Here is a 57,671-nt window from a genome sequence, read left to right on the forward strand (position 1 = left end):
AAAAGTAAATGAAAATGTATAGTTAATTTATATTATAAAAATTAATTTTTAAGTGATTATAGTATTTTATTATGTGAAATTAAGGAGTGAAAGTGATTGAAAAATTAAATATAGCTATTATTGGTTTAGGTTATGTAGGATTGCCTTTAGCTGTTGAATTTTCAAAAAAGTATAATGTTATTGGTTTTGATATCTCGCAAGAAAGAGTTGTTGAGTTGCAGAATGGATTTGACAAAACAAAAGAAGTCTTGCAAGAAGAAATTTTAAGTAATAAAAAAAATATAGCATTTACTTATTCTATAAGTGATATAAGTAAAGCTAATCTTTATATTATTACAGTTCCAACTCCAATAGATTCTTCCAATAATCCAGATTTGACACCTATAAAAAGTGCTACCAAAGCCATAGCATCTTTATTGAAAAAAAATGATATAGTTATATATGAAAGCACTGTTTATCCTGGATGTACTGAAGAAATATGTGTTCCTATTCTAGAAGAAATAAGTGGTCTGGTTTACAATAAAGATTTTTATTGCGGGTATTCTCCTGAAAGAATTAATCCAGGAGATAAAACTAGAAAACTTACAGATATAAAAAAAATAACAAGCGGATCTAATGAGAATATTGCAGAAGTTGTTGATAATTTATACTCAAGCGTTATTAGTGCTGGTACATATAAAGCTTCAAGTATTAAAGTTGCTGAAGCTGCTAAAATCATAGAGAATGCACAAAGAGATGTAAATATAGCTTTTATGAACGAGATTTCGTGCATTTTTCAAAGAATAGGTATTGATACACTTGAGGTCATTGAGGCTGCGAGTACAAAATGGAATTTTTTAAAATTTACACCTGGCTTAGTTGGTGGACATTGCATAGGAGTTGATCCATATTATCTGATCCATAAATCCGAATCACATAACTATTCTCCAAGATTATTATTATCATCTCGTGAAGTAAATAATAATATGAGTAAAGAGATTGTAACTAATCTAGTGAAAAAAATGATTCAAAATGACATGTTTATTTCTAAAAGCTCAATTGCTGTTTTTGGTATAACATTTAAGGAAAATTGTACTGATATTAGAAACTCTAAGGTTATTGACATTATTAAGGAAATGAAAGAGTATACAAGTTATATAGATATATATGATCCATATGCAAATAGTTATGAAGTTTCTCGTGAATATGGATTAGAATTATCAAATTTATCTGATTTTTCTTTGAAAAATTATCAAGTTATTATCATAGCTGTAGCTCACGATATTTTTATGGATATTTCTTTTTGTGATAATAAAAATACAATAATATATGATTTAAAAGGAATATTAAAAAGTAAAAATAGAAATATATTAAGACCTTAAAATTGAAATTTTATACTGTATCTAAAAGATTAAAAGAAAATGTAAAAAATTTTTACAAGATTACTTTATATTATTTTTATAAAAATATCACAAAAGAAGATGTTTTTGTAGGTTGGGGTAGAAAAAAATCCGGTTTAAAAGCTATAGAACTAGCTAAAAAGTACAATGTAAAATTTTTACTTTTAGAAGATGGCTTTTTGCGCTCATTAAATTTAGGTGTAGAAAATAGTCCAAGTTTTTCTATCGTCAAAGATGAAGTAGGAATTTATTACGATGCTACCGCATCATCTAAACTTGAAAATATTTTAAATACTTACGAATTTAGTTCTGAAGAATTAGAGCAAGCAAAAAAAGCCATAGAACTCATAAAAAAAGAAAAACTTAGTAAGTATAATAATAATCTTTGCATACCAAAAGATCTTTTTAACGATAATGAAGAACGCGTTCTAATCATCACTCAAGTAGCAAATGATGCTTCATTAAAATTTGGTTTAGCTGGTAGTTTTTCAACTCAAGATATCATAAATGAAGCTATCAAAGAAAATCCAAATGCTAAAATATACATTAAAATTCATCCTGATGTATTAAGTGGTAAAAAGCAAAGTGATTTTGTTGTGCAAGATTTACCAAGCAAATGTGTAGTTATAAAAGAAAATTATAATCCTATAGAGTTATTAAGTCATTTTAAAAAAGTTTATACGAAAACTTCTGGTATGGGATTTGAAGCTTTGATATTAGGATGCGAATGTGTGTGTTATGGCATGCCTTTTTATGCAGGTTGGGGTTTAACTCAAGATAAGCAAGCGTGTAAAAGAAGGTTTAAAAAAAGAACCATGGAAGAGGTTTTTTATGCTACTTATATTTTATATAGTGAGTATTTTAATCCTTACTTAAATCAAAAAAGTGATATTTTTAATACTATTTATACTTTAGCAAAGTATAAAAAGATAGAACAAGCTAATTCTAATACTTTGTATTTTTTGGGTTTTACTTTGTGGAAGCGTTGGTTTATGAAACCCTTTTTCAAAGCTAAAAACAATAAAATCATTTTTTTAAACTCACTAGCTGCACTTTATAAAGCGAATTTAAAACCTGAAGATAAAATTTTCATCTGGGGTAAAAAGTATGATAAAACTTTATTGGCTAAAGATTTTAATAATGAGATTTTCTTGGTGGAAGATGGCTTTTTGCGCTCTGTTTTTTTAGGTTCAGATCTTACACGCCCTTTTTCTTTGATAATAGATAGCAAAGGTTTGTATGTTGATCCAAACAAGCCAAGTGATTTAGAAGATATTTTACAAAATCATGAATTTGATGAGAGTTTAAAACAAAGAGCTAAAAAACTCATCACCATCATCACACAAAATAAATTTTCAAAGTATAATGGCTTAAAACATGAAAAGCTAAATTTTAATACCGATAAAAAAATCATCTTAATCCCTGCTCAAGTAGAAGATGATGCTTCTATGATTTTAGGTGGGGCTGGTTATGATACTTTAAAACTTTTACAAAGTGTAAGAAAGGCCAATGAAAACGCCTTTATAGTTTTTAAACCTCACCCTGATGTATTAAGTGGTAACCGTAAGGGTTTAAAAGATAAAAGCATTATTTTAAAATATTGTGATGAGATTATAGAAAATATCAGCATAGATAGTGCTATAAATGCTTGTGATGAAGTGCATACTATAACCTCTACAAGTGGTTTTGACGCTCTTTTGCGTGGCAAAAAAGTAGTGGTGTATGGCAAGCCTTTTTATGCAGGTTGGGGTTTGACAAGCGATTTACATGAAATTCCAAGACGCACAAGAATGCTTAGTTTAGAAGAGTTAGTTGCGGGGGTTTTGATCCTTTATCCAAGATACATCCATCCAAAAAATAAAAATTTATGTGAAGTTGAGCTTGCATTAGATATAATGTTAAAAATGCAAAAAGATTATTTTTCTAAATTTTATTTGCGTTGGTTTATGGATATAAGAATTTATATATTAAGAAAAATAAGAAGATTAGTAGAATTTATTTTGATTAGATGAATTTAAGTAAGAAATTAAAAAAATTTTCTGGTAAAAATGTTTTATTACTCCAAGGACCTGTGGGAGGTTTTTTTCGTAAAATTGCTACAAAAATTCCAAAAGCTAAGGTTTATAAAGTAAATTTTAATGGTGGAGATTTTTTCTTTTATCCTTTTAAAAGCATTAACTATACTAAAAGCTTAGCCGAGCTTGAAGACTTTTATAAAAAGCTTTTTGAAGAAAAACAAATTCAAGTTATCATTATGTATAATGATTGTAGAAAAGTGCATGAGATAGCCATTAATGTTGCTAAGCAAATGGGTATTGAAGTATGGATTTTTGAAGAAGGTTATATAAGACCAAACTTCATTACTTTTGAAAAGGATGGAGTAAATGCAAACTCCACTTTACCAAGAGAAAAAGAATTTTATCTAAGTCAGAAAAAATTTGATAAAGATTTTAAATTTAAAACTTTCTCAAGCACTTTTAAAAATATGGCCTTTTCTTCATTTTTATACTGGCTTTTTGCTTTTTTATTTTCTTGGTATTTTAATAATTCTTTACATCATAGAAGTTTAAAACTATTTGACTTTTTACCTTGGCTTTGTTCAGTATATAGAAAAAATAAATACAAAATTACAGAAAAAAGTTTAAATGAAAAAATTCTTTCTCTAAAACAAAAGTATTTTTTAGCTATTTTACAAGTGCATAATGATACTCAACTCTCCCATCATTATAAAAAAACTACAGAAAAATTTATAGAAGAGGTGATTATCTCTTTTGCTAATCATGCCAAAGCAAAGTCATACCTAGTTTTTAAACACCATCCTATGGATCGTGGCTATAGGGACTATACTAAACTTATAGAAGATTTGAGCTTAAAATACAATGTCGAGGGTAGAATTTTATATGTACATGACTTACACTTACCTACGCTCTTAATCAATGCAAGGGGTACTATAGTGATAAATAGCACAGTAGGACTTTCTGCTTTATATCATAATAGTCCTTTAAAAGTTATGGGAAAAGCCTTTTATGATATTGAAGGTTTGACTTATCAAAAAAGCTTGCATATTTTTTGGAAAGAATGCAGAGCGTATAAACCTGATGCGGTTTTACATGCTAAATTTAGAAATTATGTGATATATAAAACCCAAGTCAATGGAAATTTTTTCAAAAATACTAGTTTAGATTAAAATTTCTTTTTATAGTTTTTTGCAATCTTTTTTAGCTTAAAAGGCAAGCTTAAATAGCCTATTTTAAAAGGGGTTCTTGAGGCTTGTAAAAGTGCATTACCTAAAAGATAAGGCAAGTGTGTTTTGGCTATTTGAGCGTGTTTGTAGTCTGCATAGGCTTTTAGTGGTGGTAGATTTTTTTGATCTTTTTGATTTTTAAAATGATCTTTTTTGACTTTTCTTAGTTCAAAGGGTATTTTAAAATACCCTAGATAACTTTTGCTATTTTTCATGATAGCTTCTCCAAGCTTATAGCTTAATCTTTCTTTTATCCTTAAGCTAGCTCCATAAAATTTATTGTTTTGGTGGATAAACATCTCATATTCATTTTTTAAGCCTTTATGATTTAAAAAACGCAAAAGATTATGATTTTGACTTTGTAAAAATGTTTGCATATCAAGTTTTTTTAGTTCATGGTATTCTAGCACTAATTCTTTATAAAATGCTATAGGTGGTATCAAAAGCTCATAAGCATTTATAAGTTGAATTTTACATTCAATTTTTTTATCATCATCTTTTTCTAAAAGTAAAATTCCTACTAAATCCACATAATCAAGCCTTGGTGTTTTTTCATTTGCTATGCTTAAGCCCGAACTTTCCTCACTTTGCTTGATAATTTGTGTATTAACATACAAAAAGGTTTGCTCATCACAAATTGCTTTTTCATTTTGTATATCTTGAAAAGTATTGATAAGTCCAAAATTTTTTACTAATTTAAAAGATGAGTTTTCAATGCTTATAGATGATATAGCATGGGTTAATGAACTGGCGTGATTCCAAGTGTGTATGCCTAAGATTTGATAGTTTTTTAACTCTTTTGGGAAAATAATTTTTTCATTAGCTTTGATATTTATAGTTTTTTCACAAAAAAATGAGTTTTTATGCTCTATTTTAGTTGAATTTGAGGGCGTAAAGATATGAAATTTTCTTTTTGAGCAAATGATATCTTCTTTGGATTTTTTAAAGTTATGTAAATTTTTAACGATGTTTTTTCCAAGCTCTTGCATAGCTAGTGGCATAGGGTGGAATTTATAGTTTTGATCAAAATCATAAAGATTATTTTTTTGGTAGTAAAGATCTACATCGATTAGATTAAAACCATAATGAGTACAATTTTTCCTATGAGCTTCATTGATAGCTTTTGATTTATCATTACAAGCTGGTATGGGGAGTATAAGCACTATAGTAATTTTGTTTGCTTTGTAAAGTTCTTCGTAAAAATAATCAATATTTCTAAGTATAATATTTAAGCTCATAGGGCTTAAATAATCATTGATATTTGATTCACTGATAAGAAAATCACTTTTATTTATAGTATTTTCATGGCGTATTAACTCATAAAGATTTTGTAAAGAAGTACTAAGCCCTAAAGCGTAATTATGTAATGTAATGTCTTTATTTTCAAGACCTATCCTAAGACCATTTTTAACTACACTATTGCTACCACCTAGTAAGATTACATCCATAAATTCTTTCTTTATTTTTTTAATTTTTATTTATTTTATAAAATATTTTTTAATGAATAATTTCAGAGTAAAAACCCCTCATTTTATCTTTAAATAGGTATTTGACAAAGATAACAACTTTAGCTATATTTTTAAATTCAGTATTAAATTTACTTAGGATGTTGATGGAAAAAATATGCCAAAAAAGAGATGTTTTTTATATAGCTGGTTATGATCCTAGAGGATATAGGCATTATTATGCTATGTTTAAAAAAAATTTAACCGAGCAGAATACACTTTTAAATTATGATTATACTTTATCAAAAGCTCAAGTTAATATTTATCCTTTTTGGCAAATTCAAACTCCATACACAAACACTACTTATACCTTTTTAAGCTGGAATGATATAGTCAAAAAAAACTGGTCAGAGGGTATAAAAGATGCTTTGAGTGATTGTTATAGTTTTTTTAGAATTTATACTATTACAGGGCTTTTTTTAAAATTTGGTAAAGAATCCCCGCATCAACTTATCACAGGTTATTATCCATTTTTTTATGTGCTTTTGAGTTTGATTTTTACTTTATTTTGTGCTTTTGGAAGTTTATTTTATTTGCAAAATTTTCATATTATTTTAGGAATTTTAGCTTTTGTTTTATCGTTAGTGTTTTTACCAAAAATGCTTTATAAATTAGGCAAGAAATTAGCTGTTTTTTGGATAGCTAGAATTTGTTCTTTTTGTGCAAACTGGGAGAAAAATTCTCAAGGTGAACTTGAGTTAAGAATGGATGATTTTGCTAGAGTTATTTTTGAAAAACTAAAAGAAAATGCAAATGATAAAAACTATGAGCTCATCTTAAGCGCACATAGCGTAGGAACGGTGCTTTGCATAAATGTTTTAGCAAAAGTGCTTAGAAAATGTGAAAAAGAAAATATTTCTTTTGAAAATTTAAAGGTTTTAACTTTAGGCGAGTGTATACCTTTGGTAAGCTATCAAAAAAGATCTTTTGAGTTTAGAAAAGACTTAGAGTACTTAGGAAGTAAGAATTTAATATGGTATGATTTTACCTCTATTATCGATGGGGCTTGTTTTGCACAAGTTGATTTTATACGCACAAGCGGAGTGAAAACACAATTTAGTCCAAAATACCTTTCGACTAAATTTCATACCTTATATAAAAACAAAGATTATAAAAAAATCAAAAAAGACAAATATAAAGCACATTTTTTATATTTATTTGCCACACAAATTCAAGGAGTATATAACTTTTTTGAATTTATTATAGGTAAAAATAAATTAGAAGAAAAAATCAAGTAGGAGGAAAACATGGGTCAGTGTCCTTTTCATCCAAAGCCTTATAAAAATAAAGCTTCTACATTAACTACTTTTTTACTAAAAAGAAGATCTTGGCTTGATGGACTTTATGAGCGAAGCTATAAAATGATGATGGGTAGAGTAAAAATGCCCGGATTTGATCTATATGTAGTAAATGATCCAAAAGAAGTTAGACGCATTATGGTAGATGAGGTTAGAAAATATCCAAAAAGCCAACTTTTACATGAGCTTTTAGAACCACTTTTGGGTATAAGTATTTTTACAACTAATGATAGAGTATGGGAAAAGCAAAGAGAACTTTTAAGACCTTCTTTTGAAATGACAAGGATTTCTAAGGTTTTTAATTTGATGAGTGAAGCAGCTTCTGATATGATGGCAAGATTTGCAAGGTATGAAGATAAAGCGATTATAGAAGTAGATGAAGCTATGACTTTTGTGACTGCAGATGTGATTTTTAGAACTATTATGTCATCAAAACTTGATGAGCAAAAAGGTAAACTTGTTTTGGATGCTTTTGTAACTGTGCAAGAAGAAACAGTTAAAACAGCTATGCGAAGAATGTTTCGTTTCCCAACTTGGCTTTCAAATCTTTTAGGTGAGAAAAAAAGACTTAAAGCAGGTGGAGTTATACGCAAGGTTTTATCAGATATTATAAAGCCAAGATATGATAATGCTCTAAATGATCAAGGAAAATATGAAGATATTTTATCATCATTGCTTATGGTGGTAGATGCAGATACTAATGAGAGATTTTCTTTTAATGAAATTTTAGACCAAGTTGCCATGCTTTTCTTAGCAGGCCATGAAACCACTGCAAGTTCACTAACTTGGACACTATATATTTTAAGTATTTCTCCAAATGAGCAACAAAAAGCTTATGAAGAAATCATGCAAGTTGCAGGTGATGAAGAGTTTAAAATAGAATATATTAGAGCAATGAAATATCTTACAAATGTGTTTAAAGAAAGTTTAAGACTTTATCCACCAGTTGGCTTTTTTGCTAGAGAAGCAAGAAATGATAACAAAATGAGAGATAAGCTTATTAAAAAAGGTTCAGGTGTAGTGGTAGCTCCATGGCTTATTCATAGACATGATAGTTTTTGGGAAAATCCACATGAGTTTGATCCAAGTCGCCATGAAGATAAAAGCAAGATTAAAAAAGACACTTATATGCCTTTTGGTATGGGAGAGCGTGTGTGTATAGGGCAGGGTTTTGCTATGCAAGAGGCTGTTTTGATTTTAGCTAATATTTTAAGGACTTATAAGTTAGAATTAGAAGAAAATTTTGTACCTGATATAGTAGGAAGACTTACTATAAGATCGGCAAATGGTATGAATATAAGATTTATAAAAAGGCAAAAATGAAAGAAAAATTAGCAGGAACTATACTACTTTGCGCTATCGTTCCTTTAGCGGTGATTAGTTATCTTTTTATTGTTATAGTGGGTACTTTTGGTAATCCTGCTAGGGTTAGACAAGGTGTGAGAGCGCTTGATCATTTTGTCAATGCTACTTTGTTTAATGGTTATGCTTGGGAGTCTTTATCGTCTCATGCTTGGAGAGAGCGTGATAAAAGATGGGCTAAAATAGTTATTAAAATCACAGATTTTTTTGATAAAAATCACTGCCAAAAGGCAAATAAAAGAGAGCAACCTATAGTGGATTTAGTTTTAGAAAGAAAGCTTACCGAGCAAACTGTCGGTAAGCAGCTTTAGTTTTCTCCAAATAAAGCTTTAAGGTTTTTAAACGCTTCTTCTTGGTTATTAGTTTTATCTTCATTATTTACTTCATTAAGCTCTATCTCATATCCAAGAAGCATACTAGCTAAGCGTATATTAATACCACTTTTTCCTATGGCTTTGCTTTTTTGCTCGCTATTTAGCGTTACAATAGCTTTTTTATCTTCAATGCTAACTGAGTTTATAATGGCTGGAGCTAAGCTTCTTGTGATTAAAATTGCCATTTCATTAGAATACTCAATGCAGTCAATATTTTCATTTTTTAATTCTTTGCTTACAGCATTGATTCTAACTCCTTTTATACCCACAGTTGCTCCTACTGCATCAACACTCGGGCTATTAGCTTGCAAGATGATTTTTGCTCTCTCGCCTGGAATTCTTGCACTTGCATAAATATTTATAAGACCATCTTTGATTTCAGGAACTTCAGCTTTTAATAAAGCTTCTAAAAATTTAGGGCTAGTTCTACTAAGCTCCATTCTCATACCCGATTTATCAATATATACATGTCTAATAACAGCTTTAATCACATCGCCTACTTTAAATTTTTCACCTTTGATACGATTTTTTCTAGGCAAATATGCACGAAACTCATCAATTTCTACATAGGTATTTTCTTCACTATCTACTCTTACTACGCTACCAAAAACCATATGTCCTACCATTTTTTGGTATTTTTCATAGATTTTTTCTTCTAAGAGTTTTTGAATGTTATATTCTAATTCTTTATGTAAGATATTTACAGCAGTACGGCCTAAATTTTCCAAAGAACATTCATAAGTTAGCTCATCGCCAATTTCTACATCTTTAGCTTCAGCCCTTGCTTTACTTAAAGCGATAAAATGCTCATTTTTATTTTCTAATCTTTCATCATTATCAGCTACTACGATGATTTTTTGATAAAGTTGCAAATTTTTACCTGAATCAACAAAAAATTCATATTTATCGCCATAAATTTTCTTAGCAGTATTAATAAGTGCTTTTTTAACTCTTTCTCTTACATCTTCTATTTGTAAATTTTTCTCATTAGCAATGGATTCAATTATATCTGTGATTTTTTCCATAATGACAATACAACCTTAATTTTGGATTTTAAAAGTTTGAAGAATAAAATTATATCTTTAATAAGTTTAATTAAAAGTAAAATTTGCTATAATTTCAGATTAAAAAAACTTGAGGATGATGATATGGACTTAAAAATAGCAAGAACCTCTGTTGATGAAAAGCCAAAAAGTATAAGTTTAGAAAGTATTGAAAAGGCTGTGGATAAAGAAGGTCAAAAATTTTTCTATTTTGATAAAGATAATGCCCATAAGCAATTGATCGCTTTAGTAGAGCATTTTGAAAAAAAGGGAAAATGTGTTTATCATAGAACAATCAAATATGGTTTAGATGATGCAGATTTTATGTATGAGGTACATATTCTTTGAGTAAAAAACTTTTTATACAAACTTTAGGTTGTGCTATGAATGTGCGTGATTCAGAGCATATGATAGCTGAACTTAAAGAAAAAGAAAATTATGAATTAACTCAAGATGCAAAAGAAGCAGATTTGATTTTAATCAATACTTGCTCGGTGCGTGAAAAGCCTGTACATAAGCTTTTTTCAGAAGTTGGAAGTTTTGAAAAAATCAAAAAAAATGGAGCTAAAATAGGAGTTTGTGGTTGCACTGCTTCACATTTGGGAGATGAGATTTTTAAGCGTGCTCCTAGTGTGGATTTTGTTTTGGGTGCTAGAAATGTTTCCAAAATCACAAAGGCCGTAAATACTCCAAAATTTTTAGGTAATGATATAGATTTTGATGAGAGTAATTATGCTTTTGCAGATTTTAGAAATAGCCTTTATAAGACCTATATTAATATCTCCATAGGTTGTGATAAGCATTGTACTTATTGTATAGTGCCTCACACAAGAGGAGATGAGATTTCTATACCTTTTGAGATTATTAAAAATGAAGCATTGAAAGCTGTTTCTAAGGGTGCTAAAGAGATTTTTTTACTAGGACAAAATGTTAACAATTATGGCAAAAGATTTTCTAATGCTCATGAAAAGATTAATTTTTCAGATCTTTTGGAAAAGCTAAGCGAAATTGAAGGTTTGGAGCGTATCCGCTTTACAAGCCCACATCCATTGCATATGGATGATAGATTTTTAGAGGTTTTTTCTAAAAATCCTAAAGTTTGTAAGTCTATGCATATGCCTTTGCAAAGTGGTTCAAGTGAAATTTTAAAGGCTATGAAACGCGGTTATACTAAAGAGTGGTATTTAGATAGAGCATTGAAACTTCGTTCTATGTGTAAAGATGTGAGTATTTCTACTGATGTGATTGTGGCTTTTCCAGGTGAGAGTGATAAAGACTTTGAAGATACCATGGATGTACTTGAAAAAGTGCGATTTGAGCAAATGTTTTCTTTTAAATACTCTAAAAGACCGCTAACTAAAGCTGCAACTATGCCAAATCAAATTCCTGATGATATAGCTTCAAAACGCTTGAGTGTTTTGCAAGCAAGACATACAGAAATTTTAGATGAAATTGTTGTAAAACAAAAAGATAAAGAATTTGAAGTTTTATTTGAAGAATTAAGAAGTGAAGGTTTTGTAGCAGGTAGAAGTGATAATAATTTTTTGATTCAAGTTAAAGGCAGTGAAGAGTTATTAGGACAAATGAAAAAAGTAAAAATCACCAATCCTAGACGTATGGTGTTAAATGGCGAAATCCTTTAAGATTAATCTTTTAGCTTTTGGAATTTTTTTATTACAATGGCTAATTTTTTTAACTTGTAGAAAGGTTTATTTAGGGCAAAAGCTTCCAAAAAGATCATGTGTGATACTTTTTTGGCATGGGCGTCTTGCTCTAATGCCTTTTGCTTATCGTAAAATGGGTATTAAAGGAAAAAAAGCTTATGTGATGATTTCACACCATAAAGATGGGGAGATCATTGCTAGAAATATTGCTTTTTTTGGTTTGGATACTTTAAGAGGTAGCACAAGCAAAGGTGCTTTGGCTTTATTGAAACAATCTTTTAAAATTTTAGATCAAGGCGATGATGTGATTATCACTCCAGATGGGCCAAGAGGACCTTATCATAGTGTTTCAGATGGTTCTGTGATGATAGCTTTAAAAAAAAATGCTCCACTTTTTTTGCTAAATTATGAAGCAAGTTCTTTTTGGGAATTTAAAAGTTGGGATAAAATGATTTTACCTAAGCCTTTTTCTAAGATTACTTATAGATTAAGTGAAGAAATCAAAATACAAAATTTGAATTTAGAAGAAGCTAAAGTATTGATAAAAGAAAAATTTGATATGATAAGTCAAATAGATAAAGGATAAACACCATGTTATCTTTTTTTAGAAAGTATATTTTACAGCTTTTAATTTGTATTTGTTATGATGAAAAACAATACATTATAAGATGTCATACTTGGAAAAAATCTCAACCAGTTGATACTTTTGAAAAAAGTTTTGAAGATAAAGAAAAAGCAATAGAATATGTTAAAAATTTAAGTAAAGACTTTCAAATTTATTATATTTGTACTTTTTTTACACCTATTGCTCAAGGTGTAGTGCCAAGTTCAAATTTCAAAGAGCTTTCTAATTTTGGAGTAGAAGCAAATAATGTTAAATGTATTCCTTTTAATAATGCTTTGTTGTATGTTTCCAATCAATCTTTGAGTTCTTACAAAGAAGATTATGAAGCTTTTGGTGGTTTAGATTTGCTTTACTCACCTTTTTCTTTGCTTTATCATTGTATAGCAAATAGAGGTTTTGAAGAAAAAATAGGCCTTTATGTGTATAGATATCATGATTTTGTTGCGATGTTAATTTGTAAAAATGAGATTATATTATTTGGAAGTTATTTTAATATAGCTAGTCAAAATTATGACGAAGTTGATTTTTTTGATGATATTAAGGAAGAATTTGATTTGCAAATTGATGATGAAAGCCAAGAGGAAGAAAATGAGCAAAATTATGATTTAAAAAGTTTAGAAGAGATGAGTAAAGAACTTGATAAGCTTGAAGATTTAGATGAGAATGAAGAACAGCTTCCTATGGAATCTTTAGAAAATTTTAGTTCAGATATGAAAATGATAGAATACATCATTTCAAGTGTAAAAGAATTTTATCATAATCCTTTGTATGATAATAGTTTTTTAGAAGAAATTGTAATTTTTGATGAGGAAAGTTTTAGTGCAACCTCGCTAGATTATTTAGAAAATGAGCTTTTTATAAAGCCAAAAGTAGAGCTTATAGATACTTTAAATTTGATGAATGAGCTTGTAGTTAAGGATTTGAAGCTATGAGATATAGTTTAATAAAGCCTAAGATAAAACCAGTTTTTAATCTTTTTACTAGAATTTGGATTTATTTTACTAGTATTAGTGTGTCTTTGATTTTTGTGGTGTTTATTGTTGTTGTTTTTAAAAGCTACTATGCATCTGTGCAACTTGATGATAAGAAAAAAGAATTAGCTCAAATCATAGCTCAAATTAATTCCAATAAACTTAAATATCAAGAATTAGTAAGACAAAATAATAAAGCAGAAATGATTTTAGGGGATTTAGAACAAGAACGAGAGAATGGTAAAAATAAAGTTTTATTAAAAAGTATTCAAAACCTTTTTACTTTAGTGCCTAAAAATATATCTTTAGATGAGGTTTTAATGGAAGATAGGTCGCTTATTTTAAGAGGTATTACACCTACTAAAGAAATGTTTGCTTTGTTGTTAGAAGCCCCATTAAGAAGTATTTTTTCAAATTCTCAAACAAGCTATTATCAATTAGAAAATGGGTGGTATCGCTTTGTTAGTGTAAATATTACTATACCAGAGGAAATGTATGAACAAAAAAGATAAGAGCTTAGAAGAAGCTGATATACTAAAGATATTGATTTATTCTTTTTCATTTGTTGCACTTTGTGCAATATTGATTTTATTCTTAATTGTACCTTTTTTGAAGGATTATAAAATCGAACATTCCAGATTAGCTGCTCAACAAATTCAAAACACCAAAGCATTAAATGAATTACAAGCTTTGGAAAAGGTTATTAGAGATTTTCAAAGTACAAACGCGCAAAATTTAGCTCAAATCAATGCGGAATTTTCTCAAAAAGAATTAATGGATTTTATGAAAAATTATTTTGATGATGTCAAAATAAATCTTATTCCTATTAAAAAAAGACAAGAATATTTAAAATATCAATTTGGAGTTAGCGTAAAGATGAAAAATCCACAAGCTTTTTATTCTTTTTTAAATGATTTACAAAGATATAAAAATTTAATAGAAATAAGTACGCCTGTTGAATTTAAATCAGAAGAAAAACACATTGACCTTAAATTTAGAATCAAAGTGTTTCATGCTTTAGCTATTCAAAAATAATTACTTCATTATTTTGATAAGGAGAGATTTTTTCTTCCTTTCTACTATCTTGTTTTATATCTTGAGCTTCTAAATTTTCTTGTGCTTTTGATTCTTCCTTGATTTCTTTTATATTGGTTTTTAAACTAGAAGTGATTTCTTTGTAAAAAGCAATAAAAACTTTATCAATTTCCAAAGCACTAGCTGCAAGACTTTCATTTACTTGGGTTGGGACAGCACTATAAACTTGTCTAAAACTTTCTATACTTGCTTGACCTTTTATAGGATAGTTTAAAATAATAGGATCGTTTAATTTTGCAGAGCTTGTTGTGCTTTGGAAGGTATCTTCTTGATGCAAATTATTTAAATGACTTTGAGCTTCTAAAATAATCATAAAAGAAGATTCTACACTATCGCCTCCAAGACTTGAATTTCTTGTAACTTTATCCTCATATAAGTTAGCACTGATGGTAATATTAAAAACATAATCAGGATTTTCATTATCTATAGTATATCCTTTACTTTCTAATAGTGCTTTACTATCTTTAAATAGCTGTTTTTTTAGTAATTCTAGGCTTTTATTGATTCTTTGATTTAGGGTAGATTGTTCAAAATAAGAACTATAAAAAGTATTTTTAATATTTTCTATTTCATTGATTTTAACTTTTGGGCTATTTTCTTTTGTATTGTTATGTTCTTCAAAAGAACTTTTAAAACTTGGCATAGAAATATAATAAGTTTTTTGATTACCAGTGCAAGCACTTAAAAATAAAATTATGCTAAAAAATAATAATATTTTTTTCATTTTCTCTCCTTGTTATTTTTATAATTATACAATTTTTTGCTATATTATGTGTTTTATTATAAAGGCTTTTTTATGGAATTTTGGCAAAATATTTATGCAAATTTTGATGTAGTGGCTTTTGAAATTTTTGGTTTAAAAGTGCATTGGTATGGTATTATGTATGTATTAGCCTTACTTGTTGCTTTAATGGTTGCAAAATACTATGCTATTAAAGACAATATGGGAATTTCAAAAGCTATGCTTGATAGTTATTTTATATGGGTTGAAATTGGTGTAATTTTAGGTGCAAGATTGGGTTATATTTTAATTTATGATGCAAATACTTTATGGTATCTTACGCATCCTTGGCAAATTTTTAATCCTTTTTATAATGGAGAATTTGTAGGAATTAGAGGTATGAGTTACCATGGTGCTGTTATAGGATTTTTAATAGCAACTTATGCTTTTTGTAAAAAAAATAAACAAAATTTATGGAAATATTTAGATTTGGTTGCTATTAGTGTGCCATGTGGTTATATTTTTGGGCGTATTGGAAATTTTTTAAATCAAGAGCTATTTGGTAGAGCTACGGATGTACCTTGGGGTATTTATGTAGATGGGGTATTGCGTCATCCTTCGCAACTTTATGAAGCATTTTTAGAAGGTTTTATAGTTTTTATCATTTTATTATTGATAAAAAAATATAAAAAATACAATGGAGAGCTTATTGCTTATTATACAATTTTTTATGCTTTAGCGCGTTTTGTTTGTGAGTTTTATAGAGAGCCTGACTTTGGTATAGGCTTTGTTGTTTTTGGTATGAGTATGGGTCAAATTTTAAGTATTATAATGTTTTTATTAGGACTAATTTTATCTTTTTATTTAAGAAATATTAAAAAAAATTTATAAATTTTTATTTTTTTTAAGAATAAAAGTTCTATAATTGCTCCGATATTATAAATTATCAACTTTTTAAAGGAGTAAATATGAGCCAACTCATTGAAGGTTTTTTAGGCAAGAGTGTTGATGGCAAAAAAAGCAAAATGCCAGCAAAACTTGACTATATTCAAAGTGCAACAGGCTTGATTTTAGGCTTGTTTATGTGGGCACATATGTTTTTCGTTTCTACCATTTTGGTTAGTGATGATTTTTTTGATTCAGTAGTTCACTTTTTGGAACTAAAATTTATCATTGATAGCCCTATGATGAGCTACATCACTTCTTTTTTAGCCGCCTGTGTTTTAGTGATTTTCTTTGTGCATGCAGGTCTTGCAATGAGAAAATTTCCTATCAATTTTAGACAATATCAACTTTGTAGAACACACTTAAAATATATGAATCATGGTGATTCTTCTTTATGGTGGGTTCAAGCTGCAACTGGTTTTGTAATGTTTTTCCTAGGTTCAGCGCATTTGATTTTTGTTATAACTAATGCAGATAAAATCAGTGCTGATATGTCAGGCGATAGAGTGGTAAGTCATTTTATGTGGTTATTTTATATTGCCTTATTAATCTGTGTTGAGTTGCATGGAAGTATTGGTTTATATAGATTATGTGTAAAATGGGGTTGGTTTGAAGGTAAAGATGCAAAAGAAAGTCGTAAAAAACTTAAAAAAGCAAAATGGTTTATTAGTATTTTCTTCTTAGTTTTAGGTGTATTAAGCTTAGCTGCTTTTGCAAAAATAGGTCTTAATAATTACCAAAACAACTCTGTAGCGCAAATAGTAAAAACTTATGATGGAGCTAAATATGAACATACAATATAGTGATGCTTTAGTTATTGGTGGTGGTCTTGCAGGTTTAAGAGCTGCTATTGAAGTTGCAAAAAGTGGTCAGAGTGTAACTTTATTAAGTATTTGTCCGGTTAAAAGATCTCACTCAGCTGCTGTACAAGGTGGTATGCAAGCAAGTTTAGGAAATAGTGTAAAAGGCGAAGGTGATAATGAAGATGTGCATTTTGCTGACACAGTAAAAGGATCTGACTGGGGCTGTGATCAAGAAGTAGCTAGAATGTTTGCACAAACTGCTCCAAAAGCGGTTCGTGAGCTTGCTGCTTGGGGTGTGCCTTGGACTAGAGTTACAAAAGGACCTAGAACTGTTGTTATAAACGCTCAAAAAACTACTATCGAAGAAAAAGAAGAAGCACATGGTCTTATAAATGCAAGAGACTTTGGTGGTACTAAAAAATGGAGAACTTGTTATATAGCTGATGCAACAGGGCATTGTATGTTATATGGTGTGGCAAATGAAGCGATTAAACATCAAGTTAAAATCATTGATAGAATGGAAGCAGTAAGATTAATTCATGATGGTAAAAAATGTTTAGGAGCTATTGCTAGAGATTTAACTAATGGAGAATTAATTGCTTATGTTGCTAGAGGAACTATGATTGCAACAGGTGGTTATGGTAGAATTTATAAACAAACTACAAATGCTGTTATTTGTGAAGGTACGGGAGCTGCTATTGCACTTGAAACTGGACTTTGCAGACTTTCAAATATGGAAGCAGTGCAATTTCATCCAACTCCAATCGTGCCAAGCGGTATCTTACTAACTGAAGGTTGTAGAGGTGATGGTGGTATCTTAAGAGATGTTGATGGTTACCGCTTTATGCCTGATTATGAGCCTGAGAAAAAAGAACTTGCAAGTAGGGATGTTGTAAGTCGTAGAATGATGGAACATATTAGAAAAGGAAAAGGGGTAAAAAGTCCTTATGGAGATCATTTATGGCTTGATATTTCTATCCTTGGTCGTGCTCATGTTGAAAAAAATCTTCGCGATGTTCAAGATATTTGTAAAACATTTAATGGTATTGATCCTGCTGATGAGGGTCCAAAAGGCTGGGCGCCAGTTTTACCTATGCAACATTACTCAATGGGTGGTATTAGAACAAAACCAACCGGTGAAAGTCAATGGCTAAATGGTCTTTTTGCATGTGGTGAAGCAGCTTGTTGGGACATGCACGGATTTAACCGCTTGGGTGGAAATTCATGTTCAGAAACTGTTGTTGCAGGTATGATCGTAGGGGATTATTTTGCACAATATTGTAAAGAAAATGGTTCAGAAATTGATACAAACATTGTTAAATCTTTCCTTTCTAAAGAGTATGATTACTTAAAATCTCTTGTAAGTAAAGAAGGAAAGCATGATGTCTTTGAAATCAAAAACAGAATGAAAGACATTATGTGGGAAAAAGTAGCTATCTTTAGAACAGGTCAAGGTCTTGAAGAAGCGGTTAAAGAGCTTGAAGAGTTATATCATAAATCACTTGATCTAAAAGTGCATGATAAAGAATTAAAATGTGCAAATCCAGAGCTTGAAGAAGCTTATAGAGTTCCAAGAATGCTAAAAATTGCTTTATGTGTTGCTTATGGTGCACTTTTAAGAACAGAAAGCCGTGGGGCTCATTATAGAGAAGATTATCCAAAAAGAGATGACTTAAATTGGATGAAAAGAACAAATACTTACTGGGTAGAAGGTGAAAGTATGCCTAGAGTTGAGTATGAAGATCTTGACATTATGAAAATGGAAATCCCACCTGCATTTAGAGGTTATGGTGCTAAAGGAAATATCATTGAAAACCCATTAAGTGAAAAACGCCAAGCTGAAGTTGATGCGATCCGTGAAAAAATGGAAGCAGAAGGCAAAGGTAGATATGAAATTCAACATGCTTTAATGCCTTATGAATTACAAGCTAAATTTAAAGCGCCAAATCAAAGAATAGGAGTTGATTATGAGTAGAAAATTAACAATAAGAGCATTTAAATATAATCCATTAAGTAAAATTTCTAAGCCTCATTTTGTTACTTATGAGCTTGAAGAAACTCCATTTATGACGATTTTTGTGTGCTTAACTCAAATCAGAGAAAAAATGGATGCGGATTTGAGTTTTGACTTTGTATGTAGAGCAGGGATTTGTGGAAGCTGTGCTATGATGATCAATGGTAAGCCAAAACTTGCTTGTAAAACATTGACAAAAGACTATCCAGATGGCGTTATAGAGCTTATGCCTTTGCCTGCATTTAGACATATTAAAGATTTGAGTGTTAATACAGGTGAGTGGTTTGATGGTATGTGTAAGCGCGTTGAAAGCTGGGTGCATAATGAAAAAGAAACAGATATTTCTAAACTTGAAGAGCGTATTGAGCCAGAAGTTGCTGATGAGACTTTTGAACTTGATCGTTGTATAGAGTGTGGAATTTGTGTTGCTTCTTGTGCGACTAAGTTGATGAGACCTGACTTTATCGCAGCTACTGGGCTTTTAAGAACAGCTAGATATTTACAAGATCCACATGATCACAGAACTATAGAGGATTTTTATGAATTAGTGGGTGATGATGATGGTGTGTTTGGATGTATGTCTTTACTTGCATGTGAAGATAATTGTCCAAAAGAACTACCTTTACAAAGTAAAATTGCTTATATGAGAAGACAGCTTGTCGCTCAAAGAAACAAATAATCCTAGCCCCCAAGAAAAGGGGGCACTTAAAACCTTACTAAAACAAATTTGGCAAAATCATAGTGTTTATCTTGACACAAATACACTTTTTGATGAAAGTTTAATTGATGCTCAAAAAGCAGCAATTCTTTTAAGTACTAATCTTGATAATTATGAAAGATTTAGCGCTTTAAATGAATTTAAAAATTTGATGAAAAGTTTAAATTTACGCTTAGATCTTTATGGTATACAGTATGCACAGGTTTGTTTTATTAATGCTTTAAATTTGGGAATTTTAGACAAAAACGAGCTTTTAAAAGCTTTGGAAAAACTTCAAAAAATCACCAATAATACTTTAATATATGCTTTTGTATCTAGGCAAAAAGTTATTCAAAAAGATTACAAGCAAGAAGTTAAAAACTCACATCAAACACTAGATCTCATTAATCAAAACTTACAAGAGCTTTGCGAGGATGAAAAAGCTCAAAAACTCTTACAAGAAGCTTTAGTTAAATTTAGTAATATTGATTTTTCTATCGCGGTAACGGGTGTGGTAAATGCAGGTAAATCAAGCATGCTAAATGCGCTTTTAAAAAAAGATTTTTTAGGTGTATCTAATGTGCCTGAAACTGCAAATTTGAGTGTTTTAAAATACGGCAAAGATCAAAAAGCTAAGATATATTTTTGGAGTGATGAAGAATGGCAAGATATTTTAAAAAGCTCTAAAGATAATCAAGACATGCAAGAACTTATAAAACAATTAGAACAAAATTTTAATCTAAATGAGTATATTGAAAAAGAAAATAAAAATATAGAAATAAAAATTGAAGAATTAAAAAATTACACTAGTGCAAAAAACAAAATCTCAGCACTTATTAAAAAAATAGAGCTTTTTGCACCGCTTGATTTTTTAAAAGATAATGTTTGTATAGTTGATACTCCAGGACTTGATGATGTGATTATCCAAAGAGAGCTTTTAACAAAAGATTATATAAGTAAGGCTGATTTTTTAATCCACCTTATGAATGCTTCTCAAAGTCTTAGTCAAAAAGATTGTGATTTTATTATAGAATGTTTGATAACTTCAAGGGTAAGTAAGCTTTTGATTGTGCTTACTAAGGCTGACTTGCTTAGTCAAAAAGACTTGCAAGAAGTAATTAACTATACTAAAAATAAACTCAAAGAAAATTTAGCACAAAAGCAGCTTAGCCAAGAATTATTAGATAATTTAGATTTTGTGTGTATTTCTTCAAAATTAGCTAATGATTTTTATCAAAAAAAAGGTGGGAATTTAGAACAAAGTAATATTTTAACACTAGAAGAACTTATAGCTAAAAGCTTATATGATAAAAACAAAATCGCTCTAAGTGCTTATAAAAAAGAATTATTATTGCATTTAGAAAAAATAGAAGAAAAAATTAAATTTTCTAATAAAATGCTAAATTATGAAAACTTTGAGCTTGATAAGCAAAATCAAGCTATTGTTAATGATTTTAAAGCAAAAAAAGAAAAATTAATGCAAGTAAAAGCAGAACTAAGTGCTATTTTTAACACAAAAGATGAAAATACTCAAGAAATTTTAACACTTTTGCATTTACTAGCTAAGAAATTAAAAGAAAAACTTATAGATGAGCTAAAATATAATCAAAATAATAAAATCAAAAACAACACTCAAAGACTAAATATTATCATTGATACGACTTTAAAAGATGGAATTTTTGATCTTTTAAGAGAGCTAAAACAGCAAAGTGAGTATAAAATTAATGAGCTTAAAAACACTCTAAGTGTGAAATATGATTTTTTAAAAGCTATTTTAGAGCAAAATTGTGATGATTTTAAAAGTAAGGTTGAAACAAAAATAGAAAGCATTTTTACCAATGATCTTTTTATGGCATTAAAAGCAGGACTTTTAAAAAATTTAGAATCCACGCAAGATATTTATAAACTAGAAAGCTCTTTAGAAAATCAAATTTTAGAAAAATTACAAACATTTAATATAGAAAAAATCGCACTAGATTTAAAAAATAATCAAGAATTTTTTACTAATTTAGAGCTTAGTTTGAATTTATATGAAAAAGAGCAAGAAGAGCAAATCAAAGACTTAAAAGACTTGATTTTGCAAATAGAACAAAACGAGCAAAACTCCAAAGAGTTTTTAGAAAAAAACAATACAAAATTACAAAGTTTAAAGACTTTAAAAACGGAGCTTTTAAATGCAAAATGATTTGATTAATGATTTTTTAAAAGCTTATGAAAATGCTTATTGTAAAAGCTTTGATGATAGTTTTGAAGGAAAAATCTTAGCAATCAAAAATGCATTTTTAGAACCAAGCTTGCATTTAAATGATGTGTTTTTAAAAGATCTTGAAATGATTATAGCTAGCTATAAAAGAGCCATTAATGTGGCTATTATAGGGCAATTTTCCAGCGGTAAATCCACGCTTTTAAATTTGATTTTACAAAAAGAATGCCTGCCAACAGGCGTGGTGCCAGTGACTTTTAAGCCTACTTTTTTACGCTATGCTAAGGAGTATTTTTTAAGAGTTGAATATGAAGATGGCAGTGATGAGATTGTTGATATAGACGAACTTTCTAAATTTAGCGATCAAAGAAATGAGCTAAAAGAAACTAAAAGTTTGCACCTTTTTGCACCTATTGAGCTTTTAAAAGATATCACACTTATAGATACCCCAGGTTTAAATGCAAACACCACCGATACGCTAACTACTTTTAAAGAGCTTTCTTTTATGCATAGTGCTATTTGGCTTAGTTTGATTGATAATGCAGGTAAAAAAAGTGAAGAAGATGCTATAAAGGCAAATGCTAAGCTTTTAGAGCGTGGTGGAATTTGCGTGCTTAATCAAAAAGACAAGTTAAGTCAAGATGAGCTAGAAAATGTTTTAAATTATGCACATTTAGTTTTTGATAAGTATTTTGAAAAAATCATCGCAATTTCATGCAAAGAAGCAAAATTTGATTTGCAAAAGTCAAATTTACCTTTGCTTTATGAGTATTTAAAAGAACTTGATTATGAGTGCATTAAAAAAGATTTTATTAAAGAAAAACTTAGTAATTTATGCGAGCTTTTGTTAAATCAATATGATTTGTTTCAAAATGCGCTAGAGCAATTAGAGCTTAAATTTAATACTATTTTGCAAACTTTCAAAACAAGCAAGCTAGAGCAAAAAATCAAAATTCTAAATCATAATTGTTTGGATAAATTAAAACTTGTTGGAGAAAAAATTGCTCAAGAAATTTTAAAATTTATCAAAGAAAAAGATAGTAGTTATTATAAAGAAGCTAAGGGTTTATTTAAGAAAAATCTTTATGAAAAAGTTGCTTATAAAGCGCCATATCTTTCAAGTGATGATGTGTTTTTGGCTATGTTTTATAACTCTGAAGCAATGAATAAGGAATTTAAAAGATTAAAAAATGAAATCGCTTTAGAATTTAGTCAAATTAAAGATGATTTTTCCTTATTTTTTACTCATTTAGAAGAGCAAATTTTGCTTTTTAAGGCTCAATTTTCAAATTTACAAAAAGAAAATGCCTTAGAAAGTGAAAAAGAATTTGCTAGTTTTAGAAGCTTTGCTAGTGCTAGTGAAGAACTTTTTTTAAAAGATTTTAAACAATTATTGTTTAAAAGCCAACTTGAACTTGATCTATTTTTAGAAAAGCTTAATCTAAAGGCTTTGGCAAATTATGAAAGTGCTACTAAACTTACTTTGGGATTTTTTAGTACTAAAATGAATGCAAGTAAAGAATTTTACGAGCTTGATAGCACTGAGTTTAGCTTGTATCATCCTAAAGCAAGTGAAGTGCACCAAAGAGTATTAACCGAGCTTAATGTATATGAATTTGAAGATTTGCTTTTAAATAAGCCTGTGGTTTTAAAAATTTATAAAAATTATATGCAAAGTTTTGTTGATTTTATTGAGACTAAAAGACAGATTATTTTGAATTTAAAAAGTGAATTTGAGGCTAAAAAATCAATGATTTCTAGCATCAAATCCCAAATTTCTAAGCTTTAAAAATTTTTTCTAAGTGCGCTTTATAATTTGTGAAATATTCTTGTACTTGAGGATTTTTGATTACATCATTGGCTATAAAAGTAGGCAAAGCACTCATTCCTAAAAACTCATGTGCTTTGTGAAAGTGTAAATACACTCCATCAACTCCGGCTCCATTAAAGAATTCATTCTCATCATCAAAAGCTTGCATTGGAGCATTCCAAGTTAGCGAAAGCATGTATTTTTTATTTTTTAAAAGCCCACCTGTGCCATAATTCTTAGTAGGTTCATTATGACTTCTACCATCGTTTTTATAAAATACTCCATGTCCTGCTGTGAAAACATCGTCAATGTATTTTTTCACTATCCAAGGCTCTCCCATCCACCAACCAGGCATTTGCCAAATCAAAACATCAGCATTTAGAATTTTTTCTACCTCATCGTTTGTGTTATAACCTTGATCTATGTGTGTTTGTTGGGTTTGTAAACCAAGCTCTTGTAAAGTCTTAAGTGCAAGCTCATGCAAGCTTGTGTTTAATCTTCCTTTGGAGTGTCCAAATTCTTTTGCACCATTTAATAATAATACTTTTTGCATATTTTTCCTTTTTATGTTTTTTAAAATTATAATTTAACTATAACTATATTTCAATGCCGAAGTTTATGTAAGATACTATATTATAAGAAAGTTTAAAACAAATATGTTACTTTTTATGATTGATTTTTTTAAAATAATACAAAAATAGTATTATTTTTTTTATTTAAGACTATATTAAAAAATCAAGGAATAGAATTGATATGATTTGATATTGTCAATAAAAAGGAGGAAGATATGCAAGATAATGTCATTGATCGTAGAAATTTTTTTAAATTAAGTCTTTTAGGTGGTGGCGTGGTTGCTGCTAGCACTATGAGTGGTGGAGCTATATTGCATGCTGCAGAATTAACTCATGCGCACAAGAAAACACAAGGAGGTTCAAATAAAATAAGAGGAAAAATGTTTTTTCAAGTGCAGACTGATTTTGATAATCTAAGTGCAGCATGTGAGAGAATTTATCCAAAAGATGAGCAAGGTGATGGTGCTATAGGCTTAGGCGTACCTTATTTTATTGATAATCAATTAGCTTCAGCTTATGGTTATAATGATAGAGAATACTTACAAGGACCATTTATAGAAGGAATTGCTGAGCAAGGTTATCAAACCCCAATGAAGCGTAATGAGATTTTTTTAGAGGGTGTTAAAGCTTTGGAAATAATATCTCAAAAGCGTTATAAAAAAACTTTTTCATCTTTAAAAGGAGTTGAGCAGGATAAAATTTTAGTTGATTTAGAAAAAAATAAAATCGATTTCATAGGACTTAAATCTTCTGAATTTTTTACTCTTTTAAGGGATATGACAATAGCTGGAGTTTTGTCTGATCCAATTTATGGTGGTAATGATAATAAAAATGGATGGAGAATGATGCAATATCCTGGTGCTCAAATGAGTTATATTGACAAAATTGCAAGTGATGAGTTTTTTGACATAGAGCCTATGAGCTTAGCTGATATGGAGGGATGAATTATGGTAGAAGTATTAAAAAAAGTAGATGTGGTAACAGTAGGAGCTGGTTGGACAGGTGGTATAGTTGCAGCAGAACTTACCAAAGCTGGATTGACTGTCTTGAGCTTAGAGCGTGGTATGATGCAAACTACGGAAAATTTTGCAATGATTCACGATGAGTGGAGATATGGTATTAACTATGGTTTAATGCAAGATTGCTCAAAAGATACAGTAACTTTTCGCCATAATGTCAATGGTTTAGCCTTACCATATAGAAAAATGGGATCTTTTTTACTTGGAAGTAATGTTGGTGGTGCAGGGGTACATTGGAATGGTTGGACCTTTAGATTTTTACCTTATGATTTTGAGATTAAAACAAAAAGTTTTGAAAGATATGGTAATAAATTAGGTGATGATTATACCTTGCAAGATTGGGGTTTAACCTATAAAGATATGGAACCTTATTATGATAAGTTTGAAAAAACCTGTGGAATTTGTGGAGAAGAAAACCCACTTGCTGAAAAAATGGGTTTGTTTAGATCAAGTCCTTATCCGCAAGAACCTTTAGAAAATACTAAAATGCTTAAACGTTTCGAAAAAGCTGCAAAAGAAATGAAATTACATCCATTTAGATTACCTGCGGCTAATTCAAAAGGTGGTTATACTAATCCAGATGGTCAAGATCTAGCCCCATGTCAATATTGTGCTTATTGTGAGCGTTTTGGTTGTGAGTATGGTGCTAAGGCTAGTCCTATTAATACTGTCATACCTAAAGCCATGAGCACAGGAAAATATACTATAAGAACTCATAGTAATGTTATAGAAATACTAAAAAAAGATGGCAAAGCTACAGGAGTTAGGTTTGTAGATACTAGAACTATGAAAGAGTATATTCAGCCAGCAGATATTGTAGTGCTTACAAGCTATATGTTTAACAATGCTAAGCTTTTAATGGTAAGTGGTATAGGTGAGCAATACGATCCAAATACAGGCAAAGGTACTTTAGGTAAAAACTATTGTTATCAAATCAATATGGGAACAACAGCGTTTTTTGATGAGCAATTTAATACATATATGGGTTCAGGTGCTTTGGGTACAACTTGCGATGATTATAATGGGGATAATTTTGATCACTCAAAAGAGAAGTTTTTACACGGAGCTATGATTTATAGTGTACAACTTGGAAATCGCCCTATCCAATCAGCTCCGCTGCCAAAAGGAACTCCAAGTTGGGGAGCTGAATTTAAAAAAGCTTTAAACTATAATTTTACAAGAGCCATTACAGTGGGAGGGCAAGGCGCATCTTTACCACATAAAAGTAACTATTTGAGTTTAGATCCAACCTATAAAGATGCTTTTGGAACGCCACTTGTAAGACTTACTTATAATTTTACAGATCAAGATCGTGCTTTGCATAAATTTATAACAGATAAAACAGCTGAAGTAGCTAAAAAAATGCAAGGAGTGAGATCAATTAAAAAAGGAACTTATTTAAAAGATTATAGTATTGTGCCTTATCAATCTACACATAATACGGGTGGAACTACTATGGGTGCTGATCCTCGAACAAGTGTTGTTAATACTTATTTGCAACATTGGGATATGGATAATCTTTTTGTTGTGGGTGCAGGAAATTTTCAGCACAATAGCGGATATAATCCTACTGATACAGTTGGAGCTTTGGCTTATCGTTGTGCAGAGGGTATTTTAAAATATCATAAAAATGATAGACAATTAGTATAGATATATGTGAAGCATTTTGCTTCACATATTATTTTTCGCTACTATCTTTTTTTTCTTTTTCCATAAATGAAGCGCAGCCCCGCATGCCCCACCAACAATAGCAGCAATGATAAGATTTGTGATGAAATCCATCGAAACCATTTTTAATTTGTTTTCATTTTGATAAAAAATGATTTTGGATTATAATATAAAAAAGCATGATGCTATATAAAAGGAAAGTATATGGAAGAAAAGTGCGATTTTACGGAATGCGGATTTAATTATACTTTATCTTTGATTTCGGGAAAGTATAAGATGAGCGTTTTGTATTGTTTGTTTCGTTGTGAAGTTGTAAGATATAATGAATTTAAAAGATATCTTGGTAATATTTCTTTTAAGACTTTAACACATACTTTAAGAGAGCTTGAAAATGATGATTTAATCACGCGTAAAGAATACCCACAAATCCCTCCAAAAGTAGAATACCGCCTTGCTAAAAAAGGACAAAGTTTAATTCCTATTTTACAAGCGATGTGTGATTGGGGCGAGGCAAATCAAAAGGAAGAAAAATGATAGAATTATTAGATGGTATAAATTTAGAAAAATACATGGGCACATGGTTAGAAATGGCTAGAAAACCTGCGTTTTTTCAAAAAACTTGCAAAAGTGCTAAGGCAGAATATGAGCTAGAGTATGAAGGCTCTACGCCTATAATCAAAGTCAAAAATATATGCACTAAAGAAAATGGAGAAATCTCTCAGGCAAATGGCAAAGCTAGGGTAAAATCACCAAGATCTTTAGCGGTTAAATTTAGTATTTTTATGAATGTTTTTAACAAGCCAAATTATGAGATTATTTACATTGACACAAGCTATCAAGTTTCTATCGTAGGTAGTCCTGATAAAAAATATTTATGGATTTTGTCAAGAGAGATTTTAGCAAAAGAGCAAATAAACTCTTTGCTTGAAATAGCCAAGCAAAGAGGTTTTGATACTAGCGATGTGATTTTTGATGAGTATTAATCCTGCTCACTCATATCGATTACATAACGGAATTTGGCTTTTCCTGAAGTGAGGTTTTCATAAGCTTTGTCAATCTCGCTTGGTTTGATGAGTTCAATTTCAGGATAAATTCCATGTTCTAAAGAAAAGTCAAGCATTTCTTGAGTTTCTTTAATGCCCCCAATAAGCGAGCCATATACTTTTTTACCGGCTTTATGTACAAAATGAATGATGTTAATGCTAGGACTTACTTCATGTGGAGGTAATCCTACTATAGCCATCTCACCACCAAATTTTAATAAATCCATATAAGCTAGCGGATCATAAGGGGTTGGTATGGTAGAGATGATGAGGTCAAATCTTTCTTTCACCACACTTTTATCTGTACTAGTATAAAAATTACTCACACCCATAGCTAGAGCTTCTGATTTTTTGTTTTCATTTCTTGCAAAAACACTTACTTTTGCACCCATTTTCACAGCATATTTTACTGCCATCATACCAAGCCCACCAAATCCTGCTACAGCTACGCTTGAGCCTTTTTTGATGTTTGAAAATTTAAGCGGTGAATAGGTAGTAATACCCGCACAAAGTAAAGGCGCCACTTTGTCAAGCGGTGCATTTTTTGGTACATTGATAGCAAATTTTTCACTTACTACGATGTTATTTGAGTAGCCTCCATAGGTGTTTTCATTATCATGAAATACATCTTTGCAGTTATAAGTGTAGATGGTTTTACCATTTTCGCAAAATTGCTCTTGAGATTTTTTGCATGCTTCGCACTCTCCGCATGAGTTTACCATGCACCCAACTCCAGCAAAATCACCTACTTTAAATTTACTCACATTTTCACCCACCGCGATAACTTCTCCTGCTATCTCATGGCCAGGTACGCAAGGGTAGGTTGCTTCGCCCCATTCGCTTCTTGCAGTGTGTATGTCACTATGACAAATTCCTGCGTACTTGATAGCGATTAAGATGTCGTTTTTACCTACTTTATGGCGTGTAAATTCAAAAGGTGTAAATTTAGAATCTTTGCTAAGCATAGCATAACCTTTGCTTTTAACACGACCATTTTCTAAAAAGATTTTTGAGTCCATTTTATCTCCTTTGTGGTTTTTGAAATTATATTAAAGCTAGGTTTTTATTGCAATAGGGAAAATAAAGTAAGATACTATATACTAAAGGTGTGTAGAATTAATATGTTAAAAATTTTTGATTTTTTAACATATTTTTTTATAATGTTAAAAAATTTTATAAATTTTAACATATGGAAAAAACATGAAAGAGTTTATACCGCCAAAACTACCTTTAGATATAAAATTAAACGCAAATATTTATAACCTTATCATCAAAGCTTCAAGAAAATTAGCCGAATTAAATGGACTTAGTAAAAGCATTCCAAACCCAAATATTTTAATCAATGCTTTAATTTTGCAAGAAGCTAAAGATTCAAGTGAGATAGAAAATATTATTACTACTCACGATGAGCTTTTTTTATCTAAAATTGATGAAAAGAAACTCACAAGGGCAACAAAAGAAGTAAAAGACTATGAAAATGCTTTAAAAAAAGGATATGAGCTTTTAAAAAAAGAGCAATTATTAAGAAATGCTCATATTTTAGAAATTCAAAAAAGGTTAGAAGGAAATAATGCAGGTTTTAGAAAACAAAGTGGAACCATGCTTAAAAATCCTATTACAGGTGAAATTAAGCATATACCACCACAAAATTTTGATGATATACAAAAACTTATGAAAAATTTAGAGCAATACATTAACGATGATACTCTAGATGAACTTGATTTTTTAGTAAAAATGGCAATTATTCATTATCAATTTGAAAGTATACATCCTTTTTATGATGGAAATGGTAGAACAGGTAGGATTATAAATATACTTTATTTAGTGTATAAAGGGCTTTTGGATTTGCCTATTTTATATTTAAGTGCTTATATAGTTAAAAATAAAGATGAATATTACACTCTTTTGCAAAAAGTACGCGATGAAGGTGCTGTTTTAGAATGGATAGAATATATACTAAAAGGTGTAGAGCAAACTGCCATAAAGACAATTGAAACTATCATTATAATAGAAAAAATGATGAACGATGTAAGTGATATTTTGCAAAATAAAACAAATTTTTATAGTAAAGATTTTGTGGAACTTTTGTTTTCTCACCCTTATACAAAAATAGATTTTTTAATAAAAAAACTAGATATTTCAAGACAGAGTGCTTCAAAATATCTTAAAATTTGTGAAAAATTAGGGGTTTTAGAATGTGTTAAAATAGGTAGAAATAATTATTACATTAATACAAAACTTTTAGGACTTTTTAGAAAAGGGATTTTTTGATATTTTAGTATATTAAATTAAGGTTATGCATGAAAAATTATGATATATATGTATATGATGAAAAGTGTAGATATGTTTTAGGAAAGAAATCAAATAGTATTTTACTATGCATAGGAATCAATCCTAGTATTGCAACTGATAAAAAAGCTGATCGAACCATAAAAAAATTAGAAAATATAATTAAATTTAATAATTATGAAAGCTTTGTAATGTTGAATATTTATCCAGAAATTTCAACTAATCCAAATAAACTTCCTTATGGATATAATGTTGATATACATAACAAAAATTTAGAGTATATAAATCACATTTTATGTGAATATAAAAATGTGGATATTTTGGCTTGTTGGGGAAATTTAATTAATATAAGAGAATATTTGCATGTGCTATTAAAGGATATTTTTACTCAAGATAAATTTAATAAAACAAGAAAATGGTTGTGTTTGGGAGTTACAAAAAACTAATAACCCAAGACATCCATTGTATTTAAAAAATGATACCAAAATAATGCATTTTGATATGAAAAAATACTTATGTAAAAACTAAGGCATTAAAACAATATCCACTGAATCATTTTCTTTTATATCATCATTTGCTATCATAAGTGCAGCCTTGTGGTTAAGGTTGTTGATGATAGCACTTGAGCCTTGTTTTTTACCTTTTAAATTGGCATAAATTTTTCCATCTTTAAATTCTATATTACAAGCTACAAATTCTAAATGCGAACTTTTTTTCTTATAGTCAGTATTTGCAAATGCTTTAAATATATAGTCTTTTTCTTGTAAAAGCCAAATATTTAAAAGTTCTCTTACATATAAATTAAACATCACCATAGCCGAGTATGGAAAACCCGGTAGGGCAAAGATGAATTTATCTTCAAATTTGGCTATTTTGATGTGTTTGCCAGGCTTTACATTGACTTTATCTAAGATGACTTCATACTCTTTAACAGCTTGTTTTAAAAAGTCAAAATCCCCCATGGAAACTCCACCGGTGGTAACTAAAATATCACACGCATTAAGTGCTTGTTTTAAAACACTTGGGGTTTTTTGCATATCATCTTTTAAAAGTGGAAAAATTCTAGCTTCAGCACCAAGTTTTTTTGCCATATTAGCTATGGCTACATGGTTTGATGAGCGAATTTGTGCAGAGTGCTCTAAGCTTTCGCCTAAGTCTTTGATTTCACTTCCACTACTTAGCACGCCTATGATAGGTTTAGCAAATACACTAATGTGAAAATATCCAAGCTCAGCTAAAAGTGCTATCTCGCTATAACCTAGTTTTGTGCCTTTAGTGAGTAAAATTTCGCCCTTGGTGTAGCTCTCACCCACCTTTCTCACAGCAAAGCCTTGTGGAACTTTTTCTTTTATATAAACTACACTGTTTTTAACTTCGACTTTTTCCACAGGTACTAAGGTATCACAACCCTCACTCATTAAAGAGCCTGTAAAGGTTTTAACACATTCTTTATTTTGTATTTTAAAGCTTGGAAAAACTCCCGCAGGTACTTCACCTATGATAGATAAAGGCTCATCTTGCTCACTAAATTTAATCGCATAGCCATCCATAGAAGCAGTGGGAAATTGAGGGTTGTTAGTAGAAGCTTTGATGTCTATGGCTAAAATTCTATCTAAGCACTGTGTTAAAGCGATGTTTTCTATCTTTTCATATGCTTGTATGTGTGAATGAAGTATGTCTAAACTTTGGCTATAAGAAGTTAGCATTTTAGTCCTTAGTGCTTAAAATTCCTGCTCCTTGAAGTTTCAAAGAGCGTTCTTTGGCATAAATTTTTTCGCCATTAATGATATCATATTTCCATATAGGTGCGCTTGCTTTAAAATCTTCTACAAAATCATTAATTAACTTAAGTCCTAATTTTCTTTGCTTGCTTAAAACCCCAGCAAAATAAGAACTCTCATGCACTTTAACCTCACCGATAGAGTGAGCAAACATCAAGCTTACATTTTCATTTGCAAGTTTTTGGCACCATTTTTCAAACCAAGTTTTTAATAAAGGCTCATATATATCAAAACTTAAAGCCTCAATCTCATCTTCAGCCCTCACTATACCACAAAATGTGATCAAAGCTCCGCAGTTTTTATCTTTAGCATATTCGTACCATCTAGCATAAATGCTAGGAATTTCTAAGGCTCCTTGATGTAATTCAAACATAACTCATCCTCCACAAACCGGTGGTAATAAGCAAATTTTATCCCCATCTTTTAAGGTAGTTTCATCATCAAAAACCATTTCATCATTTAAAGCAACTGCACAAAGTTCAAGCCATTCTTTTAAACTTTCATCTTGTCCTAAAATTGCTTTTAATTCTTTAAGATTGCTTACATTTAGTTCTAAGCTTTCTTTGTTAATTGGCCCTAGAAATTCAACTTTTACCATTTTTTTTACCTTTATTCTTTTATTTCTAAAATTCCCATCATTCCAAGATCTTCATGCTCTAAAATATGGCAGTGAAACATTCTAATACCGGTAAATTTTTGACTCATTCTAAGTCTTAATTCTTCTCCAGGTCTTACATTAATCGTATCTTGCAATGCTCTGAATTTTGCTTTTGTTATTTTACCCTTAAATTTAGAAGATATGAGTTCAAATTGTGTTCCATGTATATGGAAAGGATGATCCATATGCGATTTGTTTTTTATTACCCATTCTTCTACTTCATTTAATTTTGAGGTTAAATCCGTTCTATTCATATCAAATGTTTTACCATTGATTAAAAACATAGAGGCAAGGCTTTTTTTGATTTCTTCTTCACTTTTTTTACTAATACCATGCATTTGCATATGATCTTCGCTCATAATCACTTCTTTAAAACTTGTAGCTTCTTTTAAAGGTGAAAATTCTCGTAGCTTTTCAGGTATGTTTTCTATAGTTTTTTCTACTTTAAGATCAGCCAACATAAGAGTGTAAGGTTCTTCTTTAACAAGCATTTTATCGCGGTCATAATAAGTACTTTCAAGTTTAAATTCACCCTTACTTGCTTTGATTAGCACTTCTACTCTTGAAGCAGGACTTAAAAATAATTCATCTAATTCAACACCTTTTTCTATAAGCCCTCCATCAGTTCCTACTAAAATAAATTTAGCACCTTTAATGCGTAAATTTAAATATCTTGCCGCACAAAAATTATAAATACGAATTCTTTGAGCTTTGTCAAGTGTTATTTTTGGTTTTAATTGTCCATTGATAAGAACTAAATTTCCTTCTCTGCCATTTAGCCAATCAAATAAATTATTATCAGGAATTTGTGCGTTTTTATCTAAACGCAAATCACTAATCACCCAATCTTGTTCTTGTAAATGCGACAACGCATCTTTTTTAGCTTTTACTACAAATACCCCTGCTAAGCCTTTATAAACTTGCTTTGCTGTGGTGTAGTGTGGGTGTGGATGATACCAGTAGGTTCCTGCTGAATTTTCTCCAAGTTTAAAGCGATAAATTCTTTCTCTACCAGGCATGATAGGATCGTGTGGGTTGCCATCTTGCTCAGGTGGTATGTCAAGTCCATGCCAGTGGATAGTAGTTGGCTCTTTTAAACTATTTTTTACCAAAATTTCTACAGTATCACCTTCATAAACTTCTATTTTAGGTCCAGGTATAGAGCCATTGTAAGTAAAGCATTTTGTTTTTTTACCTTTAACAAGCTCTATTTGACTTTCTTTGATTTCTATACTTGATCTAAAGAAATTTTTCTTTGTACTTGTGTTTTTTAGAAGTTTTAAATTTGCTAATGTTTGTCCGCTAGGAAAGTCTTTTTCATCGAGTAGTTTAATGTTTGGATTTTCTAGTTTGATAAAAGAAGTATTGATTTCTTTTGTATCTTTTTGTGTATGTTTTGAGTGCATATTATGATGAGAATGATCCCCCATTGCATAAGTGCTGCTAATACTTGCTAAACCTAAAGCATTAAATTTTAAAAATAACCTTCTATCCATTAAATTTTTACTCCTAAATTAATTTTGATTTGGATTTTGATTATAGCTATTGTTTGATTAATGATTGTAAATTATAAAAACAAGATATAATTTTAATATGATTTGTTATACAAGTGGTTTTAAATCAAAAAATTAAGGACAAATAATGCTAATTAAAAATCATTTAGATAAAGACTTTCAAACTCCTGCTTATATTTTAGAAGAAGACAAGCTTAGAAAAAATTGTGAGCTTTTGGCTAAAGTGAGTGAGCAAAGTGGAGCAAAAGTCTTGCTTGCTCTAAAAGGTTTTGCTTTTTCAGGTGCTATGGATATAGTGGGTGAGTATCTATCAGGTTGTACTTGCAGTGGGCTTTGGGAAGCTAAATTTGCAAAAGAATATATGAATAAAGAAATTCATACTTTTTCACCTGCTTTTAAAGATGATGAAATAGATGAAATCATAGATCTTTCACACCATATAGTATTTAATTCTTTTAATCAGTTTAAAAAATTTAAAGATAAAGCGAGTAAAAAGTCTCTTGGTTTGCGTTGTAATCCAGAGCTTTCAGTGGCTCCAAAAGAACTTTATAATCCTTGTGGTAGATTTTCAAGATTAGGAATTCGTGCGATTGATTTTGAAAATGAAGATTTAAGCGCTTTAAGTGGGCTTCATTTTCATGCTTTATGTGAAGAAAGTGCGTATTCTTTAGAGCTTGTGTTAAATGCTTTTGAAGCTAAATTTTCAAAATTTATTAAAAATATGAAATGGGTTAATTTTGGTGGGGGTCATCATATTACCAAAGAAGGTTATGACACGCAAAAACTAATTGATCTTTGTAAAAAATTTAGCGATAAATACGGTGTGCAAGTGTATCTTGAGCCAGGTGAGGCTGTGGGTTGGCAGTGCGGGACTTTAGTTGCAAGTGTAATAGATATAGTAGAAAATGAGAAAAAAATAGCTATTTTAGATACTTCAAGCGAAGCTCATATGCCAGATACTATCATTATGCCTTATACAAGCGAGGTTTTAAATGCTAGAATTTTATCAAGTCGTGATGGGGAAAAATATAGCGAGTTAAAAGAAAACGAATTTGCTTATTTACTTGGTGGTAATACTTGCTTAGCAGGGGATATCATGGGCGAGTATGCTTTTAAACAAGAGTTAAAAATAGGACAAAAAATAGTATTTTTAGATCAAATTCATTATTCCATAGTTAAAAACACTACTTTTAATGGAGTAAGACTTCCAAATTTAATGTTCTTAGATAAGAATGAAAATTTATCTATGATAAGAGAATTTGGCTATGAAAATTATTCAAAAAGAAACTAAAAATTGAGTTTTTTTGTAGTTTTTTACAAATTTATGTTTTTTAAATAAAACTTTTTTTAAAATAAAAATGGAAACTGAAAATTAACAAAACTATAACGCTAAGCTTTTTCTAGCGTGTAATGTTTAGGAGTAATTTATGCATAGAGTTATACTAGCTCTTTTAGCCTGTTTTAACTTTCTATTTGCTCAAGAAAATTTTGAAGTTAAAAATACTCAAATTTGGGATGTGCAAAGAGTGATGAATATAGAAAGTTATCAAAATTTTGGTGCTTTGTGGACTAAACTGCAAGGTGAGTATATTGCAAGTGCTGTTTTGATTATACTTATAGTCGTAATTTCAGCTTTTGCTTTGCATTATATGGTCATAGGTCCAAAGAAATTTTCTCATGATGGTAAGAAAATTTACGCTTTTTCAGTATTTGAAAGATTGTTTCATTTTGTAGCAGCAATCTCTTGGATTATCCTTGTACCAACCGGACTTATTATGATTTTTGGATCGTATTTTGGCGGTGGATTTTTTGTAAGAATGTGTAAAAACTTACATGGTATTGCTACTATTTTATTTATCATTTCCATCATTCCTATGCTTTTGTGTTGGATTAAAAGAATGCTTCCTGCAAGTTATGATTTAAGATGGATGATGATAGTAGGTGGATATTTAAGCAAAGAGAAAAAACCTGTGCCTGCGGGTAAGTTTAACTTTGGTCAAAAATCTTGGTATTATATAGCTGTTTTTGGTGGCTTTTTGATGATAATCACTGGTGCGTTTATGTTTTTCCTTGATTTTAATTCTACTTCTTTGCAATCTATTTTTGGAATTTCTCATATAGATATTTTAAGAGCTTCAGCTATCATCCATAATATTTTGGGTATTTTATGTGCGGTATTTTTTGCTATTCATATTTATATGGCCGTATTTGCTATTAAAGGAAGTATCCACTCTATGATTAGTGGCTATAAAGAAGAAGAGGAAGTTTATATTTTACATTCTTATTGGTATAAAGAATTAAGCGATAAAAAACAAATCAATCCATCGTTTACTTATGATTCTAAAACAAAATTTTAAAATCTCACTTGATTTTTTTAAATTTTCCTTGTTATAATCAAATAAAAATAACAAGGAAAATTAATGATACAAGATATTGATCTTTCGCGTAAATATTTTTATGAATTTTTTTCAAAAGCTTTTAATTTTATCGATGAAAATGAGTTTAAAATTTGGCATGAGCAAGTTTTAGTTTTAGCTCAAAGTCCTTTAGATGATAGTTTAAAGTCTGATTTTGAAAAACTTAGCGCATGTGATTTTGCAAGTTTTAAAGAAGAACAAAATGGAGTGTTTTTTGATTTTTCTTATGTGAATGTGCCTATTAGTGCTTCTTTTTATGATGAGGGTAGAGATGATGGCAAAATGAAGCTTCAAGCCTGTGAAATCATTAGAAAAACCAAATTTAGAAAAAAAGAAGATTGTAGGCAAAGTGAAGATGAATTTGGTTTTTTGTTTGCTTTTATGGCAAGTATTATTGAGCATGATTTAAAAGTTGCACAGCAATTATTTCGTTTTGTGATAAACCCTGTAATAGATGAGTTTATAGAAAAATTACAAATCCACAAAAACTCAAATTTTTACATTGCTATTGCCAATATTATGAAAGTCTTTTTTGCAAATGAAAGAGCTTATTTGGAAGTACAAGCACCTATAAAAAAAGAAGGTAAAAGTATAGCAGATGAGGCTTTACAAAGACTTCCTTATGAGCCAAGACTTCCTACTAAATTTAGCAAAACAAATATAGAAGAACTTAGTAAATTATAGAAATTAATATGTATTTTGTTACCAAAATACATATTATCAAAATCATCTTTTTATGAAAATAGAAATTAAATAAAATCTTAAGTGAAAATATGCAAAATTTATTTTGTTAAGTGTATAAATACTTTGAAAATAAGTATTTATAGTTATTCTTTACTTTTATTTCAAAGGAGAGAACATGGAGGCCAATCAAAGAAGGGATTTTTTAAAAAAATCTTTGAAAATTGGTGCTTTAGGGGTAGTAGCTGGGGCAAGTGTGAATGCTTTAGCTAAAGATGATTACCAAGAGCAAAATACCGTAGTTTTAGGAAAAAGTACTAAAAAAGAAGTGCTTTATAAAAAAACTATGCATTGGGAAAAATACTACAAAATAGCTTATTAATTAAGAAAGGAAGAAGATGGCATTAGCAAGAAGAAATTTTCTTAAGCTTGCTGGTATTGCTGGTCTTGGAACTGCGGCTTTTGGTAGTGAAAACAAAGCTATTAGAGCTGCAAGTGAACAAGAAGTAGCAAATCCTTATCCAGATTCTAAGATTGTTAGAACAATCTGTAGTATCTGTAGTGCAGGCTGTGGAATTAAAGCAGAAGTACAAGATGGAGTTTGGGTGCGTCAAGAAAACGCTATAGAACATCCTATTTCTCAAGGATCACACTGCTGTAAAGGGATAGATCAAATCGATCTTACTAAATCAAAGCAGCGTATTAAATATCCTATGAAAAAAGAAAATGGCAAATGGGTACGTTTAACTTGGGAGCAAGCTATCAATGAAATTGGCGATAAAATGCTTGAAATTCGTAAAGAAAATGGACCTGATAGTGTTATGTTTTTAGGTTCGGCTAAATTTAATAACCAACAAGCTTATTATTTTAGAAAATTTGCAGCATTTTGGGGTACTAACAATATAGACCACGTTGCTAGAATTTGACACAGCGCAACAGTCGCCGGTGTGGCGAATACATGGGGTTATGGCGCTATGACAAATCATTTTGGTGATGTGACTAAACACTCAAAAATGATGATTATTTTTGGTGCAAATACTGCTGTGGCAAATCCTATCGGATTTAAACACTTATTACAAGCAAAAGATCGTAATAATGCTAAATTGGTAGTTGTAGATCCTGTATTTACAAAAACTGCAGTACATGCTGATGAATATGTAAGAATTCGTCCAGGTACAGATATAGCTTTAGTTTATGGCATGCTTCATTTGATCTTCAAAAACGGTTGGGAAGATAAAGAATTAATCAAAACTAGAACTTATGGGGTTGAAGAAATAAAAGCAGAGGCTGCTAAATGGACTCCTGAAGTTGTAGAAGATGTAACAGGTGTTCCAGCTGCTCAACTTGAAAAAATCACAAGAATGTTAGCTACAATCAAACCTGCTACGCTATTTTGGGCTTTAGGTATTACTCAACACTCAGTAGGTAGCTCCAACACAAGAATTCTAGCTATCTTACAACTCGTTCTTGGTAATATAGGCAAACCAGGTGCAGGAACAAACATCATTAGAGGTCATGATAATGTTCAAGGTGCTACTGATATGGGCTGTTTGGCTGATACTTTACCAGCTTATTATGGGCTTGATGATAATGCGTGGAATCATTTTGCTAATTTTTGGAATGTAGATAGAGAATATTTAAATTCAAGATTTTATTCTAAAGAATGGATGCATGAAAAAGGTTTTTCACTAGCAAAATGGTGGCAAGGTGTTTTACATGAAGAAAAAACTTATTCTAACTCACCTATCCGTGTGCTTTGGGTGCAAGGAACGGGTATTACTTCTATGGCGCATACGGTAAAAATTCAAGAAGCGCTTAAAAAACTTGATATGATTGTAATCGCTGAACCTTTTGTAAATGAAGTAGCAGTTTTAGCAGATCGTTCTGATGGTATTTATATTATCCCTGCTTGTACTCAATTTGAAACAGAAGGTTATGTCACTGCGACTAATCGTGCTATGCAATGGCGTTCTCAAGTAGTAAAACCAATTTATGAAAGCAAAGAAGATCAAGAGATTATGTTTGCTTTTGCTAAAAAATTCGGCTTTTATAAAGAATACACTCGCGGTATGAAAATGGAATTGAAAGATCATAAGCTTGTACAAACAAGAGATGATAATGATGATAATTTTATATGGCCTGATGATGCTACAAGAGAAATGAGTAATGGTCTTTTAAGTATAGGCTTAAGAGGTATTTCAGCTGAACGCTTAAGAAAACACCAACAAAATTGGGAACATTTTGATCCTGATACTCAAAGAGGTCTTGGTGGTGAAGTTAAAGGTGAATACTATGGCTTACCTTGGCCTTGTTGGGATGAACAACATCCGGGAACTTCTATATTATGGAATACTGATGTGCCTTATGAAGAAGGCGGTATGGGCTTTAGAAACCGCTTTGGTTTGGAGCATGAAGGACATTCTCAATTAGCGGATGATGCCTTTACTCCAAAAGGATGTAAAGTTAAAGGTGGTTACCCACAAATCACTAAGGCAAATATTGAAAAAGTATTTAATATCAAACTAAGTGATAGCGAAAAAGAATTAATGGGCGCTAGCTGGAGTACAGATATTTCAGGTATTATTTTAGAAAAATGTAGAGAAAAGAGTGCTTGCTGTTTGGGTAATGCAAGAGCTAGAATGAAAGTTTGGGAATTTGCAGATCCTATTCCACTACATAGAGAGCCTATTCACTCACCTCGTTGGGATTTGGTTAAAAAATATCCTACTTGGGGCGATCAAGAGAAAAACTTCAGAGTTGAGAGTAAATTTATCAGCGAACAACAAAAGAAAGATTGGAGCAAAGAGTTTCCAACTATCATTTCAAGTATGCGTTTAGTAAATTTAAGTGGTGCAGGTATGCTTGAGAGAACTAGTAAATATCTTGCTGCAATCACGCCTGAAATGTTTGCCAATGTTCACCCTGAACTTGCCTTAAAATATGGTATAAACGATGGAGATATGATGTGGATTCATTCACCGCAAGGTACTAAGATTAAAGTAAAATGTGTGCATAATCATTCTGTTACACCGGATAGAATTTGCTTGCCTTATAACTTTGCGGGTATTATGCAAGGAGTGGATTTAAGTTATAATTATCCTGAAGGCACTAGACCTTATACTATAGGTGAAAGTTCTAACACGGTTACTAACTATGGTTTTGATATAAATACGCAAATTTCTGAATTTAATGCAGGACTTTGCAGACTTGAAAAGGCTTAAGGGGTAAGTTATGGCTAGAATGAAATTTTATGTAGATAATAATCGCTGTATTTCTTGCTTTGCTTGTCAAGTGGCTTGTTCAAGTGCGCACGAAGTACCAGTGGGGATTAATAGAAGAAAGGTAATCACTCTAAATGAAGGCATAGAAGGAAAAGAGTTTTCAACAACTCTTGCCTGCCAACACTGCACAGATGCTCCATGTGAGCAAGTTTGTCCTGTAAAATGCTTTTATATTAGAGCTGATGGTATTGTTTTACATGATAAAAAAACTTGTATAGGTTGTGGGTATTGTCTTTATGCATGTCCTTTTGGTGCTCCACAATTTCCAAGAGATGGTGCTTTTGGTATCAAAGGTCAAATGGATAAATGTACTATGTGTGCAGGTGGTCCTGAGCCTACTAACTCTCATGAAGAAAGAGAACTTTATGGACAAAATCGTATCGCAGAAGGTAAAGTACCTATGTGTGCTGCGGTTTGTTCTACAAATGCACTTTTGGTTGGTGATGCAGCTGAAGTTAGTGCAATGTATAGAAAAAGAGTTTTGCTTAAGGGCCAAAATTTAGGACTTGATGCAAAATAACCCAAAGGGTGTTTACAGGCACCCTTTTTTACTACTTATAATCCAAGGTTAATTCATGGAAGAATTAAATTTGCAAATTCAAAAAAATCTTGATGAAAATAATAAACTTACTTGTAAAAAAGCACTAGAGCTTTTAAAACAATACTCCAAAGAAGATTTTCAAGCTAGTATAAAAAAAATGCATGTAAAAATTTCAGATTGCGAGTTAGGTCAATTTGGAAAGTTAAATAAAAATATAGCAAAAAGTGAAATTTTAGAAAAATTAGAAACAAAACTAGATTCTAAGCGTCGCATATCATGTAAAGATGCTTTAGAATGTGCTAAAAACTTTAATATGGCTGATATGAGAGCTACGCTTAAAACTTATAAAATTGATATTAAATACTGCGAACTTGGTTGTTTTGAAGAAAAAAAAGGTAAAAAATTTCATATAAAAAGCAAAATTTGGGTAGAAAATCCTGATGGAGAATTACTTTTTGGTAAAGGGAAAACAGATATTTTAGAATTAGTTGGAGAATGTGGAAGTATTTCCCAAGCGGCTAAACAATTAGGGATTAATTATAAAAAAGCTTGGCTTTATATACAGGATTTAGAAAAAAATATGAAAGAAGAATTGCTCATTGCTAAAAAAGGAAGAGGAAGTGAAGCTGGTAGTAAGCTTACTCCAAGAGCTTATGAGTTAATTCAAAATTTTAAAATTTTACAACAAGATGTAGAAGAATACACTAATAAACGCTTTAAAGAATTATTTTTCAAGAAAAATCAAGAAAAAGATAAAACTTAATTTGAATACAAGTTATAAAAATATATCATTAAGTAAAAAAGGTAAAAAATGAAAATTGATTGTAGAGATTTAGCTTGTCCGCGTCCTGTGATAGAGACAAAAAAGGCTTTAGAAGAGTTAAAAGAAAATGAAAATTTAGAAATTCTTTTAAATTCTCAAGCTTCTAAAGAAAATGTAATGAGGTTTTTAAAATCTTTAAATTTGAACTTTAGTGTGAAAGATGTAAATGATGAAAGCATTATTAGCATTATAAAAGATAGTAATATAGCTCAAACTCAAGAAAAAAATTTACAAGAATACAATGTGTTATTTTTAAAAAGCGATAAAGTAGGCGAAGGGGAACTTGGGAAAAATCTAATGCTAGGTTTTTTAAAAACCTTAAAAGATTTACCTAATAAACCTGTAAAAATCCTTTGCGTTAATGATAGTGTTTTAATGAATGCTGATTGTTCTCATATGGCTTTTGAAGCTATGAAAGAGCTTGAAAATTTAGGGGTTGAAATTTATAGTTGTGGGGCATGTTTGGAATTTTTTGGTAAAACTAAAGAACTTAAAATAGGCAAAATAGGTAATGCTTATGAAATTTTAAATGAACTTTTTGGAAAGGCAAAGATTATTTCTTTATGATATATAAAGACCAAAAACTAACTCAATATGTAAAAGCTGCGGGTTGAGCTGCTAAACTAGACTCGGTGGGTCTTGACAAAATTCTTGGCATTTTAAAACCGCATGAAAACATTTTAAGTGGTATTAATAATAATGAAGATGCAAGTGTTTATAAGCTAAATGAAGATTTAGCTTTAGTGCAAACACTTGATTTTATCACACCTGTGGTTGATAGTGCGTATCATTTTGGTGCTATAGCTGCTGCCAATGCTTTAAGTGATGTATTTGCTATGGGTGCTGAGGTGATTAATGCCTTAAATATTGTAGGCTTTGATACTTGTCATTTTAACAATGAAATTTTACTTGAAGTTTTAGAAGGTGCTAGAGCTAAGGTTGAAGAAGCTGGTGCTGTGCTAGTAGGTGGCCATACTATAGAAAATGATGAATTTATTTTTGGTCTTAGTGTGACAGGTGTAGTTCATCCTAAGAAATTTATAGCTAATAATAGTGCAAAAGATGGTGATGTTATTTTACTTACTAAGCCTATAGGTAGTGGCATTATTAGCACTGCTATCAAGGCTGGTTTGCTAGAAAAAGCAAAGATTTTAAAAGCAATAGAGCAAATGAGTTTTTTAAATCTTTACGCAAGTCGTATTTTAAAGGGGTTTAAAAGTCTTAGTGCTTTAAGTGATGTTACTGGTTTTGGCCTTTTGGGGCATTTAAAAGAAATGTTAAATGAAGAGATTATGATAGAAGTGTATAAAAATGAAATTCCTTTAATGGATGGAGTTTTGCCAATGGCTAATATGGGGATAATTCCAGCAGGAGCTTATAAAAATAAAGATAGCCTAAAAATTTGGGTTGATAATTTAAATGAAAAAGATGAAGATATAGTGTATTTTGATCCTCAAACTTCAGGGGGACTTTTAGCTGCAATGAGTGAAAAAGATGCAAATGAGGCTTTGAAAATTTTGAAAGATTACAATATAGAGGCAAAGATTATTGCTAGATGTGTAAGAAATACTCATAATTATTTATTATTACGCTAATATTTTATTTACAATTAAAAATATATGTTTATATTTGTTACTTTTTTACATAAAAAAATAAATTATAAATAAATATATGTTGATTTTTGTGGCTATTTTTGTATCATAAAAGATATTAATTACTAAATGGAGGAAGAAATGATACAAAAAGCTTTGCAATTAGCTGAAGAATTACAAAGAAAAATAGAAAGTAATATCTCTCAAAGTGAAAAAGAATTTCACGCCAAAATGCAAAAACTTTTAAACAATCCTAAAAATAAAGTGATGTTGATTGAACTTTTAGATCGCTCTTTTAGATGTAAAGATAAAAGTGCGAGTTTTGAGCTTATAGAGCATACTTTAAACAAATATGGTATAGCAGATTTTTTTAGTGCTTTTGAAAAATTTTTGCTTTTTTCATTTTTAAATTTTGGAAAATTTGCACCAACTCTTAGTGTGCCATTTTTCATTAAGCATTTAAGAGAAGATACTAAAGCTATGGTTTTAGATGCAAACCCTAGTGTTTTAGAGCCTCATATGCGTAAAAGAAAAGATGAAGATAAAATTACCTTAAATGTAAATTTAATTGGTGAAGAGGTTTTGGGTGAGGCTGAGAGTGCTTATAGAGTAAAAAAATATGAAGAAGCATTAAAAACAAGCTATATTACTTATATTTCAATTAAAATCACTACCATTTTTTCTCAAATTAATATCATTGATTTTGAATACTCTAAAGATGAAGTGGTAAAAAGATTGGATAAATTATATGCTCTTGCTTTAGAAGAAGAAAAAAAGCAAGGTGTGTCTAAATTTATCAATCTTGATATGGAGGAATTTAGAGATTTAGAATTAACCGTTGAAGCTTTTATGGAAAGTATTGCAAAGTATAATATTAAAGCAGGTATCGTTTTACAAGCTTATCTTCCTGATTCTTATGAATATTTGAAAAAACTTTTTGCTTTTTCAAAAGAAAGAGTTTTAAAAGGTATGAAGCCTATAAAAATTCGCTTTGTTAAAGGAGCGAATATGGAAAGTGAAGAAACTATAGCTTCGCAAAGAGGTTGGGCTCTACCTACTTTTTATAAAAAAATTGACACAGATAGTAATTATAAGAAAATGCTTGATTTTGTCTTAGAAGGCGATAATTATAAATATATTAATGTAGGTATTGCGAGTCACAATTTATTTGAAATTGCTTATGCTTATACTAGAATTTCACAAGCAGGAGCTTTATCATCTTTTACTTTTGAAATGCTTGAAGGTATGAGTTTGCAATGCTCTTATGAGCTTTCTAAAATGCATGATCTTATACTTTATGCACCGGTGTGTGATGAAGCGCATTTTAATAATGCCATTGCTTACTTAGTAAGAAGACTTGATGAAAATACTAGTGAAGATAATTTCATGAGATATTTTTTCAACCTTAAAATCAATGATAAAAATTGGCAAATGCAAAAAGAATTATTTATAAAATCTTTAGAAGGCGTTGCTAGTTTGGATAATTCTACTCATAGAACTCAAGATAGAAATAATGAGACAAAGGCTATTAGTTCTTATGAGAGTAAAGAATTTAAAAACGAACCTGACACAGATTTTATCTTAAAAGCAAATAGAGAATGGGCTAAAAATATAAGAGCTAAATATGAAAATTTAAAAAATTATGATGTGTATCCGGTTGCAAAAGAAGAAATTAAAAATGAAAATTTACAAGTAATAGAAGTTAAAGATAAAATCAAAAATTGCACTATAGGTAAAGCACATTTAGCAGGCCAAAAAGAGATTAAATATGCTTTAGATGTAGCTAAGAGCTCAAATTTTAGCGATTTAAGTCATGATGAAATTTATAAGATTTTAGCAAAAACTGCTCAACTTGTTAGAGATCGTAGAGGAGATTTAATAGGTATAGCAGCTTTAGAAGTAGGAAAAACTTTCTTAGAGATTGATCCTGAAGTGAGTGAGGCTATAGACTTTTTAGAATTTTACCCACATTCTTTGGAAAAACTAAAAGAGCAAAATCCAAATACTACTTTTAAAGCAAAAGGCATAGGTGTGGTAATTGCACCATGGAATTTTCCAGTAGGTATTTCAGCAGGAACCATAGCAGCACCTTTGGCTGCAGGTAATAAAGTAATATATAAACCATCATCTTTATCCATGCTAACAGGTTATATGCTTTGTAAATGCTTTTGGGATGCGGGAATTCCAAAAGATGCTTTGATTTTCTTACCTGCTAAAGGTAGTGATATATCAAAATACTTGCTTGTTGATCAAAGTGTGAAATTTTCAGTATTAACCGGTGGAGAAGAAACTGCTTATGCAATGCTCAAAGCTAATCCAACCTTACTTTTAAGTGCTGAAACAGGCGGTAAAAATGCAACTATTGTTTCTAAATTTGCCGATCGTGATAGTGCGATTAAAAATATCATTCATTCAGCATTTTCAAATTCAGGTCAAAAATGCTCTGCTACTTCTTTGCTTGTTTTGGAAGAAGAAGTTTATGAAGATGAGGAATTTAAAAAGACCTTAGTAGATGCTGCTAGTTCTATGGCGGTTGGAAATCCATTTGTATTTAAAAATAAACTTGGAGCTTTAGCAGATAAACCAGATGTAAAACTGCAAAAAGCATTAGATGAGCTAGCTCCATATGAAAGTTGGGCTTTAAAACCTAAATTTGTAGATGATAATCCTTATCTTTTAACTCCAGGGATTAAATATGGTACTAAAAAAGGTGATTTTACGCACATGAATGAGCTTTTTGCACCAATCTTAACTGTAATGAAAGCAAAAGATTTAAAAGAAGCTATTGATATAGTAAATTCAACAGGCTATGGACTTACAGCAGGATTTGAAAGTTTAGATGAGAGAGAATGGGAGTATTTTCACACTCACATAGAGGCAGGAAATATTTACATCAATAAACCAACAACAGGAGCTATAGTTCTTAGACAGCCTTTTGGTGGTATTAAAAAATCAGCCATTGGTTTTGGTAGAAAAGTTGGAATTTATAATTACATCACTCAATTTTTAGATATAGAGCAAAGTCAAACTGATCAAAATGTTTTAGATAATGAATTAGTATCAAATTTAAATGCTTTAAGCTTGGATTTAAATGAAAAAGATAAAGCCGATTTTGAAGTCGTTAAAGCTATGGCAAGAAGCTATGCTTACCATGCAAAACATGAATTTGCTAGTGCAAAAGATTATGTCAATATAAGAGGTGAGGATAATATTTTCTCTTATACAAAGGTTAAAAATATTGCTTATAGAGTACATAAAGATGATAGTTTAAAAGATATTTTAGGAGTTATTTTAGCAGCTAGTGTGTTAAATATTGATCTTATTTTAAGTTATGATGAGCATGAAAAAATAGATCTTGTGCAAAAGATTAATCAAAAAATTAGTTCAAAAACTTTATTCCTTAAAGAAAGTAAAGAAAATTTCATTAGCAAAATAGCTGATTATGAAAGAATTCGTTATTTTGCTCCATTAGATGTTAATGATGAAATTTTCATAAAAGCAGCAAGTTGCGCAAAAATCATTGCCAATACTAAGCCTTTAATGAACGGACGTTTTGAGTTGCTTTTATATCATAATGAAAAAGCTTTAAGTATATCTTTCCACCGTTATGGAAATTTAGGCATTCGTGCTTTAAAATAAAAAGGAGAAAAAATGGAGGTTGTGCACATTAATACTCAAATTGCGATAATGTTTGTCGCATATTCAGCATTAATGCTTTTTATTGGATTTTATTTTTATAAACAAAATAAAAACTCAGAGGATTATTTTTTAGGTGGTCGTTCTATGGGGCCGGTAGTTTCAGCACTTAGTGCTGGAGCTTCTGATATGAGTGGTTGGCTTTTAATGGGTTTACCAGGAGCTTTATATGTAAGTGGTTTAGCTGAAAGTTATATTGCAATAGGGCTTAGTATAGGAGCATTTTTAAACTGGGCTTTTGTAGCAAAAAGACTTAGAATTTATACTAGTGTGATTGCAAATTCTATTACCATACCTGATTATTTTGAGACAAGGTTTGATGATGATAAGCATATATTAAGAGTGGTTTGTGCTATTGTTATTTTGATATTCTTTACTTTTTATGTTTCTTCAGGACTTGTAGGTGGAGCAAAGCTTTTTGAAGCAACTTTTGGAATCCAATATGATTATGCACTTACTACAGGAACTGTGATTATAGTTGCTTATACATTTTTGGGTGGATATAAGGCAGTTTGTTGGACGGATTTGATTCAGGGTTTATTAATGATGAGCGCCTTGATTATCGTACCTATAGTGATGATTTATCATTTGGGTGGCTTTAGTGAAGCTGTTAATATAGTCAAAGAAATTAAGCCAAATACTTTTTCTATGGGGGAAGGATTAAGCTTTTTGGGTATAGTTTCAGCGCTTTCTTGGGGGCTTGGGTATTTTGGTCAGCCACATATTTTGGTGCGTTTTATGTCTATAAGATCAACTAAAGATATTCCAACTGCTACTTTTGTAGGAATTTCTTGGATGGTTATATCTTTAATTGGAGCTTGTTTGATAGGTATTTTAGGTATAGCTTATGTGAGTAAATTTGAGCTTAGTTTGCAAGATCCTGAAAAGATTTTTATCGTAATGTCGCAATTGCTTTTCAATCCTTGGATAGCAGGTGTTTTATTAAGTGCTATTTTGGCAGCCATTATGAGCACAGCAAGTTCGCAATTGCTTGTTTCAAGTTCAACTATAGCAGAGGATTTTTATAAAAGAATTTTTAACAAAGAAGCGTCCAATAAAACAGTGATGACTTTGGGTAGATTTGGTGTTTTAGCAGTAGCTGTGATAGCTTTTATTATTTCTACTGATAAAAACTCAAGCGTATTAAGTATAGTAGCTTATGCTTGGGCAGGGTTTGGAGCAAGTTTTGGTTCTGTAATGCTCTTTTCGTTATTTTGGTCAAAAATGACTAGATATGCTGCTATTGCAGGTATGATTACCGGTGCAGTTGTAGTTGTAGTATATAAAAATTTCTTAGCAGAGTGGCTTGATTTTCCTATTTATGAAATCATTCCAGGATTTTTAGCTGCTTCTGTTGTGATTATTTTAGTGAGCATGGTAACTAAAGTTCGCCCAGGAACTAAAGCAGCTTATGAAACAATGCTAAAACATCTCTAATACTCTCGCAATATGCGAGAGTAACTATGAAAAAATATTAATTAAATAAGTATTTAAAGGTATTGCAACAATATCAATTAAAACAGCACCGCATAAAGGTACTATTAAAAAAGCTTGTCTTGAAGTTAAATTATATCTAGAACAAACTGCATTCATATTTGCTACTGCATTTGGTGTTGCACCTAGACCATGTCCCATAAGTCCGGCACACATAATCGCACTATCATAATTTTTTCCGCATAATCTAAAAACTATAAAAATTGCAAAGAATAGTAAAGCTAAAACTTGCACAATCAAAGTAATAAAAAGAGGTGTAGCAACAGCACTTAGTTCGTTTATTTTTAAATTTATCATAGCCATAGTTAAAAAAATACCAAGGCTTAATTCACTTATAGTATCTATTGTATATTGATTTAGCTTGAAAATATTAAAAGAATCATTAATATTTCTTACAACAATAGCAACAAGCATGGCACCAACATAACTAGGCAAAGAATAGCCGCTATATTGTGTAAATTTGGAACTTAAAAAAAGTCCAATACACATAATACATAATATTAAAAATAAAGATTTTAAAAAATCTTTATAATTTGCATTGTGAATTTCATGCTTTAGAGGATCTATATCTTTAATATCTTGATTAGTTGTGATTTTTAATTTGTGTTTATTTATAAGATATTTTGCTACAGGACCTCCGAGCAAAGACCCTGAAATCAGTCCAAAGGTTGCCGCTGCCACTGCTAAAACTTTAGCGTTATTTAAGCCACTTAATTCTTCAACCATACCTCCAAAAGCTATAGCATTTCCATGTCCTCCTTCCAAAGAAACAGCACCACATAAAATTCCATATAGTTTATTTAAATCGAATAAACTCATCATGGAAATGCCGATAAAATTTTGCATTAAAGCCATAAACCAGCAACAACCTAGATAGATTAAAAGTACTTTTCCTCCTACTTTTAAGAGTTTAAAACTTCCACTTAATCCTATTACGGTAAAAAAGCTACCATTAAAGGAGTTTGTAAACTTGTATCAAAATCAACTTTAATCTCAATAAAACTTAAAATCCAAATGATTATACTGATTAAAAATCCACCTATAACTGGTGCGGGAATGCAAAATTTTTCTAAGATTAAAAAACGTTTTTTCAAAAACATACCAAACAATAAAACCCCGATACTAATAGCTAATACACTTAAACTATCAAATTTCATATCATTCCTTTACTTAATAAAAAATATGCTAGATAAGCAGCGATTTTTGCAGTGTGATTGTCTATATCAAATTTAGGATTAAATTCACAAATATCTGCTAAAGCAACTTTTTTGCTTTCAAAAATAATTTTTATCGGAGTTAAAATTTCTTTTAAATTGATACCAAAAACAGCAGGAGCGCTTACAGCAGGAGCTACGCTTTGTGAAAATACATCCATATCAATACTTAAATAAACAACTTCATTTTGTTTTAAGAAATTTTTAATGACTTCTATACATTTTTCAAATTCAGTATCTAAAACATAACTTGCTTTCATATTATCCATAGTTTGAAAAAGTGCTTTTGTGTTAGATAATTTACTTGCACCCAAGCAAAGATAAGAAAAATTATAATTATTTTCTTTTGCATATTCATAAGCTTTGTAAAAAGAATTTCCAGAAGTATGTAATTCCTGAATTCTTACATCAAAATGTGCATCAAAATTTATAACTCCTACACTTTTTTTGTAATCTAAAAGCGCTTTAATACAAGCTAAAGATGTTTCGTGTCCACCTCCTAAAATTACACCATAATGATTATTATGTAAAATTTCTAAGCACTTGTGATAAAGTAGTTCATCGCCTAATTCTAGGGTATCAAAATTTTCAATATCCCCTAAATCATCAAAATCAAAATCATCATGTATAGCAAAATTTGCCATATTCTTTCTTATAATTTTTGGTGCTAATTCACTTCCAATTCTACCATTATTTCTCTGCACGCCCAATGATGAACAAAAGCCTAATAATTTATTATTTGAAGAGTGATTTAAACATTTAAATAATCGTTTATGGATAATTTCATCACCATCATTTCTCCCTTGCCACATGTATTCCTCCTTTTTTGTGTTTAATTTCAATGTAAGATATTTTTTTAAATATTTTTGTATTTTGAGAAATAACATTATTTATTTGTGTATTTTAGTAGCAATAATTTATTGATTAAATAATTTTTTATTATAGTAAAAAATATTTGAAAATACTAAGGTATGGCTTTTAATGCATTTATGATAAAAGTTTCTTTAAGTTTTATTTTAAAATAAGAAAATACTATATATTTACTACTTGAAACAAAAAGGAGATTTATGCAAAAAAATAATCAAAAAACTTATGATTTATTTTTGATAGTGACATCTATCTTGGCGGTTTTTATGGTGATTGTAATTTTACTTATAAATCCTAGTAAAGCTTTAGAAGTAGCAAATTTTCTTTTTAGTAAGCTTACACATATGTTTGGCTCATTTGTTCAACTTTTTGAGTTTATTTGTGTAGTTTTTATTTTCTACTTGGCTTTTTCTAAAATAGGTAATATTAAATTAGGCGATGGGATAAATCCTTATTCAAATACTGCTTGGATTTTTATGTTTATTTGTGCAGGACTTGGATCTGCTACTATGTATTGGGCATTTATGGAATGGGCATATTATTATTTAGCACCTGGATTAAATATTACTCCAAAATCTACAGAAGCTTTAAGAAGTGCAACTTCTTTTGTGTATTTGCATTGGGGTATTACGCCTTGGGCTGTATATGCTTTAAGTTCTATTGCAATGTGTTTTCATTTTTATATTTTTAAAAATAAAAATTTAAAAATTTCAAGTTTAATAGCAAATATCTTGCATATTAATCAAAATATAGTGCTTGATAAAATCATCGATGTTGTGTTTTTATTTAGTACTTTTGGTGGACTTGTGCTTACTACAACCCTTTCTATAATTACAATTAGTGCTGGACTTTCTGGAATTTTTGATATTAATGATGGTTTTTATTTAAAATTTATTCTTTTAGCTATTGTTACAGCTGTTTTTACCTTTTCTAGTTTTGTTGGATTATCAAGTGGTATGGCAAAACTTGCTAAAATATCTTGTATCTTGTGTTTTGTGTTTGCAATATTGGTATTTATTTTAGGAGATAGTGTATTTATATTAAATAATATAATAAATAGTATAGGGGTATTTTTTAGTAATTATGTTTCAATGAGCTTATATAATGATATTACTGGTGTAAGTAGCTTTAATTCTGATTGGACAGTTTTTTATTGGCTTTATTGGATTACTTACACTCCTGCTGTTAGTATTTTTGTGACAAAAATTTCTAAAGGAAGGACCATTCGTCAAGTAATTTTTGGTCTTATTGTGGGTGGATGTATTGGGACTTGGTTTTTCTTTGGAGTTTTGAGTTCATATGCAATAGATATTTTTCAAAGTGGAATCTTAGATGTTCCAAATTTTATTAGTTCAAATGCTGGAGAAGCTGGAGTGGTAGCATTGATAAAAACACTACCATTTGGTACTATTTTTGCTCTTTTTTATTTCCTGCTTATGATGGTATTTTTGGCTTCTCATATGGATGCTACTGCATTTACTATTTCTTGTGTAAGCACAAAAATAGATAGTGAAAATCCTAGTAAATATTTAAAAGTTTTTTGGTGTATTATGCTTGGATTAATTCCTTTAGCAATGCTTTATATAAATGCAGATTTAAATACCTTAAAAGTTGCAGTTGTTTTGAGTGCTGCTCCTTTTTTGGTAATACTTGCTATTAGCTTTTATGGGCTTATTAAATGGATAAAAAGGATGGATAATGAAAATTACAAAGGTTGAACCTATATGGTTAAGGACAAAAACTTTTGATGAGTCTTGTGAGTGGGGTGAAGATGCCTTTATATTAAGAATTTATACAGATAATAATCTTTATGGAATAGGAGAAAGTGATAGTGCTGCGGCAGTTTTAAAGATAATGTTTGAGCAACCTAGTACTCATGGATCTTGCAGAAATTTAAGTGAAATTTTAATAGGACAAGATCCAAGAAATATTAAGAAGATTATGGATGATTTGATTGAGGGAAGTGCGTATTATGGACTTAGCGGAGCATTAATTTGTGCTTTAAGTGCAATAAATATTGCTTTATATGATTTACTTGGAAAAATTTATGGTGTAAGTGTAGCTACTATACTTGGTGGAAAAAGAAAAGACTTTTTAAATGCATACGCTACTTTTATTCCGAGTGAAAATATGGAAGAAAATATTTCTAGAGTAAAATACTTAAAAGAAGAAGGTTTTAAACTATTAAAATTTGGTGGTGCAGGCTTTGGTAATAATGCATTAGCTGATAAAGAGATTATCAAGAATATTAGAGGTGCAGTGGGCGATGATATTAAACTTAGTATTGACTTAGTAGGGCTTTGGAAAAATTTTTCTTATGCAAGAGAAAGATTTTTGGAAATTGAAGAATATAACTTAGAGTGGATAGAAGAACCAGTTGGTGCAAATAATTTTTATGATTATGCAAGACTTAGCGAACACTTACCTTGTAAGATTACGGGTGGAGAGAGTTTTTACACGCTAAATGAGTTTGAAAATTTTATTAAAAAGTCAAAAGTTTCTATTGTGCAACCTGATATTACTAGATGCGGTGGTTTTGACACTATGTTAGAAATTGAAAAAATATCTTTAAAATATGGTTGTGATTTAGTCCCGCATGGTTTTTCTACAGGAATTTTACTTGCTGCTACGGTGCAGTTTCTAGCAAGTACTAAATATTGTAATTTGATAGAGTATTCTCAATCAACAAGTGTGCTTTTTACTCATTTGGTGAAAAATTTAATCCCTTGCAAAGATGGTATAGTTGAAGTCAATGATGCTGTGGGTATAGGAGTGATATTGGATGAAAATTTAATAGAAAAATATCGTATAAATATAAAGATTTGAGTAAATACTCAAATCTAATTTTTAAGGTTTTTGAATTAAAAATCTAAGCGTTGGTCCATCTTGATCTATCTCTAAAATTTCAAATCCGCGATTTTTCGCATCTTGAGGTATAGAATTAATACTTTGTGGGCAATCACATAAAATTTCTAAGACTTCACCTGATTTTAATTCTTTTAATGCATCAATGGTAGCTATAGCAGGATATGGGCATGCCTCACCTTCTAAATTTAAACTATAATGAATAATCATAATTTTCCTTTGTTGTGTTGGAAGAATAATCTTTTAAATTTTAAAACAAACAAAAATAAAATAGCAAACAAAGCTAAATTGATTAATAAGCCATTAAAATAACCAAAATCATTTAAAAGATGAATTTTTATACCATTTGTTAGTATTTTTGGGAAATGATCATAATTTAAAGCTAAGATCATAGTACCGATGATATTGGCAATACCCACTATAATAAAATGACTTTGTCCCTTGCAAGCTCTATACATCCAACCACACTCGCATCCTCCGGCAAAAACTATTCCAAATCCAAATAAAAAAGCACCTATAGCAAGGTTTGGTGATATTTCTATTACTTTACTAGTATGCCCTTGTAATATAAAAGCAAAAGCTATTAAACAAGCTATGATCATACCTATTAAAGCGCCTTTTATAGCATTGTCTCTACCAAATAAAAATAAATCTCTAAAGCAAGAAGTGAAGCAAATTTGAGCCCTAGAAATGATAAAACCAAAAACAAAACCAAATATTAACGCTAAAGGAAAAAAACTTTCTTTGTTTTTATAATATCAATATTTTGTTTTTGTAGTATAAATACAACATAAGTTATAAAAATTATAAATACACCAAGTCCTATGTAAAAATATATTTTTGAAATTTTATTTTGTGTTTTTAATTTTTGATTTTCTTTGCAAACGCGTTGTAACTTTGCTTTTGGCTTAAATAAGGCAAGATTACAAACCTTAACACCTAGATAAATTCCTAAAATCATAAATAAAGTAAAAACCCAAGTATGTAAAGAAAAATAAGGTAAACCTGTAAAGAAATTTGCTAAATTACAACCAAAAGCAAGTCTTGCACCAAAGCCTGATAAAATTCCTCCTATAATAGCTTGAAAAATTCGAATTTTGCTAGCAGGCAAACGCCATTTAAATTTATTTGCTAAAAATGCAGCTACTAAGCATCCTATAAACATACCTATGAGCATGATACCATCAATTCTTGTTAAGGGACTGCCACTTAAATTTTGCTTTTGGTAGTAAGTGTAGGAGCTTAAATCCATACCAAAAAATTCTAAAATTTCTCCACCCCAGCGTGTCATTTCACCTGTAACAGCCCAAACACTACCAAAAATTCCAAAATAAATAGCACTTAAAATTCCAAGTATAATCATGCCTTTGGAATTATCCCAAAAATTTATAAAAAAAGATTGTTTGAAAGAATGCATTGATATATCCAAAAATTGTAATTGTCAAAACTTGACACTGAAAAACAAACATTATAACTAAAAAATATAATATTTCAAAGTATTTTTACACGCTTATAATTTCATATGTTTAATTTTTGTTTCAATTAAAAATATTAAGATATAATATCATTTTTGGAAGGTTAGCTTATCTGGTGATGGCCACTGACTTCAAATCAGATGAAAGGGTAGTTGACTACTTTTTGGGGAGTTCGATTCTCTCACCTTCTCGCCAAATTTAAGTCAAAATGGAGTTTTTTATGAGTAAAGCAGATATTGTCGTTGGTATCCAATGGGGTGATGAGGGTAAGGGTAAGATAGTTGATAAACTATGTGAAAATTATGATTATGTTTGCAGAAGCGCAGGTGGACATAATGCAGGTCACACTATATGGGTTGATGGTATAAGATATGCTTTACATTTAATGCCATCAGGTGTTTTAAATAAGCAATGTATTAATGTTATAGGTAATGGAGTTGTAGTTAATCCTGATGTATTAATTAGTGAAATGGCTCAATTTGAAAATTTAGAAGGAAGATTATTTATAAGCGATAGAGCTCATTTAAATTTAAATCATCATGCTTTGATTGATCAAGCAAGAGAAAGACTTAAAGGCGATAAAGCTATAGGAACAACAGGCAAAGGCATAGGGCCAAGCTATGAAGATAAAATAAGTCGTAATGGACATAGAGTAGGGGAATTGCTAGAGCCTGAAAAACTTTGTGAAAATTTAATGAAAGATTTTGAACTTAAAAAAACTTATTTTGATGTTTTAGGTATTGCAATGCCTAGTCATGATGAAATTTTAAAAGATTTAAAACGCTTTAAAGAAGTGCTAGCGCCATATATTACAGATACTACAAGAATGCTTTGGAAAGCTTTAGATGAGGATAAAAAAGTATTGTTAGAAGGCGCGCAAGGATCAATGCTTGATATTGATCATGGAACTTATCCTTATGTAACTAGTTCAACGACTATTTCAGCTGGAGCTTTAAGTGGTTTGGGATTAAATCCAAAAGAAATTGGAAAAGTTATAGGCATAGTAAAAGCTTACACAACAAGAGTGGGAAATGGAGCTTTTCCAAGTGAAGATTTAGGTGAAGATGGTGAAAAAATAGGACTTATTGGTAAAGAAATCGGAGTAAGCACAGGTAGAAAAAGAAGATGTGGTTGGTTTGATGCAGTTGCGGTAAGATATACTGCAAGATTAAATGGCTTAGATACTTTATCATTAATGAAACTTGATGTATTAGATGGTTTTGAAAGTGTTAAAATCTGTAAAGCATATGAATATAAAGGACAAGAAATAGACTATGTACCTTGTGATTTAGAAAACGCTAAGCCTATTTATGAAGTAATGGAAGGTTGGGATAAAGTTGCAGGGATTAGAGATTATGATTTACTACCTGAAAATGCTAAAAAATACATTAAGCGTTTGGAAGAATTAAGTGGCGTTAGAGTAGGTTATATCTCCACAAGTCCTGAAAGAGAAGATACTATCATTTTATGAAAAGCAAATATTCTTCTGTGATTAAGCTTAGAAAACAACAGCTTGATAAAGCAGAGGCAAATTTGACTAGAACAAGACAAAAGCTTTTGTTGTGTGAAGAAGAATTTAAAGAAGCTTTAAAAACATGCGAAAGCTTGACTTTGGCTGATAAAGGTTCGGTGGCTTTGTTAAGATCGTCTTTAAAAATGCAAGAGATTGCAAGAGAGGGTAAGCAAAGAATTAAACAAAAATTAGATCTAACTAAAAAAGAACTTGCACATCATCAACATTTATACAAAAAGGCTCATTTGGAATTTGAAAAAATTAAGGTTTTAGAAAATGAAGAATTAAAAAAAATCCAAAAAGCTTTACAAAAAGAAGAAGAAAAATTTATAGATGAACTTGCTATAACAAGACATTTTAATAAGGATAAATGATGAAAAAAATAATATTTTTATTGATTTTCTTAAATTTTGTAAATGCACAGCAAAATTGCGAGCAGTATTTTGAAGCAAGAAAAGAGCAAATGCAAGAGCAAATTAGAGAATATGATGAAGCAAGACAAAGTTTAGAGGCTTATAGAGCTTCTTTTGAAGCTTTGCAAAAAGAAAAAATGCAAGCTTTGGAGCAAAAAGAAGCTGATGTTAATGCAAGTTTAGAGCAAATAAAAAGTTTAAAAGAGCAAAATGAGCGTATATTAGAAGCGACTAAACAAAATCTTCAAGTTATTAATGATAAAACCATGGGGCGTATCACAGAAATTTATGCTAAAATGAAAGATGTGGCCGTGGCAGGTATATTAAGCGAAATGGAACCGGATGAGGCTTCAAAAATTCTACTTTCGCTAGATCCTAGAAAAATTTCATCCATTATGGCCAAGATGGATCCAAAAAAAGCTTCCGATTTAACACTACTTTTGAAAAATTTAGATCAAAATGCAAGTTCGCAGTAAGTTTTAAGCAGTTTTTACCTTTTTTT

Annotated in this window: 51 protein-coding genes, 1 tRNA gene and 2 pseudogenes; 41 read left to right on the forward strand and 13 right to left on the reverse strand. The window is 30.3% G+C overall.

Annotated elements, in window-relative coordinates; all coding sequences use genetic code 11:
• Positions 1-95: 95 nt before the first annotated feature.
• The 3 genes from L8T82_RS04035 to L8T82_RS04045 are packed head-to-tail and all read left to right on the forward strand — an operon-like array spanning position 96 to position 4,566.
• Positions 96-1,361, forward strand: coding sequence for a nucleotide sugar dehydrogenase (locus L8T82_RS04035; RefSeq protein ID WP_412175065.1), 1,266 nt, complete (start codon positions 96-98; stop codon positions 1,359-1,361).
• Positions 1,362-1,363: 2 nt separating this feature from the next.
• Positions 1,364-3,391, forward strand: a complete 2,028-nt coding sequence (locus L8T82_RS04040; RefSeq protein ID WP_263725929.1) for a capsular polysaccharide biosynthesis protein — start codon at positions 1,364-1,366, stop codon at positions 3,389-3,391.
• A complete protein-coding gene (locus tag L8T82_RS04045; protein WP_263689161.1) occupies positions 3,388-4,566 on the forward strand; it encodes a capsule biosynthesis protein in 1,179 nt (392 codons plus the stop codon). Before L8T82_RS04040 ends, L8T82_RS04045 begins: the two co-directional genes overlap by 4 nt.
• Here L8T82_RS04045 and L8T82_RS04050 read toward each other — a convergent pair.
• Complete coding sequence (locus tag L8T82_RS04050) at positions 4,563-6,071, reverse strand: SGNH/GDSL hydrolase family protein (protein ID WP_263725930.1); 1,509 nt, start codon at positions 6,069-6,071, stop codon at positions 4,563-4,565. The two genes, L8T82_RS04045 and L8T82_RS04050, sit on opposite strands and share 4 nt — an antisense overlap.
• A 164-nt stretch (positions 6,072-6,235) precedes the next feature.
• Between L8T82_RS04050 and L8T82_RS04055 the strand changes: the two genes are divergently transcribed.
• The 3 genes from L8T82_RS04055 to L8T82_RS04065 are packed head-to-tail and all read left to right on the forward strand — an operon-like array spanning position 6,236 to position 9,099.
• On the forward strand, positions 6,236-7,366 hold the full coding sequence (locus L8T82_RS04055; protein ID WP_263725931.1) for a DUF829 domain-containing protein: 1,131 nt from the start codon (positions 6,236-6,238) through the stop codon (positions 7,364-7,366).
• Positions 7,367-7,375: 9 nt separating this feature from the next.
• Positions 7,376-8,749: a cytochrome P450 gene (locus L8T82_RS04060; RefSeq protein ID WP_263725932.1), complete on the forward strand. Its 1,374-nt coding sequence runs from the start codon at positions 7,376-7,378 to the stop codon at positions 8,747-8,749.
• Positions 8,746-9,099, forward strand: coding sequence for a membrane protein (locus tag L8T82_RS04065; protein WP_039627957.1), 354 nt, complete (start codon positions 8,746-8,748; stop codon positions 9,097-9,099). The genes L8T82_RS04060 and L8T82_RS04065 overlap by 4 nt, the downstream gene beginning before the upstream one ends.
• Here the strand turns inward: L8T82_RS04065 and nusA are convergent.
• Positions 9,096-10,187: a transcription termination factor NusA gene (gene nusA / locus L8T82_RS04070; protein ID WP_220566265.1), complete on the reverse strand. Its 1,092-nt coding sequence runs from the start codon at positions 10,185-10,187 to the stop codon at positions 9,096-9,098. The genes L8T82_RS04065 and nusA overlap by 4 nt on opposite strands.
• 123 nt (positions 10,188-10,310) lie before the next feature.
• Here nusA and L8T82_RS04075 point away from each other — a divergent pair, with 123 nt between their 5' ends.
• Genes L8T82_RS04075 through L8T82_RS04100 form a run of 6 tightly spaced genes read left to right on the forward strand, consistent with a single transcriptional unit; the run spans position 10,311 to position 14,500 of the window.
• The gene (locus L8T82_RS04075; RefSeq protein ID WP_070255886.1) at positions 10,311-10,553 is read left to right on the forward strand and encodes an HP0268 family nuclease; all 243 of its coding nucleotides are present in this window, start codon (positions 10,311-10,313) and stop codon (positions 10,551-10,553) included.
• Positions 10,550-11,848, forward strand: coding sequence for a tRNA (N6-isopentenyl adenosine(37)-C2)-methylthiotransferase MiaB (gene miaB, locus L8T82_RS04080; protein WP_220566266.1), 1,299 nt, complete (start codon positions 10,550-10,552; stop codon positions 11,846-11,848). Before L8T82_RS04075 ends, miaB begins: the two co-directional genes overlap by 4 nt.
• Positions 11,832-12,455, forward strand: coding sequence for a lysophospholipid acyltransferase family protein (locus L8T82_RS04085; RefSeq protein ID WP_039617569.1), 624 nt, complete (start codon positions 11,832-11,834; stop codon positions 12,453-12,455). The genes miaB and L8T82_RS04085 overlap by 17 nt, the downstream gene beginning before the upstream one ends.
• A 5-nt stretch (positions 12,456-12,460) precedes the next feature.
• A complete protein-coding gene (locus tag L8T82_RS04090) occupies positions 12,461-13,426 on the forward strand; it encodes a hypothetical protein (protein ID WP_133319440.1) in 966 nt (321 codons plus the stop codon).
• The gene (locus L8T82_RS04095; RefSeq protein ID WP_220566268.1) at positions 13,423-13,977 is read left to right on the forward strand and encodes a hypothetical protein; all 555 of its coding nucleotides are present in this window, start codon (positions 13,423-13,425) and stop codon (positions 13,975-13,977) included. Before L8T82_RS04090 ends, L8T82_RS04095 begins: the two co-directional genes overlap by 4 nt.
• A complete protein-coding gene (locus L8T82_RS04100; RefSeq protein WP_070255897.1) occupies positions 13,961-14,500 on the forward strand; it encodes a hypothetical protein in 540 nt (179 codons plus the stop codon). The genes L8T82_RS04095 and L8T82_RS04100 overlap by 17 nt, the downstream gene beginning before the upstream one ends.
• On the opposite strand, the gene L8T82_RS04105 is transcribed toward L8T82_RS04100, so the two are convergent.
• Complete coding sequence (locus L8T82_RS04105) at positions 14,487-15,284, reverse strand: membrane lipoprotein lipid attachment site-containing protein (RefSeq protein WP_263725933.1); 798 nt, start codon at positions 15,282-15,284, stop codon at positions 14,487-14,489. The two genes, L8T82_RS04100 and L8T82_RS04105, sit on opposite strands and share 14 nt — an antisense overlap.
• A 72-nt stretch (positions 15,285-15,356) precedes the next feature.
• On the opposite strand from L8T82_RS04105, the gene lgt reads away from it, so the two are divergent.
• From lgt to L8T82_RS04135, 6 genes are all read left to right on the forward strand, one after another.
• The gene (lgt, locus tag L8T82_RS04110; protein ID WP_220566270.1) at positions 15,357-16,172 is read left to right on the forward strand and encodes a prolipoprotein diacylglyceryl transferase; all 816 of its coding nucleotides are present in this window, start codon (positions 15,357-15,359) and stop codon (positions 16,170-16,172) included.
• A 77-nt stretch (positions 16,173-16,249) separates the two neighbouring features.
• Positions 16,250-17,029 carry a fumarate reductase cytochrome b subunit gene (locus tag L8T82_RS04115; protein ID WP_070255907.1) on the forward strand — a complete coding sequence of 260 codons (780 nt, stop codon included), beginning with the start codon at positions 16,250-16,252 and terminating at the stop codon, positions 17,027-17,029.
• Entirely contained in the window at positions 17,013-19,004 is a 1,992-nt protein-coding gene (locus L8T82_RS04120; protein ID WP_220566271.1) for a fumarate reductase flavoprotein subunit, read from the forward strand. Before L8T82_RS04115 ends, L8T82_RS04120 begins: the two co-directional genes overlap by 17 nt.
• Entirely contained in the window at positions 18,997-19,722 is a 726-nt protein-coding gene (locus L8T82_RS04125; RefSeq protein WP_012661078.1) for a fumarate reductase iron-sulfur subunit, read from the forward strand. The genes L8T82_RS04120 and L8T82_RS04125 overlap by 8 nt, the downstream gene beginning before the upstream one ends.
• The gene (locus L8T82_RS04130; RefSeq protein WP_263725934.1) at positions 19,700-21,925 is read left to right on the forward strand and encodes a dynamin family protein; all 2,226 of its coding nucleotides are present in this window, start codon (positions 19,700-19,702) and stop codon (positions 21,923-21,925) included. Before L8T82_RS04125 ends, L8T82_RS04130 begins: the two co-directional genes overlap by 23 nt.
• Entirely contained in the window at positions 21,915-23,732 is a 1,818-nt protein-coding gene (locus L8T82_RS04135) for a dynamin family protein (RefSeq protein WP_263725935.1), read from the forward strand. The genes L8T82_RS04130 and L8T82_RS04135 overlap by 11 nt, the downstream gene beginning before the upstream one ends.
• On the opposite strand, the gene L8T82_RS04140 is transcribed toward L8T82_RS04135, so the two are convergent.
• Positions 23,722-24,306 carry an NAD(P)H-dependent oxidoreductase gene (locus tag L8T82_RS04140; protein WP_133319433.1) on the reverse strand — a complete coding sequence of 195 codons (585 nt, stop codon included), beginning with the start codon at positions 24,304-24,306 and terminating at the stop codon, positions 23,722-23,724. The genes L8T82_RS04135 and L8T82_RS04140 overlap by 11 nt on opposite strands.
• Positions 24,307-24,540: 234 nt before the next feature.
• On the opposite strand from L8T82_RS04140, the gene L8T82_RS04145 reads away from it, so the two are divergent.
• From L8T82_RS04145 to L8T82_RS04160, 4 genes are all read left to right on the forward strand, one after another.
• A complete protein-coding gene (locus tag L8T82_RS04145) occupies positions 24,541-25,269 on the forward strand; it encodes a gluconate 2-dehydrogenase subunit 3 family protein (RefSeq protein WP_263725936.1) in 729 nt (242 codons plus the stop codon).
• 3 nt (positions 25,270-25,272) lie between these two features.
• Positions 25,273-26,994 (forward strand): GMC family oxidoreductase, encoded by a 1,722-nt coding sequence (locus L8T82_RS04150; RefSeq protein WP_263660546.1) that lies wholly within the window; start codon positions 25,273-25,275, stop codon positions 26,992-26,994.
• A gap of 222 nt (positions 26,995-27,216) precedes the next feature.
• Positions 27,217-27,546, forward strand: coding sequence for a MarR family transcription factor RrpA (gene rrpA, locus L8T82_RS04155; RefSeq protein WP_263674758.1), 330 nt, complete (start codon positions 27,217-27,219; stop codon positions 27,544-27,546).
• Complete coding sequence (locus tag L8T82_RS04160) at positions 27,543-27,995, forward strand: lipocalin family protein (protein ID WP_263661085.1); 453 nt, start codon at positions 27,543-27,545, stop codon at positions 27,993-27,995. The genes rrpA and L8T82_RS04160 overlap by 4 nt, the downstream gene beginning before the upstream one ends.
• On the opposite strand, the gene L8T82_RS04165 is transcribed toward L8T82_RS04160, so the two are convergent.
• Positions 27,992-29,074 carry an NAD(P)-dependent alcohol dehydrogenase gene (locus tag L8T82_RS04165; RefSeq protein WP_263725937.1) on the reverse strand — a complete coding sequence of 361 codons (1,083 nt, stop codon included), beginning with the start codon at positions 29,072-29,074 and terminating at the stop codon, positions 27,992-27,994. The genes L8T82_RS04160 and L8T82_RS04165 overlap by 4 nt on opposite strands.
• A gap of 181 nt (positions 29,075-29,255) precedes the next feature.
• Between L8T82_RS04165 and L8T82_RS04170 the strand changes: the two genes are divergently transcribed.
• Together L8T82_RS04170 and L8T82_RS04175 are read left to right on the forward strand one after the other, a co-directional pair.
• Positions 29,256-30,326, forward strand: coding sequence for a Fic family protein (locus L8T82_RS04170; protein WP_263676359.1), 1,071 nt, complete (start codon positions 29,256-29,258; stop codon positions 30,324-30,326).
• A 29-nt stretch (positions 30,327-30,355) separates the two neighbouring features.
• Positions 30,356-30,790, forward strand: a complete 435-nt coding sequence (locus L8T82_RS04175; RefSeq protein WP_263725938.1) for a DUF1643 domain-containing protein — start codon at positions 30,356-30,358, stop codon at positions 30,788-30,790.
• A 78-nt stretch (positions 30,791-30,868) separates the two neighbouring features.
• Here L8T82_RS04175 and L8T82_RS04180 read toward each other — a convergent pair whose 3' ends face one another.
• The 4 genes from L8T82_RS04180 to L8T82_RS04195 are packed head-to-tail and all read right to left on the reverse strand — an operon-like array spanning position 30,869 to position 34,279.
• Positions 30,869-32,050 (reverse strand): molybdopterin molybdotransferase MoeA, encoded by a 1,182-nt coding sequence (locus L8T82_RS04180; protein ID WP_263725939.1) that lies wholly within the window; start codon positions 32,048-32,050, stop codon positions 30,869-30,871.
• Between the two features lies 1 nt (position 32,051).
• Positions 32,052-32,498, reverse strand: a complete 447-nt coding sequence (locus L8T82_RS04185; RefSeq protein WP_039627992.1) for a molybdopterin synthase catalytic subunit — start codon at positions 32,496-32,498, stop codon at positions 32,052-32,054.
• A 3-nt stretch (positions 32,499-32,501) separates the two neighbouring features.
• The gene (locus tag L8T82_RS04190) at positions 32,502-32,723 is read right to left on the reverse strand and encodes a molybdopterin synthase, small subunit (protein WP_039617593.1); all 222 of its coding nucleotides are present in this window, start codon (positions 32,721-32,723) and stop codon (positions 32,502-32,504) included.
• 11 nt (positions 32,724-32,734) lie between these two features.
• A complete protein-coding gene (locus L8T82_RS04195) occupies positions 32,735-34,279 on the reverse strand; it encodes a multicopper oxidase family protein (RefSeq protein WP_263664643.1) in 1,545 nt (514 codons plus the stop codon).
• A gap of 145 nt (positions 34,280-34,424) precedes the next feature.
• On the opposite strand from L8T82_RS04195, the gene nspC reads away from it, so the two are divergent.
• The 11 genes from nspC (at position 34,425) to putP (ending at position 48,765) form a co-directional block, all read left to right on the forward strand.
• A complete protein-coding gene (gene nspC, locus L8T82_RS04200; RefSeq protein WP_263725940.1) occupies positions 34,425-35,588 on the forward strand; it encodes a carboxynorspermidine decarboxylase in 1,164 nt (387 codons plus the stop codon).
• Positions 35,589-35,724: 136 nt separating this feature from the next.
• On the forward strand, positions 35,725-36,654 hold the full coding sequence (locus tag L8T82_RS04205) for a formate dehydrogenase subunit gamma (protein WP_039627999.1): 930 nt from the start codon (positions 35,725-35,727) through the stop codon (positions 36,652-36,654).
• 63 nt (positions 36,655-36,717) lie between these two features.
• Positions 36,718-37,398 (forward strand): molecular chaperone, encoded by a 681-nt coding sequence (locus tag L8T82_RS04210; RefSeq protein WP_220566424.1) that lies wholly within the window; start codon positions 36,718-36,720, stop codon positions 37,396-37,398.
• A gap of 175 nt (positions 37,399-37,573) precedes the next feature.
• Positions 37,574-37,777 carry a twin-arginine translocation signal domain-containing protein gene (locus L8T82_RS04215; protein ID WP_012661099.1) on the forward strand — a complete coding sequence of 68 codons (204 nt, stop codon included), beginning with the start codon at positions 37,574-37,576 and terminating at the stop codon, positions 37,775-37,777.
• A gap of 16 nt (positions 37,778-37,793) precedes the next feature.
• The gene (locus L8T82_RS04220) at positions 37,794-40,616 is read left to right on the forward strand and encodes a formate dehydrogenase subunit alpha (protein ID WP_263725941.1); all 2,823 of its coding nucleotides are present in this window, start codon (positions 37,794-37,796) and stop codon (positions 40,614-40,616) included.
• A 10-nt stretch (positions 40,617-40,626) separates the two neighbouring features.
• On the forward strand, positions 40,627-41,196 hold the full coding sequence (gene fdh3B, locus L8T82_RS04225; protein ID WP_133319414.1) for a formate dehydrogenase FDH3 subunit beta: 570 nt from the start codon (positions 40,627-40,629) through the stop codon (positions 41,194-41,196).
• Positions 41,197-41,251: 55 nt separating this feature from the next.
• Positions 41,252-41,980, forward strand: a complete 729-nt coding sequence (locus tag L8T82_RS04230) for a winged helix-turn-helix domain-containing protein (protein WP_263725942.1) — start codon at positions 41,252-41,254, stop codon at positions 41,978-41,980.
• A 48-nt stretch (positions 41,981-42,028) separates the two neighbouring features.
• Positions 42,029-42,607, forward strand: coding sequence for a sulfurtransferase-like selenium metabolism protein YedF (gene yedF / locus L8T82_RS04235; RefSeq protein WP_263725943.1), 579 nt, complete (start codon positions 42,029-42,031; stop codon positions 42,605-42,607).
• A complete protein-coding gene (selD, locus tag L8T82_RS04240) occupies positions 42,604-43,635 on the forward strand; it encodes a selenide, water dikinase SelD (RefSeq protein WP_263725944.1) in 1,032 nt (343 codons plus the stop codon). Before yedF (L8T82_RS04235) ends, selD begins: the two co-directional genes overlap by 4 nt.
• A gap of 138 nt (positions 43,636-43,773) precedes the next feature.
• Positions 43,774-47,271 (forward strand): bifunctional proline dehydrogenase/L-glutamate gamma-semialdehyde dehydrogenase, encoded by a 3,498-nt coding sequence (locus L8T82_RS04245; protein WP_263725945.1) that lies wholly within the window; start codon positions 43,774-43,776, stop codon positions 47,269-47,271.
• A gap of 12 nt (positions 47,272-47,283) precedes the next feature.
• A complete protein-coding gene (putP, locus tag L8T82_RS04250; RefSeq protein ID WP_220566430.1) occupies positions 47,284-48,765 on the forward strand; it encodes a sodium/proline symporter PutP in 1,482 nt (493 codons plus the stop codon).
• A gap of 24 nt (positions 48,766-48,789) precedes the next feature.
• On the opposite strand, the pseudogene gltS reads toward putP, so the two are convergent.
• A pseudogene (gltS, locus tag L8T82_RS04255) lies at positions 48,790-49,979 on the reverse strand (sodium/glutamate symporter).
• Positions 49,976-50,848 (reverse strand): formimidoylglutamase, encoded by an 873-nt coding sequence (locus tag L8T82_RS04265; RefSeq protein WP_133319407.1) that lies wholly within the window; start codon positions 50,846-50,848, stop codon positions 49,976-49,978. The pseudogene gltS and the gene L8T82_RS04265 overlap by 4 nt, the downstream one beginning before the upstream one ends.
• A 255-nt stretch (positions 50,849-51,103) precedes the next feature.
• Between L8T82_RS04265 and L8T82_RS04270 the strand changes: the two genes are divergently transcribed.
• Together L8T82_RS04270 and L8T82_RS04275 are read left to right on the forward strand one after the other, a co-directional pair.
• Complete coding sequence (locus L8T82_RS04270; protein WP_263725947.1) at positions 51,104-52,621, forward strand: BCCT family transporter; 1,518 nt, start codon at positions 51,104-51,106, stop codon at positions 52,619-52,621.
• Positions 52,602-53,729, forward strand: coding sequence for a mandelate racemase/muconate lactonizing enzyme family protein (locus L8T82_RS04275; protein WP_263660527.1), 1,128 nt, complete (start codon positions 52,602-52,604; stop codon positions 53,727-53,729). Before L8T82_RS04270 ends, L8T82_RS04275 begins: the two co-directional genes overlap by 20 nt.
• Before the next feature lie 21 nt (positions 53,730-53,750).
• On the opposite strand, the gene yedF (L8T82_RS04280) is transcribed toward L8T82_RS04275, so the two are convergent.
• Together yedF (L8T82_RS04280) and yedE are read right to left on the reverse strand one after the other, a co-directional pair.
• Positions 53,751-53,978, reverse strand: a complete 228-nt coding sequence (gene yedF, locus L8T82_RS04280) for a sulfurtransferase-like selenium metabolism protein YedF (protein ID WP_133319404.1) — start codon at positions 53,976-53,978, stop codon at positions 53,751-53,753.
• Positions 53,975-55,185, reverse strand: a pseudogene (gene yedE / locus L8T82_RS04285) (selenium metabolism membrane protein YedE/FdhT). Before yedE ends, yedF (L8T82_RS04280) begins: the two are co-directional and overlap by 4 nt.
• Before the next feature lie 155 nt (positions 55,186-55,340).
• Between yedE and L8T82_RS04290 the strand changes: the two are divergent.
• The 4 genes from L8T82_RS04290 to L8T82_RS04305 all read left to right on the forward strand — a co-directional run bounded on the left by L8T82_RS04290 (position 55,341) and on the right by L8T82_RS04305 (position 57,645).
• Positions 55,341-55,438: transfer RNA gene (locus L8T82_RS04290), tRNA-Sec, on the forward strand.
• A 25-nt stretch (positions 55,439-55,463) separates the two neighbouring features.
• Positions 55,464-56,714: an adenylosuccinate synthase gene (locus tag L8T82_RS04295; RefSeq protein ID WP_263725948.1), complete on the forward strand. Its 1,251-nt coding sequence runs from the start codon at positions 55,464-55,466 to the stop codon at positions 56,712-56,714.
• Complete coding sequence (locus tag L8T82_RS04300) at positions 56,711-57,130, forward strand: flagellar FliJ family protein (RefSeq protein WP_133319401.1); 420 nt, start codon at positions 56,711-56,713, stop codon at positions 57,128-57,130. The genes L8T82_RS04295 and L8T82_RS04300 overlap by 4 nt, the downstream gene beginning before the upstream one ends.
• Complete coding sequence (locus tag L8T82_RS04305; RefSeq protein ID WP_165955271.1) at positions 57,127-57,645, forward strand: MotE family protein; 519 nt, start codon at positions 57,127-57,129, stop codon at positions 57,643-57,645. Before L8T82_RS04300 ends, L8T82_RS04305 begins: the two co-directional genes overlap by 4 nt.
• Positions 57,646-57,671: the final 26 nt, after the last annotated feature.

It is taken from the genome of Campylobacter sp. IFREMER_LSEM_CL292, assembly GCF_025771615.1.
Taxonomy (GTDB): domain Bacteria; phylum Campylobacterota; class Campylobacteria; order Campylobacterales; family Campylobacteraceae; genus Campylobacter_D; species Campylobacter_D lari_D.

Bases quoted from the DNA above. Each gene is read 5' to 3' on its own strand.
- L8T82_RS04055 (WP_263725931.1), top strand. From the start codon at position 6,236: ATGGAAAAAATATGCCAAAAAAGAGATGTTTTTTATATAGCTGGTTAT.
- L8T82_RS04165 (WP_263725937.1), bottom strand. From the start codon at position 29,074: ATGGACTCAAAAATCTTTTTAGAAAATGGTCGTGTTAAAAGCAAAGGT.
- L8T82_RS04105 (WP_263725933.1), bottom strand. From the start codon at position 15,284: ATGAAAAAAATATTATTATTTTTTAGCATAATTTTATTTTTAAGTGCT.
- L8T82_RS04205 (WP_039627999.1), top strand. From the start codon at position 35,725: ATGCATAGAGTTATACTAGCTCTTTTAGCCTGTTTTAACTTTCTATTT.
- yedF (WP_133319404.1), bottom strand. From the start codon at position 53,978: ATGATTATTCATTATAGTTTAAATTTAGAAGGTGAGGCATGCCCATAT.
- lgt (WP_220566270.1), top strand. From the start codon at position 15,357: ATGGAATTTTGGCAAAATATTTATGCAAATTTTGATGTAGTGGCTTTT.
- L8T82_RS04065 (WP_039627957.1), top strand. From the start codon at position 8,746: ATGAAAGAAAAATTAGCAGGAACTATACTACTTTGCGCTATCGTTCCT.
- nusA (WP_220566265.1), bottom strand. From the start codon at position 10,187: ATGGAAAAAATCACAGATATAATTGAATCCATTGCTAATGAGAAAAAT.
- L8T82_RS04265 (WP_133319407.1), bottom strand. From the start codon at position 50,848: ATGTGGCAAGGGAGAAATGATGGTGATGAAATTATCCATAAACGATTA.
- putP (WP_220566430.1), top strand. From the start codon at position 47,284: ATGGAGGTTGTGCACATTAATACTCAAATTGCGATAATGTTTGTCGCA.
- L8T82_RS04125 (WP_012661078.1), top strand. From the start codon at position 18,997: ATGAGTAGAAAATTAACAATAAGAGCATTTAAATATAATCCATTAAGT.
- L8T82_RS04185 (WP_039627992.1), bottom strand. From the start codon at position 32,498: ATGTTTGAATTACATCAAGGAGCCTTAGAAATTCCTAGCATTTATGCT.
- L8T82_RS04195 (WP_263664643.1), bottom strand. From the start codon at position 34,279: ATGGATAGAAGGTTATTTTTAAAATTTAATGCTTTAGGTTTAGCAAGT.
- L8T82_RS04150 (WP_263660546.1), top strand. From the start codon at position 25,273: ATGGTAGAAGTATTAAAAAAAGTAGATGTGGTAACAGTAGGAGCTGGT.
- L8T82_RS04075 (WP_070255886.1), top strand. From the start codon at position 10,311: ATGGACTTAAAAATAGCAAGAACCTCTGTTGATGAAAAGCCAAAAAGT.
- L8T82_RS04215 (WP_012661099.1), top strand. From the start codon at position 37,574: ATGGAGGCCAATCAAAGAAGGGATTTTTTAAAAAAATCTTTGAAAATT.
- L8T82_RS04090 (WP_133319440.1), top strand. From the start codon at position 12,461: ATGTTATCTTTTTTTAGAAAGTATATTTTACAGCTTTTAATTTGTATT.
- L8T82_RS04045 (WP_263689161.1), top strand. From the start codon at position 3,388: ATGAATTTAAGTAAGAAATTAAAAAAATTTTCTGGTAAAAATGTTTTA.
- L8T82_RS04305 (WP_165955271.1), top strand. From the start codon at position 57,127: ATGATGAAAAAAATAATATTTTTATTGATTTTCTTAAATTTTGTAAAT.
- L8T82_RS04270 (WP_263725947.1), top strand. From the start codon at position 51,104: ATGCAAAAAAATAATCAAAAAACTTATGATTTATTTTTGATAGTGACA.
- L8T82_RS04210 (WP_220566424.1), top strand. From the start codon at position 36,718: ATGATACAAGATATTGATCTTTCGCGTAAATATTTTTATGAATTTTTT.
- L8T82_RS04140 (WP_133319433.1), bottom strand. From the start codon at position 24,306: ATGCAAAAAGTATTATTATTAAATGGTGCAAAAGAATTTGGACACTCC.
- rrpA (WP_263674758.1), top strand. From the start codon at position 27,217: ATGGAAGAAAAGTGCGATTTTACGGAATGCGGATTTAATTATACTTTA.
- L8T82_RS04300 (WP_133319401.1), top strand. From the start codon at position 56,711: ATGAAAAGCAAATATTCTTCTGTGATTAAGCTTAGAAAACAACAGCTT.
- L8T82_RS04060 (WP_263725932.1), top strand. From the start codon at position 7,376: ATGGGTCAGTGTCCTTTTCATCCAAAGCCTTATAAAAATAAAGCTTCT.
- L8T82_RS04085 (WP_039617569.1), top strand. From the start codon at position 11,832: ATGGCGAAATCCTTTAAGATTAATCTTTTAGCTTTTGGAATTTTTTTA.
- yedF (WP_263725943.1), top strand. From the start codon at position 42,029: ATGAAAATTGATTGTAGAGATTTAGCTTGTCCGCGTCCTGTGATAGAG.
- L8T82_RS04295 (WP_263725948.1), top strand. From the start codon at position 55,464: ATGAGTAAAGCAGATATTGTCGTTGGTATCCAATGGGGTGATGAGGGT.
- L8T82_RS04175 (WP_263725938.1), top strand. From the start codon at position 30,356: ATGAAAAATTATGATATATATGTATATGATGAAAAGTGTAGATATGTT.
- L8T82_RS04120 (WP_220566271.1), top strand. From the start codon at position 17,013: ATGAACATACAATATAGTGATGCTTTAGTTATTGGTGGTGGTCTTGCA.
- L8T82_RS04095 (WP_220566268.1), top strand. From the start codon at position 13,423: ATGAGATATAGTTTAATAAAGCCTAAGATAAAACCAGTTTTTAATCTT.
- L8T82_RS04180 (WP_263725939.1), bottom strand. From the start codon at position 32,050: ATGCTAACTTCTTATAGCCAAAGTTTAGACATACTTCATTCACACATA.
- L8T82_RS04115 (WP_070255907.1), top strand. From the start codon at position 16,250: ATGAGCCAACTCATTGAAGGTTTTTTAGGCAAGAGTGTTGATGGCAAA.
- L8T82_RS04230 (WP_263725942.1), top strand. From the start codon at position 41,252: ATGGAAGAATTAAATTTGCAAATTCAAAAAAATCTTGATGAAAATAAT.
- L8T82_RS04145 (WP_263725936.1), top strand. From the start codon at position 24,541: ATGCAAGATAATGTCATTGATCGTAGAAATTTTTTTAAATTAAGTCTT.
- L8T82_RS04245 (WP_263725945.1), top strand. From the start codon at position 43,774: ATGATACAAAAAGCTTTGCAATTAGCTGAAGAATTACAAAGAAAAATA.
- L8T82_RS04275 (WP_263660527.1), top strand. From the start codon at position 52,602: ATGAAAATTACAAAGGTTGAACCTATATGGTTAAGGACAAAAACTTTT.
- L8T82_RS04135 (WP_263725935.1), top strand. From the start codon at position 21,915: ATGCAAAATGATTTGATTAATGATTTTTTAAAAGCTTATGAAAATGCT.
- L8T82_RS04170 (WP_263676359.1), top strand. From the start codon at position 29,256: ATGAAAGAGTTTATACCGCCAAAACTACCTTTAGATATAAAATTAAAC.
- L8T82_RS04050 (WP_263725930.1), bottom strand. From the start codon at position 6,071: ATGGATGTAATCTTACTAGGTGGTAGCAATAGTGTAGTTAAAAATGGT.
- L8T82_RS04160 (WP_263661085.1), top strand. From the start codon at position 27,543: ATGATAGAATTATTAGATGGTATAAATTTAGAAAAATACATGGGCACA.
- L8T82_RS04100 (WP_070255897.1), top strand. From the start codon at position 13,961: ATGAACAAAAAAGATAAGAGCTTAGAAGAAGCTGATATACTAAAGATA.
- fdh3B (WP_133319414.1), top strand. From the start codon at position 40,627: ATGGCTAGAATGAAATTTTATGTAGATAATAATCGCTGTATTTCTTGC.
- nspC (WP_263725940.1), top strand. From the start codon at position 34,425: ATGCTAATTAAAAATCATTTAGATAAAGACTTTCAAACTCCTGCTTAT.
- L8T82_RS04190 (WP_039617593.1), bottom strand. From the start codon at position 32,723: ATGGTAAAAGTTGAATTTCTAGGGCCAATTAACAAAGAAAGCTTAGAA.